Source organism: Pseudomonas sp. 50_B (assembly GCF_017491625.1).
GTDB classification, from domain to species: Bacteria; Pseudomonadota; Gammaproteobacteria; order Pseudomonadales; family Pseudomonadaceae; genus Aquipseudomonas; species Aquipseudomonas danubii.
Window position 1 is genome coordinate 1 of sequence record NZ_JAFGYX010000028.1, and the last position, 57,246, is coordinate 57,246.

The window sequence follows — 57,246 nt, forward strand, 5'->3', positions numbered from 1 at the left end:
CGCTGGTGGCCGCGCCACCGCTGAGGTTGAGAGTGATCGGGTTGGTGCTGCTGTTGGCCGCCACCGTGGCGCTGACGGCGCCGGCCACCGGCGCCTGGACGCCGATGGTGATCGAGTAGGCCTGGGAACCGGTGGCGCTGTTGGCGTCGGTGGCGGTGATGGTCAGGCTGAGGCTGCCGCTGGCCATTGGTGTGCCGCTGATGGCGCCGGTTGCAGTGTTCAGGATCAGGCCGGCCGGCAGGCTGCCGGCGGTGATGGCGTAGGTGTAGGGCGCGGTGCCGCCGGTGGCAGTAACGGTCTGGTTGTAAGCCGTGCCGACGCTGCCGTTGCTCAGGGAGCCGGGGCTGAGGGTGATGCTCGGCGCGCTGACGGTGATGGTCACGGTGGCCGGGCTGGAAGTGCCGCTGGCGTTGGTGGCGGTGTAGGTAAAACTGTCGGAACCGGAGAAACCGGCAGTCGGGGTATAGGTGATGCTGGTGCCGCTGGCGGTGGCGGTGCCATGGCTGGCAGCACTGGCCACGGCGACGCTGGTGGCAGCGCCGCCGGTGATATTCAACGTGATCGGGTTGGCGCTGCTGTTGGCCGCCACCGTGGCGCTGACGGCGCCGGCCACCGGCGCCAGGCCGTTGATCACCAGGCTATAGGCGCGGGAACCGGTGGCGCTGTTGGCGTCAGTGGCGGTGACAGTCAGGTTGCTGGTGCCACTGCTGCTCGGCGTGCCGCTGATCACGCCTGTGCTGGTGTTCAGGCTCAGGCCGGCCGGCAAGCTGCCGGCGCTGATCGCGTAGGTGTACGGCGCGGTGCCGCCGGTGGCGCTCAGGGTCTGGCTGTAGGCTGCGCCCTGAGTGCCGTCGGGCAGTGTCGTCGGCGTTATCGCCAGGGTCGGCGCGGTGACGGTGATGGTCACGGTGGCCGGGCTGGAAGTGCCGCTGGCGTTGGTGGCGGTGTAGGTAAAACTGTCGGAACCGGAGAAACCGGCGGTCGGGGTGTAGGTGATGCTGGTGCCACTGGCGGTGGCGGTGCCGTGGCTGGCGGCAGTGTCCACGGCCACGCTGCTGGCGGCGCCGCCGCTCAGGCTCAGGGTGATTGGGTTGGCGCTGCTGTTGGCGGCCACCGTGGCGCTGACCGGGCCGACGGTGGGGGGCGGCACGTTGTAGGTATAGCCGTTGGTCAGAGTCGCGGTGCCCCCTGGGGTGGTGACTACCACGTTAACCACACCCGCGGCGTGGGCCGGGGTGGTGGCGGTGATGGTGGTGGCATTGTTGACGATGTAACCGGTGGCGGCTGTCCCGCCAAAGCTCACCGCCGTGGCACCGGTTAGGTTGGTACCGGTGAGGGTGACGGAGGTGGCGCCTGCGGTGCTGCCGGTGTTCGGGTTGACGGCGGTCAGGGTCGGGGTCGCGGAGCTGGTGACCACCAGGGTATAGGTGGCGACGCCGCCCTGATTCAGGCCGTCATTGAGGGTGATGCTGAATGTGTAGGTGCCGGCGGTGGTGGGAGTGCCGTGCAGTAGGGTGTTCGAGCTGCCCGGTGACGGATCGAGGATCAGGCCCGGCGGCAGGCAGGGCGTCACGCCGTCGTAGTCCGGGTCATTGGCGTCGCACTCCACCCATTGGTCCAGTGGTTGTGCGCCGCCGACGGAATTGATGACGATGCTCATGGGCTGGCCCACTGCCACGCTGGGCAAGGTACTGCCCGTAGCCGGGTTGGTGATCACGGGAGCGGCGGCCATTGCCTGGCTGCTCACGGTCAACATGACCAGGAGCAGGAACAGCGAAATCAGCGGGCGTGTCAGCCAGATACCTAGCGTGGTCAGTGGTGTTCTCATGAGGGCTTCCTGCCTTGCGACCGGTTTGAGGGTCGTGTCCAGCGTAAGTGTTGATAAAGGTCCAGCGGTTACAGCACGGCTACAGCCGGCCCCTTGGGGGGCAGGTATTACTTGATGCTCAGGGACTGTCGATCTCTTCCCGGGCGGCCATCCGCGCGGGACGCTGCATTTGGGTGTACAGGCCACTGTCGGCACCGGCCCGGAAGCCCAGCCGCTCATACAGCCGGCGGGCACGGCTGCCCTGTTCGACGCTCAGGCTGCAGGTCTGACGCTGGGCGTCGGCCTTGGCCAGTACCGTGCGCAGCAAGTCGGTGCCGATGCCCCGGCCATGCCAGTCCGGTAGCAGGGCAATATCGACAATGCGCACATCGTCGGCCGCGTACTGCACGCACAGGCGCCCGATCGGGCTGCCGGCCTGCTCGACGATCAGAAAGTCCGCAGCGGGAAAGTGCTTTTCATAGTGCTGGCGTTGCAGCTCGGCCTGGGAGTGCAGGAAAGCCCGGCGCTGGGCGTCGTTCCAGCCAGGCACTGCACTGACTTCGGCCCAGCGGCGTGAGGCGTACAGCGCCTGGAGAAATCCCAGGTCGTGGCTGTTCTGCTTGCGCAGTACAGCCACGTTGCCTGCCGGCAACTGGAGAGCGGTGATGTGAGTCATGAGCTTCTGATCGGGTACTCGCCTTCCAGGCAGATGCAGTAGGACAGCGTCTGGAAGGGTTGCATGGTGTTGCGCAAGGCCGTCGACGTTGTGCCACTACCGGCGTTGCCCACCGTGATGGCCGCCAGTGTCTGGCTTGTCGCCGTCGGTGCGGTGTTGTTGTACAGGCGGACGTTGCGGGGTTGTGCCAGGTAGGCGGTGTTGTTGGGAGTATCCAGAGCGGCCGCCGATTCGCTGCCGTCCTTGGCCAACACCTGATGGGTATGCGGGGCGAAGTTGCTGGCCACCATGGTTATCCGGTCGGCTCCCAGGGCCGTGCCAACTGGCCTGTCGGTCAGCCCGGGGCCGGGCCCGGCCCCCATGGCCACGCGCCCGTTGAGATTGGGCAGCTTGAAGTTCTGTCCGGGGGTGCCGCCATACAGGTTGCCAATCACCGAATAGAGGGCCGGATTCTGCTGGACGGTGATGAGCGAGCCATCGCAGTACGCCCAGTTTTGCGGGACGAAGTTGTAGGGGAACAGTCTGATTTCACCGGTAAAAGCGTCCATGATCGGTCATTCCAGATTGAGTGAGGGGTTCACTGCTGTCGGGTCGGATAGAGGCCGACCAGGCAAATGATGTAGTTGATCGCCAACGAACCCATCAGGTTGCTGTGGGGGGTCGCGGCGCCAGCGCTCGGGGTCAGTGCCGAGTCGAGAAACTGCGGGTTCATCGGGACGGCGGTGGATGTTCCGGTTCCTGCGCTGTACAGCCCGGTGATGATCCCCGCGCCCGGGAATTTGCCAAAGGTCATGCTATTGGGCGTTGCGGCTGGGGATGGGACTGCCGAGGTGGCATCTTGGGCGCTCACCATAAAGCCATGGGTGTGGGGGGCAGTGTTTTCCGGCCTCATGGTCACGGTTTCCACGCCAAACTTCTGCGTTAGCGTCCTTGGGGTCAGTCCGGTGCCGGTGCCTTGGCCCACGGGGAGCCGGCCACGGTAGTCCGGGAGACCGAAGTTGGTGATGCCGTTGCCGCCGTACAGGGTGCCCAGTAACGAGTAGAGGACCTGGAAGTTGCTGATGGGCAGCAGCGATCCGTCACAGAACGCCCAATTCTCTGGCGCATAGTTGCCGGCGAACATGCGGATTTCTCCGACGAAAGCTTCAGACATGTCAGTTTCCTTGCTTGAGGGTCTGTAGACAGCCGTTACTGGCGAGGTGGGTAGATGCCCGTCGTAGCAATGCAGAAATAGCCCACGATGGAGGGCTGCACATTCGGCATGGGCATGCCTGGCGTTGGGGTGACGGTCGCGCTGTTGAGGGCGATCAGAGTGCCGGTTGCCGAGGTATAGGTCGGTTTTGCCGGGACCCCCTTGGTGTTCGAGCTGACAGCGGGAATGTTGCCGCCCGGGTCATCGTTGCCCGGATCGTTGGAGACATGCGTGGCGTGGCTATGCTGGGCCACCGAGTTCTGCGGCATCGTCACGGTTTCGCTACCGCCTTTGGTGCCCAGCGCGTGCACATCCATGATCGGATCGACAGTGGAGGCTCTGTAGTTCTGCCCCAGAGCGACCCGGCCACGCAGATCCGGCAGGCCGAACGTCGTACTGCCGTCACCGCCATAGGTTTTGCCCAGCAGGGAAGCCAGCGCCACATTGGTGTTGATGGGTAGAACCTGGCCCTCGCAAGGGAGCCAACCCTCAGGTGCCCAGCCCCAAGGGAACAAGCGAATTTCTCCGATAAAAGGATCCACGTTCTTTTCTCCTTGAACAAGTTTTTGACGCCGGGAATCCGTCTCTTACTAATAGACTAGCAAGTGCGTAGGCGCACAATAAACAAAAGTGAATTTAGTGTGCAAATGTTATTTCAAGTTGTTTGGTGGTAATTAACGGAGGGCTCGTCTATTAGCAGGTAGTTGACGCTCCGGCTAAGAGATTTCAAGAAGGAAGTCTTTCACAGTGTTGCTGGTTGTCGCTCGGTTCAGGGCGTTATGTCCAGCGGGGGCGGGGTGAGGGCGGGATGTCCAGGCTGGTTGCAGGCTTTTGAGTTCGGCTTTTCGAAATCGTAAGTTCATTGTCAAGTAACTAAGCGTGCTAACGATCTACGCCGAAAGTATTGGTTGTCTAGTCTGGGGTTTGGCGGATTTACAGCATGCTTGAAGTGTAGCGGTAACAGGTCTTAGTTGCTGTTGTGGGGTGGTTATTCCCAAGTTGATAAGTAGGGTATTCTTTTGGCGGGGGGCGCAGTAGTAAAGTTTTTTGCTCTAAGACCCTGTTTTGTTTGAGGTTGTTGTTTTTTTTGACGCCAGCGGGACGCCGCTCCCCGGGGATGAGCGGCGCGCCGTTACCGGCTTACAGCCCGGCGCTTTCTGCCGCTACGCTCTTGGGCTTGCCGTAATGCCATTCATAGACCACGAACTTGAAGTCCTTGAGGTCGCCTTTCTCGTCGAAGCTCAAGTCCCCGGTGGGGGTCTTGAAGGTGCCTTTGTGGATCGCCTCGGCGACTTTCTCCGGGTCCTCGCTCTTGGCCGCGGCGATGCCCCCGGCAATCACTTCCACGGCCGAGTAGGACGGCAGCACGAACGGACCGCTGGGGTTTTCCTTCTTGGCTTCGAAGGCTTGCACCAGGGCCTTGTTGGCCGGGTCCTGGTCGAAGGACTTGGGCAGGGTCACCAGCATGCCTTCGGAGGCGTCCTTGGCGATCTGCGAGATCGAGTCGTTGCCTACGCCTTCAGGGCCCATGAAGCGCGCGGTCAGGCCCTTTTCCTTGGCCTGGCGCAGTAAAAGGCCCATTTCCGGGTGGTAGCCGCCGAAGTACACGAAATCGACATTGGCCTGCTTGAGCTTGGCCAGGATCGACGAGTAGTCGCGCTCGCCGACGTTGATGCCTTCGAACATCGCGACCTTGATACCTTCCTTGCCGAGGATGTCCTTGACCGAGCTGGCGATGCCTTCACCGTACTGCTGCTTGTCGTGCAGCACCGCCACATTGGTCGGTTTCAGCTGGGCGATGTAGCGTGCCGCCGCCGGGCCCTGGGCGTTGTCCAGGCCGATGGTGCGGAACACCATCTTGTAGCCCCGGGCCGTCAGCTCCGGGCTGGTGGCTGCAGGGGTGATCATCACGATGCCTTCATCTTCGTAGATGTCGGATGCCGGCTGAGTGGAGCTGGAGCACAGGTGCCCGACCACGAACTTGACGCCGTCATTCACCACTTTGTTGGCCACGGCCACCGCTTGCTTGGGGTCGCAGGCGTCGTCGTATTCCACGGCCACCAGTTGCTTGCCGTCGACGCCACCCTTGGCGTTGATCTGCTCGATGGCCATGCGCGCGCCGCTGAACTGCATGTCACCGTATTGCGCCACCGGGCCGGTCTTGGCCCCGGCGATGCCGATCCGGATGCTGTCGGCTGCCAGGGAATGGCAGGCGAGACCGGCAAGGATCATGGCGCTGAGCAGTTGGGTGGCTTTGTTATTGATACGACTCATGGGTTGTTCCACTCCTGTGGGTAACGATTCAAAGGGTGTTGCGGGTGTTGCTTGGATGCATGATGCGCCGCAGGCAGCGGCGCATCGGCAACTCGGGGTTGTAGACCGGGCAGCCCGGAACGGCGTTGACCCGGCTCAAGGAAGGGCCTTGCCGATCCTGGCCACGGCCTCGACGGCCGGTAGCGGCGCCGCGGATTCGACACAGGCATCCAGGGCCTGGGCGAGATCGGCCAGCAGGTCGGCGACGTCTTCCAGGCCCACCGACAGGCGCACCAGGCCTTCGGCGATGCCGTGTTCGGCCCGTTCTTCCGGGGTGTAGGTGGAATGGGTCATGCTCGCCGGGTGCTGGGCCAGGGACTCGGCGTCCCCCAGGCTCACTGCACGACTGAACAGTTGCAGGGCGTTCATGAAGCGGCTACCGGTGGCCAGGCCGCCCTTGAGTTCAAAGGCGAGCATGCCGCCGGGCAATTTCATCTGCTGTTGCGCCAGGCTGTATTGTGCGAAGGACGGCAGGCCGGGGTAGGCGACCCACTGCACCCGCGGATGCTCTTGCAGGTACTCGGCGATGATCTGGGCGTTGCTACAGTGGCGCTCCATGCGCAGGGCCAGGGTCTTGAGGCCGCGCATCAGGAGAAAGGCGTCCTGCGGCGAAAGCACGGCACCGGTGAGGTCCTTCAGGCCCTGCAGGCGAATGTGCTCCGCCAGGCTCTGGCGGGTGACCACGATACCGGCGGTGATGTCGCCGTGGCCGTTGAGGTATTTGGTCGCTGAATGCACCACCAGATCGGCCCCCAGCTCCAGTGGACGCTGCAGGTAAGGGGTGCAATAGGTGTTGTCCACGGCAAAGGTGATGCGCGGATGCTGGCGGGCGATTTCGGCCACGGCGGCAATGTCCACCAGTTGCATGTTGGGATTGGCCGGGGACTCGCAGTAGATCATGCGTGTGGCCGGGCTGATGGCGGCCCGCAGGTTGCCCAGATCGCTCATGTCCACATGGCGCACCTTGACCCCGAACTCGGCCAGGCCGTGGTGCAGGAGCGCGAAGGTGCAGCCATACAAGGTCCGGCAGACGATGATTTCGTCGGTGGGGCGCAGCAGGGTCCACAGGGTGGCGGCAATGGCGCCCATGCCGGAACCGAAGGCCACTGCAGCTTCGCCATTTTCCAGGGCTGCCATGCGCGCTTCCAGCAACGCCAGGGTCGGGTTGCCGATGCGGGTGTAGAAGTAGCCGGGTTGTTCGCCGGCAAAGCAGTCAGCGCCATATTCGGCGGTGGCGAAGGTAAAGGTGGAGGTCAGGTAGATCGGTGGAATCAGCGCGCCCTGATGCTCCTGAGGGTTATAGCCGTGGTGGATGGCTCGGGTGGAAAAACCAAGGTCACTGTTTTTATTGTTCATGGTGAACACTCTCGGATTTTCCCTAATGCTATGCTCAAATCCGGCGCAATAAATTCTAATCTAGCTCCAAAAAAAGCACTTGATTGGAATAAAACATCATAAAAACAAGATAAAGAGGCAAAACATGCCCCAGAGCCTGGATCGTACGGACAAAGCCCTGCTGATTGCCCTGCAAGACAATGCCCGGCTGACCAATGCCGAGCTGGCGGACAGCGTGGCCCTCACCACCTCGCCGTGCTGGCGCCGGGTCAAGTTGCTGGAAGAGAGCGGGGTGATCACCGGCTACCAGGCGATCCTCTCGCCCAAGGCGCTGGGCTACGGGGTCACTGCCTTTGTCAGCGTGATGATGGAGTCCCATTCCCGGGAGACGGCTCGGGCTTTCGAGCAGCGGCTGCTGGAAATCCCGGAAATCATCGCCTGCCACAACGTCTCCGGGCGCTATGACTTTCTTCTCGAGGTGCTGGCCAAGGACCTGGAGTCCTTCGGCGAATTTGCCCGAGAGGTGCTGCAGACCCTGCCGGCGGTAAAGGAAATCTACTCGAGCTTTTCCTTCAAGTCGGTGAAGCCGTTGCGGCAGATTCCGGTACAAGAGTAATGAGGGAGGTGCGGCCGTTTGGCGGCTATCGTGGTTCGGCACTATCGCCAAGAGGCCGCGGCAACGGCGTCTGTCTGCTTCGCCAGCAAGCCAGTGGCCTGCAACAGGCCCTCAGCGAAGGAGCACCGCGCAGCTCAAGACTTCAAACCGAGCCATGGGCTGCGAGGTTGCAATACTGCCCTTTGAAATACAGCAGTGGCTGCGCAGCCGCCGCTTGTTGCAGGTTCAACGCTTTCACTTCACCAATCACGATCAGGTGATCACCTGCGGCGTGTTCCGCGTGAATTTCACAATCCAGCCAATGCAGGCTGCCGGCAATGATCGGATTCCCCAGCGGCGATTCCTGCCATTGGACGCCATGCCACTTGTCCGTGCCTTTACGAGCGAACTGGTTGGAAATCCTGACCTGCTCACCGGACAGGATATTGACCGCGAATCGACCCGCCTGGCGAATCCTGGGATAGCTGGCCGAGCCGGACATGACGCTGAATGACACCAGTGGCGGGCTCATCGACACGCTATAAAACGACTGGCAGGTAAAGCCGATCGGCTCGCCAGCAATCTGCGAGGTAATCACCGTGATACCGGATGCGTAGTGCCCGAGCGCTTCGCGAAAGCTCAATGGCTCGATAGCCGTTCTGGGAAGTGACATGGAGGGTCCTAAATATCGGGTGCTGCTCGAAAGTGTCGAGGAGGGCCTGAAGCAGCCCGGTAACTTTTTAATCCACTGCTTCAATCCTCCCGCACAGCATTGCCGGCTTCAGCTCAGCACGGGTTCGAGAGTTCTCTTCGGATAATGTCTGCACCAGCGCTTAATGCCTTTAGCTTGCCTCTTGCCACTTCGCGAGCTAGTGGCGCCATGCCACAGTTGGTGCATGGATAGAGTTTGTCGGCCTCTACGAACTGCAGTGCCTTGCGTAGGGTATTGGCCACTTCCTCTGGTGTTTCAATGGTGTTGGATGCCACGTCAATGGCTCCGACCATCACTTTTTTGCCTCTGATGAGTTCAATGAGATCCATTGGGACATGAGAGTTGTGACATTCCAGCGAGACTATATCGATACTGGATTTTTGCAGCTTGGGGAAAGCCTCTTCATATTGTCGCCACTCTGATCCCAGAGTCTTTTTCCAATCGGTGTTGGCCTTGATGCCGTAGCCATAGCAAATATGGACCGCCGTTTCACACTTGAGGCCTTCAATGGCCCTTTCCAGAGTGGCCACTCCCCAATCATTCACCTCATCAAAGAAAACGTTAAAGGCGGGCTCATCAAACTGGATGATGTCCACACCGGCAGCCTCTAACTCTCGGGCTTCCTGATTGAGGATCTTGGCGAATTCCCAAGCCAGTTTTTCGCGACTTTTATAATGGCTGTCATAAAGCGTGTCGATCATGGTCATGGGGCCTGGCAGCGCCCATTTTATGGGTTGTTTGGTTTGCTGACGTAAAAACTTGGCATCTTCAACAAATACCGGTTTTTGCCGAGCGACAGCACCCACCACCGTTGGCACGCTCGCATCATAGCGATCACGAATTCTAACGGTTTCACGTTTCGCGAAATCGACGCCGCTGAGGTGTTCAATAAAGGTAGTGACAAAGTGTTGGCGTGTTTGTTCGCCATCACTGACGATATCAATACCGGCCTGTTGCTGTTCCTGCAGTGACAAACGTAAAGCATCGTGTTTGCCCTCGACCAATTCCTCGTCTTGCAACTTCCAGGGCGACCATAGTGTTTCAGGTTGTGCAAGCCAGGAGGGTTTAGGCAAGCTGCCGGCAGTTGAGGTGGGTAACAGTTTTTTCATCATCAATGGCCTTGTGATTTCAATGAGTCAAAGAGCGCAATGGGCGGACCACTGCTCAAGGATGGCCTGGTACGGCTTGATGAAGTTCACCTCAACAAACTGCCCCTGCTCAATAGCCAGGCGGCTACGTTCCTCTCGGTCATAAACAATACGAGTCAGTGAGTAATCCTGGTGCTTCAGACTGGGTTGATAGGATTTTCCTGCTGCAGAATTGGCATTGTAGATTTCAGGGCGGTAAATCTTCTGGAAGGTGTCCATCGTGCTGATGGTGCTGATCAACTCAAGATTGGTGTAGTCACTGAGCAAGTCACCGACGAAGTAGAAAGCCAAAGGCGCAACGCTGTTTGCAGGCATGAAGTAGCGAACCTTCAATCCCATCTTCTTGAAGTACTCATCGGTTAGAGAGTATTCATCCTGCTGGTATTCAAAGCCCAAGACAGGGTGCTGGTTCTCAGTTCGATGATAGGTTCGGCTGCTGGAAACACTCAGGCAAATAACCGGTGGTTTGTTAAAGTTTTCCTTGTAGGCGCTTGAGTGGATGAAGTGCTTGAACAGCTTCCCATGCAGCTCTCCAAAGTTGTCGGGAGTGCTGAATTCTGGCTGGTCCTTGTTGTGGTTCAATAACAGAACGCTAAAGTCATAATCTCGTACGTAAGAGGAGAAGTTGTTTCCGACAATGCCTTCCAGGCGTTCAGTGGTCTTTCGGTCGAAAATGTTCGTTTTCAGTATTTCAATCAAAGGGATGGCGTTGCCACTGTTTGCAGTATCAATGCCCATTTCAACGGAAACGATTTCAAGTTCGACAGCGTAACGATCGCCTTTGGGGTTGTCCCAGTGCGCCAAGGCATTGAAGCGGTTGTCAATCATTTTCAACGTATTGCGCAAGTTGTCTTGGCGGCTTTTGCCACGGGCCAAGTTGGCGAAGTTGGTAGTGATACGTGTATTTTCGGAGGGGTGATAGTTTTCGTCGAAGCAAATGCTTTTGATGGTGAATGTAAGCTCTTTGTTCATGGCGTCCTGGTTTCCGAGATGGAACCTGAATTTATTTATCGGTTCTCTGTACTTTCCAATGTTATTGCTAGGTTCTTTTGCTTAGTGGTGTTTCTAAGCTATCGATCATTGAGCTGTATTTTATGCCGGGCTATTAATTGAGAGGAAATGAATTGATTTCACTGAGTCTTTAGTCACATTCATGATGTGCTGTTCATTCAGTTGTACAAGTCTATTGCCCGCAGGATTCATTGATAGGCGAAACAAACAACTGAAAGTGTGCGAGCTGGCGAGTGTGTGGAGAAGCGCCATGCGCTTCCCGTTCATGTACCCGGCGCGTTCGCGTTTGCAGAACGGCGCCATCCCTGGCAAGCCAGCTGCTACCGGTGATCAGCCCGTCCCCAAAGCATTTTTCTGCACACCGATGATTGACGTGGCAACAGCGGCTCCCTATTCTTTGTCGACCAACAAAGAATAGGGAGCAATGCGATGAAAACCCTCAAGGGCCCCAGCCTGCACCTGGCACAGTTCAGTGCCGATACCGCCCCCTTCAACAGCCTGTCGGGCATTGCCCAGTGGGCTGCTGATCTGGGTTTCAAGGCACTGCAGATTCCTGCCTGGGATGCGCGTCTGTTCGACGTCGCCACCGCGGCGGACAGCCAGGATTACTGCGATGACCTCAAGGGTCAGTTGGCACAAAAGGGTCTGGTGATCAGTGAGCTGACCAGTCATATCTTCGGCCAGCTGGTGGCAGTGCATCCGGCCTACGACGCAATGTGCGACAACTTCGCGCCCCAGGCGCTGCGGGGCAATCCCCAAGCCAGAACGGCCTGGGCCATAGAGCAGATGAAGCTGGCGGCCAAGGCCTCGCGCCGCCTGGGGCTCGGTGACATGGGCACCTTTTCCGGGTCCCTGGCCTGGCCCTATCTGTTTCCCTTTCCGCAACGTCCAGAAGGTTTGATCGAGGCCGCTTTCGAGGAACTGGCTCGACGCTGGCGGCCGATCCTCGATCTGTGCGACGAGCAGGGGGTCAACCTGTGCTACGAGATCCACCCCAGCGAGGACCTGCACGATGGCACCAGCTTCGAACGCTTCTATGAATTGGTCGACCGTCACCCGCGCTGCAACATCCTCTTCGACCCCAGCCACTTCGTGCTGCAGCAGTTGGACTACCTGAGTTACCTGGACATCTACCACGAGCGCATCCGCATGTTTCACGTCAAGGATGCCGAGTTCAATCCCAGCGGCCGCCAGGGCATCTACGGCGGCTACAGCTCCTGGGTCGAGCGGGCCGGGCGCTTCCGTTCCCTGGGCGACGGCCAGGTCGACTTCAAGGGGATCTTTGCCAAGCTGGCGCAATACGACTACCCGGGCTGGGCGACCCTGGAGTGGGAGTGCTGCCTCAAGGATCAGGAGGACGGCGCCCGGGAAGGTGTCGAATTCATCAACCGCCACATGATCCAGGTCACCGAGCGGATCTTCGACGACTTCGCCGGGGCCGGGATCGACCGCCAACAGATCAACCGCATGCTCGGCATTGCCTGAACCCTTCATCAAGAGAATCCCCATGACTGCATTCACCGACAACACCCAGGCCGAGACTGGCGGCCTGACCCATCGCTATGTGCGCATCGACGGCCAGCGCATCCACTGTGTCAGCGCCGGCACGGGCCGCCCGGTGCTGCTGATTCCCGGCTGGCCGCAGACCTGGTACGCCTGGCGCGAAGTGATCCAGGCCCTGGCCGCCCGAGGCTTCCAGGCCATTGCCGTGGACCCGCCGGGCAGCGGCCAGTCCGACCGCCCGGAGCAGGGCTACGACACCGGCCATGTGGCCGGGGTGCTGCACCAGGTGATGGGGCAGTTGGGCTTCGAGCGCTACAGCGTGGTCGGCCACGATGTCGGCATGTGGATCGCCTACGCCCTGGCCAGCGATCATCCGCAGGCGGTGGAGCGCCTGGCGCTGACCGAAGCGGTGATCCCGGGGCTGGCGGCGGCGCCGCCGATCTTCGTCGCGCCAGAGCAGAACATCTTTCTCTGGCACTTCATGTTCAACCAGCTGCGGGACTTGCCGGAAGCCTTGATCGCCGGACGCGAGCGGGCCTACCTGAATTACATATTCGATCACTGGTCCCATCGCCGCGAGGCGGTGGCCGCCGAGGTCTATATCGAGGCGTACGCCGCGCCGGGCGGCCTGCGTGCGGGTTTTGCCTACTACCGGGCGATTCCCGAGACCGTGCGGCAGAATCAGTTGCGCGCGCAGCGACCGCTGGCAATGCCGGTGCTGGCCATTGGCGCCGAGCACGCCACCAACGATGCACCCTTGCTGACCCTGCAGGGTCACGCCACGGATCTGCGCGGCGCCATCGTGCCTGACTGCGGGCACTTCATCATGGAAGAGGCGCCGGAGGAGTTCCTCGCTCACCTGCTGCCCTTTCTTCAGGAGGGCGCCGACTGAACAAAGGGCAGGCGGTCCCGGGCCATGGAAAATGGCCGGGGCCGGTGCAAATCTAATATCATTTCGTCGCGGCGCCTTGCGCCAACCCACTGACCGGCCCCTGCCGGTCAGTTTCCTTGTCCTGACGAGATACCCGACCCCCATGGCTGGAAGACCCCGCGAATTCGATCGCAACCAGGCGTTGCGCCAAGCGCTTGAGCTGTTCTGGGCCCGTGGATTTGAAACCACTTCCATGGCCGATCTGGTGGCGGCCCTGGGGATCGCCTCGGCGCGGATCTACGCCGCCTTCGGTTCCAAGGAGGCGCTGTTTCGCGAGGCCATCGAACTCTATGAAAGCCACGAGGGCGGTTTTGCCGACCAGGCCCTGGGCGAAGCCAGCGCCTATGTCGCCATCGAGCGCATGCTCAAAGAGGCGGTGGCGCTCTACACCCGGGCCGGTCATCCCCAGGGCTGCATGGTGGTGTCCTCGGCGGTGAACTGCTCCAGTGACAACGACGGCGTGCGTGAGTGGCTGGCCGAGCATCGCCGGGCCCGTACCGCCAGCATCATCCAGCGCCTGGAAGCGGCGGTGCAGTCCGGCGAACTGCCGGCACACACCGATGCAACTTCCCTGGGGGATTATTACTCTACGGTGCTGCACGGGCTGTCGGTACAGGCCCGGGACGGGGTCACCCAGGCGCGCCTGCTCAAAGGGGTGACGCTGGCCATGACGGTCTTCGAGGCGGCGCAGGGCAACTGACCAGGCGCCTGCCAGCCTGTGTCGCGCAAAAAAACAGGCAGCGACACCGTGCGCCAGCTGCGCAAGCGGGCAGCCCCCGGTCATGGTTCCTGGCCCGGGTTGTGCATTTTTATCGGGTCCTGGACCTGTTCGATCATCGATAGAGTATTACGACCCGCCCATGAGCAACTCCGCGGCTACACCTCAAGGTAACTGGCAGCCGGTCATCGCGTTGGCGCTGGCGGCCTTTGTCTTCAACACGACGGAATTCGTGCCGGTGGGGCTGCTCAGCGCCATCGGCGCCAGCTTCGACCTGCCTACCGCGCGGGTCGGGCTGATGCTGACCATCTACGCCTGGATCGTGTCCCTGACCTCGCTGCCGGTGATGCTGCTGACCCGTAACGTCGAGCGGCGCCGGTTGCTCACGGTGCTGTTCGGGCTGTTCATCGTCAGCCATGTGCTGTCCAGCCTGGCCAACAGCTTCGGCCTGTTGATGCTCAGCCGCATCGGCGTGGCCCTGGCCCATGCCCTGTTCTGGTCCATCACCGCGTCACTGGCGGTGCGCCTGGCGCCGCCGGGCAAGCAAGTGCAGGCCCTGGGCCTGCTGGCCACCGGCACTTCCCTGGCCATGGTCCTGGGCATTCCTCTGGGGCGTCTGCTGGGCGAAGCCCTGGGCTGGCGTACCACCTTCGGCGTGATCGCGGCGATGGCCGGCTTGCTGGTGCTGTGGTTGATCCGTACCTTGCCGCTGCTGCCCAGCCAGAACTCCGGCTCCCTGCGCAGCCTGCCGCTGCTGTTCAAACGCCCGGCGCTGGTGGCGATCTATGGGCTGACGGCCCTGGTGGTCACCGCGCAATTCACCGCCTACAGCTACATCGAGCCGTTCATCAAGGTAGCGGCGGGCCTGGGGGGCGATGTGGTGACCCTGATCCTGCTGGTGTTTGGCGGTGCCGGGATCATCGGCTCGCTGCTGTTCAGCTGGCTGCACCGCCACAGCCCCCAGGGCTTCCTGCTGACGGCGGTGACCCTGCTGGCGCTGTGCCTGAGCCTGCTGTTGCCCCTCAACGGCCATGTCTGGTCCCTGGTGGCGCTGAGCGTGGTCTGGGGCATGGCGATCATGGGCTTCGGCCTGGCCCTGCAATCCAAGGTGCTGGTGCTGGCGTCGGACGCCACCGACGTGGCGATGGCGATGTTCTCCGGGATCTACAACATCGGCATCGGCGGTGGTGCGTTGCTGGGCAGCTGGGTCGGCGGACAGTTGGGTTTTGCCTATGTCGGGCTGGCGGGCGGCGCCCTGGCGGGCCTGGCCTTACTGCTGTACAGCCTGGCCCTGCGGCGCATGGCCCGCAGCAACGTGTAGCCGCTGCCGCAGGCTGCGAACGGCTCCGCAGGAGACGCGGCGGCCTTGCAGGCGCCGGAAGTTCGGCGGTCGATCGCCAAGCAAGGTCCTGCGGACCTTCGCGCAGCCTCGCCAGAGGCTCGACAGCGGCTACAGTGGGGCGATGTCGAGCATGCGCGCCGTCCGCCCGCCAAGGTCAGCGGCGTCGGGCTTCGGGCCAGCAGGCCACCAGCACCAGCAGCAGCGCCGCCAGCAGGTAGGGCAGGCGCGGCTCCACCGCGTAGATCAGGGTGCCCGCCAAGGGCCCGACCACCACCCCCAGGCCCTGGGCCGCGCCGACGGAGCCGGCAGTGGCGCCTTGCTCGGCAGCGTCCACTGCGTTGCTGGCCAGGGCGGCAAAGGAGGGGAAGATCCAGCCCATACCGGCCGCCGAGACAAAGAACCCCAGCCACAGCACCCAGGCGTGAGCGGCGAGGATGCTCGCGGCAAAGCCCATTGCGGCCACCAGGGCGCCGACGCGGATCATCCGCAGTGGCGGCCACTCCAGCTTGCGCACCAGCAGTTGCGAGGCAATCAACGCCAGCCCCACCAGGGTCAGGGCGACACCGGCGGTCTGCGCCGCCTCCGCCGGACCCATGCCCAGGCGGTCGAGGGCGAAGAAGCCGACGGTGATCTGCGCCATGGCCACGCACAGCATCGAGACGAACGCCACCAGCAGCGGCCGGCGCAGGCGCGGGTCGCTCAGGCGCACCGACTTGGGCGGTTGCTTGAGGTGCAACTCCTGGCGCGGCAGCCGCGCCTTGAGCAAGGCGAAGCCCAGCAGCGGCAGCAGCGCCAGCACATAGAACGGCAGGCTCAGGCTGTAGCGGGCCAGCAGCGCGGCAATCGCCGGGCCCAGAACCAGGCCGCAGGCGTTGGCCGCCCCCAGCGAGGCCATGGCCCGAGCCCGGTGCTCGGGCTCGATGTTGTCGGCGATCAGCGCGTAGCCGCCCACCGGAATCGCCGCGTAGAACACCCCGATCAGGCCGCGTCCCAGCAGCAGCCCGGCAAAGGCCAGGATGGCCGAGGGCAAGGCGTGCAGCGCCAGGTCGATGAATAGGCTCAGGGCGAGAAAGGCCAGGGTGAAGCCGCCGGTGCCCAGCAGCAGGATCTGCCGTCGGCCCAGGCGGTCACTGGCCCGGCCCCAGGGCCGGGCCAGGAGCATCCAGATCACCCCGGAAACGGTCACCGCCATGCCCGCCTGCCAGGTGGCCAGGCCGAGAATCCGCGCAATGGGACCGATCAGCGAGACAAAGGCCATCATCGCCATGGTGCAAGCCAGGTTGGCCAGCAGCAGTGGACGCAGGTTGAAGGCCGGGGCGGCCTGGGGCGTTTCCAGGGTGTCGAAGGGCAGCTGTTGCATGTCGCTCATGATTTATCCCAGGGCTGAGTGAGAGGGCAGGCGGCCGTCGACCATCACCAGCGGTCGACCGCGCACCTGCTCCAGGCGGCCGTCGACGCCATAGACGTCGCGCAGCAGCTGTTGGTTGATCACCTCCAGGGCCGGTCCGGCGGCGGCCAGACGGCCGTTGTGCAGGACCACCACCTGCTGGCTGAAACCCAGGGCCAGGTTGATGTCGTGGACCACCACCAGGGTGATCAACTGGCGTTCGCGGGTGGCCCGGGTAATGGCCTCCACCACCTGGCACTGGTGGTACAGGTCCAGGGCGCTGGTGGGTTCGTCCAGCAGCAGTACCCGAGGCTGGCGCACCAGGGCCTGGGCCAGCCCCACCAACTGGCGCTGGCCGCCGGAGAGGGCATCGATGGGACGGTCGGCCAGGGCGGTGAGGTCCAGGTCCCGCAACACCTGTTCGACCCCGTGTAGCACCGCGGCGCTGGGCCGCCCGGGGGCGAAGCCGGCACCGCGATGCCCGGCCATGGCGGCACTGAGCACCGCTTCGAAGGCGCACAGGCGGGTGCGTTCCGGCAGGCTCTGGGGCAGGTAGACGATGTGCTGCGCGCGCTCGACCTGGGGCAGGCGGTTGAGGTCGACGCCGTCGAGCAGCACCTGCCCGGTGGTTTTCTGCAACCCGGCGATGCCCCGCAGCAGGGTCGATTTGCCCGCCGCGTTGGGGCCGATCAGCGCGGTCAGGCTGCCGGGGGCCAGGGGCGGCAGGCTCACGTCGCGCAGTACCTGTTGACTGCCGTAATGCATGTTCAGGCCGGCTGTGCACAGCCCGGGCGTGGAGGGGGCGTTAAGGCTCACAGGACACCTCGACGGTTGCGCATGACGATGGCCATGAAAAACGGAATGCCCACCAGGGCGGTGACGATGCCCACCGGCACCAGCACCCCGGGAATCAGGGCCTTGCTGGCGATGGAGGCCATGGACAGGATCAGCCCGCCGCTGAGCACGCTGGCCGGCAGGAACAGCCGATGGTCTTCGCCCACCAGCAGGCGGGCGATGTGCGGGGCGATCAGGCCGATAAAGCCGATGGTGCCGACAAAGGACACCGCCAGGGCCGACAGCAGGCTGATGCGCAGCAACGCCAGCAGGCGCAGGCGGCCGACATCGATGCCGAAGCTGCGGGCCCGTTCCTCGCCCAGGGTCAGGGCGGTCAGGGCCCAGCTTTGGCGCAGGGAAAACGGCAGGCACAGGGCCAGGGCCAGGGCCAGCAGGGCGAGCTTTTCCCAGGAGGCCCGGGCCAGGCTGCCCAGGGTCCAGAACACCAGTTGCTGCAGGCTGTCCTGGGTGGCGACGAATTGCAGCAGGGCCACCAGGGCGTTGAAGGCGAACACCAGGGCGATGCCGAACAGCACCAGGCTTTCCACGCCGAAGCCACGCCAGCGCGCCAGCAGGTAGAGCAAGGCCACCGAGGCCAGGGCAAACAGGAAGGCGTTGGCCGAGATCAGGTACTGCGCCGGCACCCCGGGAAGGCCCAGGCCCAGGACAATCGCCAGGGCCGCGCCAAAGGCCGCGGCGGCGGACACGCCGAGGGTGAAGGGGCTGGCCAGCGGGTTGTCGAGCACGGTCTGCATCTCCGCTCCGGCCAGGGCCAGGGCCGCGCCCACCAGCACCGCCATCAGCGCGTAGGGCAGGCGCACGTTCCACACGATCACCGCCTCGACCCGGGGCATCGAGCCCGGGTCCCAGAGCACCTGCAGCAGGCGCGAAAGGCTCATGCCCGAAGGCCCGGTGGTGATGTCCAGGGCCAGGGACAGCAGCAAGGCCAGAGCCAGCCCGGACAACAGCAGCACCCGGCGGCCATGGCGCTTGCGGTAATGCCCGCTGGCGATGCTGTCCTGCACCTCGGTGGCGGCCCGGGTCATGGTTTCAGGCTCGTGGCGAACACGCCGCTGGCGGGAATCGGCATGAAGCGCTGGTACAGCTCGCGGCGGGTCTGGTCCGGGTCCAGGTCCTTGAACAGCTCCGGGTGCAGCCACTTGGCCAGGGCCTGGACCGCGATCAGGTGCTCCGGCGAGTCGTAGAAAATGTGCCACAGGCCATGCACATTGCCCTCGCGCACTGCTCGCAGCTCGTTCAGCGGTGGGCGCTGGGCGGCCTGGCGCAGGCTGTCCCGGGCCTGTTGCAGGGTGGCGGAATAACCCAGGGTCACGCCGCCCTGGCCGGCAGCGAAGACCCCGGTGGCGACGTACACATCCGGATCGCTGGAAAGGATGTACTCCACGTTGAGCACGCCAATGGGCCCGGGAATGCGCCCGTCGGCGATGTTGCGCCCGCCGGCCAGCTTGATCATTTCGCCGAAGTTGCCGGTGCCCGGGGAGCCGCAGCAATCCTGCAAGCCGGCGAGCATGTCGATGAAGATCTTCGGCTGCTGGACCTTGCCGGCCTTGGCCAGGGTGTCGCTGACCCGGGCCAGGGACTGCTGGTAGAAGGCGATGAACGCCTCGGCCTGCTGTTCACGGCCCAGGGCCTGCCCCAGCAGGCGCATGCTGGGCACGGTGTTGCTCAGGGGATGGTCGCTGAAGTCGACGAAGATCACCGCCACTCCAGCCGCTTCCAGCTGCTTCACCGCTTCGCTGTCGGGGCTGGGGCCGTGGCCGCCGCTCAGGGCCATGATCGCCAGGTCCGGGTGCACCGCCAGGGCCTTTTCGACGCTGAAGGTTTCGGCGGACGTGCCGCCTACCAGCGGCACCTTGTCCGCCTCGGGGAAAGCCTTGTGGTAGGCCTCGTAGCCCTGCACGTCGAGGCCGCGAAAGTCCCCTTGCCAACCAGCGAGACGGGCGAAGGGATTCTGGCCTTCGAGCAGCGACAGGGAATAGATCATCCGGCCTTCCCCCAGGAGGATGTGTTCGACCTTGTCCGGCACCTGGACCTGGCGTCCGGCCAGATCGGTGAGGGTCGCGGCGCTGGCCGTGGCGGCCCACAGCAGGCCCAGGGGCAGCAGGCCGAGCAAGAGCCCGCGCTGGGCGCGGCGCAAGAAATCACGGTGTGTCATGTAAGGTTTCCTTGAACGATTGAACGGCCCGGCGGGCGACGCGCTTGCGCCACCACAACAGCAGGCCGGTGATGTACAGCAGGGGTAATGAAAGGCCGCAGACAAACCCCAGCCAGGCGCCGGGAGCCCCCAGCAGCAGATGGCCGTGGGCGGCGGAAAACAGCGGCTTGACCGCCATCGGCGTGGCTGTGAGCCAGCCAAACAGCTCCGGGCGCGCCAGCCAGGCGCCGCTGCCGGCAATCAGCAGCAGCGGCAGGCACAGCCACGCGGCGGCCAGGTTGTGCCATTCGCGCAGGCGCCGGGGGCCCTGGCTACCGGGGCGTAGGCTGGCGGCTTTCCACCAGCTGCGGCGGCCCGGCCACCACAGGTACAGGCCGCTGCCCAGCGAGCCCAGCAGCACCAGGCCGCACAGCAGCACCAGGGTCGAGCCCAAGGCCCGCGGCAACAGCAGGCTGCGGTGCAGCGCCACCAGCTTGGCCAGCCACAGGTCCTCGAAGACGAAGAAGCCCCGGGGCGCGCCGTTGTAGGGATCGATCATGGCGATGCCGGTGCCGGGACGCTCCTTGAGGGCGCCGAAGACGATCACGTTGTCCGATTCGAGAAAGCCCTGGCGCGGAGGGGCTGCGCCGAAGACCTTGTGCAACTGCGGGTAGGCGTCGGAGGCGGCCCTGATCCAGGCGTCCTGTTCCAGCCGCGTGCCGTGCTCGCCGGGGGCCAGTTGCAGCATCGCTGCACCGACCTCCCAGCGCAGGATCGGGCCCTTGAGCTCCAGCAAGGCGCCGCTCAGGCCCAACAACGCCAGGAGCAGCCCCAGGCTCAGGGCCAGCCAGCGATGCAGCCGCAGCCAGAGTTCACGCATGGGCAGCATCGGCGGCTTACCAGCGGTAGCGCAGGCTGGCGATGACGCTGCGGTCATAACCGGCGCTGCAATTGGTCAGCGAGCAGCCTTCGTAGTAGCGCTTGTCGGTGAGGTTGGTGGCGTTCACCGCCAGGCGCAGGCCCTTGGCCGCCGGGATCAGCTTGTCGAAGTCGTAGTGCACCGCCGCGTCCAGCAGGGTGTAGGAGGGCACGCTGACGGTGTTGGCGGCATCGGCTTCGGTAGACCCGATGTAGCGCACGCCGGCGCCAAAGCCGAGGCCACCGAGCGGGCCTTCGGGCAGGGTGTAGTCGGCCCACAGCGAGGCCATCTTTTCCGGGGTGTCGGTGGGGCGCTGGCCTTTCTCCAGCGGGTTGTTGCTCTTGCTCACCTCGGCGTCGTTGTAGGTCAGCGCCGCCAGCAGGTCCAGGCCCCGGGCTAGGCTGGCCTTGCCTTCAAGCTCGATGCCGCGCACGTTCACCTCGCCGGTCTGCAGGGTGTTCAGGCGTTGGGCCGGGTCGGCGGTCTTGACGTTTTCCTGGGTCAGGTCAAACAGCGACAGGGTGATGTAGCTGTCGATCCCCGGTGGCTGGTACTTGACCCCCACTTCCGATTGCTTGGCGCTGGTGGGCTTGTACGGCGTGCCGTAGAAGTTGGTGCCCAGTACCGGGTCGAAGGACGTGGAGTAGCTGATGTAGGGCGCCAGGCCGTTGTCCGCCAGGTACACCAGGCCGGTGCGGTAGGTGAACTTCTCGTCGTTCTGCTTGCTGCCGCTGTCGTTCATGCGGTTATCGGTACGGGCGCTGGAGCGGTCCTGGCGGCCACCGACGCTGAGCACCCAATGCTCGTCGAAGGTGAACTGCTGCTGGGCGTAGACCCCGACCTGATCGGCGCGCTGCACGGTGTTGGTGAACGGCGTGTTGGGGTTGAACACGCCGCCATGCACCGGGTTGTAGATGTCGATGGACGAGGCAGCGCCGCCGCGCAGGTAGTAGTCCTCGCGGGTGCGCCGGTAGTCGACCCCCAAAAGCGACACCATCTGCGTATTGCCCAGGTTCCAGCGGGCCTGGACGTTGTTGTCCAGGGAGTAGGTGTCGCCGACGATGCGGAAGCGATAGGCGGCGCGGTTCAAGGTGCGCAGGTCCGGGGCCAGGGACATGCCGCTGGCGGTGTTGGTCAGCAGGTTGACGTGGCCGTAGCGGGCGCTGGAGTTGAGGCTCCAGACATCGTTCAGGCGCTGCTCCAGCAGGTAGCCCAGGGAGTACTGGGTGCGGTCGTTGTCCAGCCCCGGTTCATCGAGGAAGACGTTGTGCTTGAGCTTGCCATTGGGGTTGCCGAGCAGGGTGCCTTGGGCCGGCAGGGACACCCTGGGTGCGCCGAACGCATCCTGGGTGTAGTCGGCCAGCAGGGTCAGGCGGGTGTCGTCGTTGGGCTTCCAGGTGAAGGAGGGCGCGAAGTACTGCTTGTCGTCCTTGATGTGCTCGAACTGGGTGCCGCTGTCGCGTTCCAGCCCCACCAGGCGATAGAGGAACTGCCCCTCATCGTCCAGCGGGCCGCTGAAGTCGAACTGGCCCTGGGCCCGGTCGAAGCTGCCGCCCTGGATCTGCACTTCATGGAAGGGCTGCTCCAGTGGGCGCTTGCTGATCTGGTTGACCACGCCTCCGGGCGAGTTCTGGCCGAACAGCACCGAGGCCGGGCCCTTGAGCACATCGATGCGTTCCAGGCCATAGGCTTCGACCTTGGGCCAGGCCTGGGCGGTGTTGCCCTTGAGGCCATCGCGCAGCATGCCGGTGGTGACGTCGAAACCACGGATCGAGATCGTGTCGAAACGCTGGCTGGCGGCGGTGGTGTTGGCCTGGACCCCGGCGGTGTAGCGCAATGCCTCGTTCACCGACTGCACCTGCTGGGCGTCCATCTGATCGCGGGTGACCACGGAAATCGCCTGGGGAATTTCACTCAGCGAGGCGTCGGTCTTGGTGCCGCTGAGGCTGCGCTTGGCCACGTAGCCGCTTTGCTGGCCGGTCGGCGAGTCGATCTGGGTAGCGCTGATCACGCTGGTGTCCAGGGTCAGGGTGTGGTCCTTGTCGGCCTCGCCATCGGCGGCCAGGGCGGCGCCGGCCTGGGTCAGCGACAGGCCCAGGGCCAGGCCATGGATCAGGCACGCCAGCGGGCTGCGGCGCAGCGCCGGACGCAGGACCGGACAATCGGCCGGCCAACCTTGGGTGTTTTGGTGCGCAACGCGGCTACCCATGCTTCACTCCGTGATGGGGATTAAATGAGAATGCAAACGTATCTCATTTGTGCGCCTGGGTTGCCGGCTAAAACTTTGGCTTGAGCGACCATTTCTTTCGTTTGCGGCACCGCGCGGGCAGGGCGCCCGGGGCAACAGGCGCGCGGTTCGACAGCGCCGGGCTGCGGCGTTGTTCAAGGTTCCAGGCATGCAAGACCAGGGCGATTCAGCGCAGGGACTTGGGCGACACCCCGAAGCGCTTGCGAAAGGCGGTGGAGAAATGCGCCGGGCTGTAGCCGACCCGATAGGCCGCGCTGGAGACATTGGTCTCGCCGCTGGCCAGCAAGCGGTAAGCCTCGCCCAGGCGCTGCTCCTGCAGGTAGGCATAGACGCTGGTGCCGAACACCTGGCGAAAGCCGGCGGTGAGCTTGCGCGGATTGAGGCCCACCTGACGCGACAGCTCCGACAACGACGGCGAGTCCTGCAATGAGTTGAGCAGCAGGTCCCGGGCGGCGTGGATACGTTCGATGTCCGCCGCGCTGCCGGGGCTGTCCTGCAGCGGCCGCGACTCGGCATGGGCAAGGATGCCCTCGACCCCCAGGGCGGTGAGCTCCAGGGCCTTGCCTCCCAGGTAGAAGGAGCGGGTCGGGCCTTGCAGCGGGCAGGTGAAGATTTGCTGGGCCAGGGCCAGCAGTGGCTTGCTGGCCGGCTGGCAGAACAGCATCGGCCCGCCGCCCCGCGGGTCCAGCAGGCGCTCGGGTTCCAGGCCGGCATTGCGGATCGACGGGAAGTCCAGCTGCACCGTGGTGTAGCGCACCGGTACGCCACGGGCGAACAGGTGGTCGCCGCAGTGCTCGCCCTGGTTGGCCACGGCGCACAGGGTCGGGCCGCGAATTTCCACTTCCGGTTGGCCCTCGACCCGGCAATTGAGCTGGCCGCTGAGCACCAGGATGATTTTCAAACCTTGCCAGAGCGGCTCTTGCATCCACATCTGGCTGTCCATCAGCACAGTCCCGGTGGACAAGGTGATTTCCGGCACCACCGCCGCCGTGCCGGCGTGCTGCGGATTGGGAAACTGCAGGGTGAAATCCCTTTGGACAGGCTGCGGCGCAGCGTGGGGGCTGAGCATGGCGAACTCCCTGTGAACCCGAAAAAGAGGCCATAAGCTATCAGGAAAATCCGCCCCTGTAATTAAGAATGATTATCCTTTAGCTTTCTCGCCCCGTCCTGTCAGGGCCTGCCGGGGCCGCGCCGCGCAATCAAAAGAAAAAGCCGCGCAAACGAATGTCCTGCCGATTGCCGGGCCTTGGAAATTGCTGGTTAATAATCACTCTCATTTGCAAGCACGGCAGCCCTTCATGGACGACACCCCACGCAACAGCACCGCAGGAGCGCCTGTGGACCTTCATTTCCTTTAGCGCCGACGACGTTTTCCCGTTCATTCCAAGGACCTGGCACCTCAGGTCCAGGGCCGCTTTTTGCGTCAAAAAACTCAGGAGACAGCATGTCCACTTTCGATGATCTGCAGGATTGCCCCTCTTGGCCCGAGGCCTTTGCCCAGCGCTATCGCCAGGCCGGTTACTGGCGCGATGAAACCTTTGGCGACCTGCTGCGGGTGGCGGCCCAGGCTTTTGCCGAGCGCGAGGCGCTGACCGATGGCGAACAGCGCCTGAGCTATCGGCAGTTGGACCTGCGGGTCGATCAACTGACCGCCGGCCTGTACCGCCTGGGCTTGCGCGCCGGGGACAATGTGGTCCTGCAATTGCCCAATCGCAGCGTTTTCGTCGAAACCTGCTTTGCCCTGTATCGCCTCGGCGTGCGGCCGATCTTCGCTTTGCCGGCGCACCGGCATCTGGAGATCGGTCGTTTCTGCGAATTCGCCCAGGCCCGGGCCTACCTGTGCACCGACTGTGACGCCGGCTTCGATTACCGGGCCATGGCCCGGGATCTCAAGGCCGGTAATCCGCACCTGGAGTGGGTGATAGTGGCCGGCGAGGCCGAGGAATTCACCGCCCTTGATGGCCTGTATGACCCGGCCCCGTCGCCGGCTTTCCCGGCGCCGAGTGCCGATGCCGTGGCCTGCTTCCAGTTGTCCGGCGGCTCCACCGGGATTCCCAAGCTGATTCCGCGGCGGCACAACGAATACCTCTACAACCTGCGGGCCAGCGTCGAGCGCTGCGGTTTGTCCAGTGCCAGCGTGTACCTGGCGGTGCTGCCCATGGCCCACAACTTTCCCATGTGCTGCCCGGGGTTCATGGGCACCTTGTCGGTCGGCGGGCGCGTGGTGCTCGGCCACTCGCCAAGCCCGGAGGTCTGTTTCGAACTGATCGAGCGCGAAGCCGTCACCCATACCGCCCTGGTACCGCCCCTGGCCCTGGTCTGGATGGAAGCGGCCCAGGCTCGCGGACGGGGGCTTTCCTCGTTGCAGCTGCTGCAGGTGGGCGGGGCCAAGCTCAGTTTCGAGGCCGCGCGGCGTATCGAACCGGTGCTCGGTTGCCGCCTGCAGCAAGTGTTCGGTATGGCCGAAGGTCTGATCTGCTACACCGACCCGCAAGACCCGCCCCAGCGGGTGCTGCACACCCAGGGCCGGCCCCTGTCGCCGGCGGACGAAATCCGCGTGGTGGACGAGCAGGACCAACCCGTCCCGGTGGGCCAGGTGGGCCAGTTGCTGACCCGTGGCCCCTACACCATCCGCGGCTATTACCGCTATCCCGAGCACAACGCCCAGGCCTTCACCGCCGACGGCTTCTATCGCACCGGTGACCGGGTGCAGCTCACCGCCGACGGCTACCTGATGGTGGAAGGGCGGGACAAGGACCTGATTAACCGCGGCGGCGAAAAGATCGCTGCCGAAGAAGTGGAGAACCTGCTGCTGAGCCATCCGGCGGTGGCCGACATCGCCCTGGTGGCGATGCCCGATGCCTTCCTCGGCGAGCGCACCTGCGCCTTCGTTATTGCCCGTGGCCAGGCGCCCCGGGCTGTGGAACTGCTGCGCCATCTGCGGGCCCAGGGCCTGGCGGCGTTCAAGCTGCCGGATCGCTTCGAGTTCATCCCGGCCTTTCCCCAGACCGGGGTCGGCAAGGTCAGCCGCAAACACCTGCGTGAGGCCATTCAGGCCTTGTACTTCGGTGCTGAGGCCCAAGGCCGGGTGGGAACTGATGCCCGTGGCTGAACAACCAGGATTGACTGACCTGTTGCAACCGGTGCGCGGACGTCTGCTGGCGGCGATGCTGTTGCAGGTGCTGGCGGCGCTGGTGGGCCTGCTGCCGCTGATGGCCGTGGCCGAACTGGCGCCGCTGCTGCTGGCGGGCGAGCTGGATATGGACCGCGCGGGCTTCTGGCTGCTGGCCGGGGGCGGGGCCTTGCTCCTGCGTCTGCTGGGGCTGGCGGCGGGGTTGCAGATCACCCATCTGGCCGACAGTGACCTGCAGCGCCATCTGCGCCAGCGCATCGCTGCCCATCTGGCGCGGGTGCCCCTGGCCTGGTTGGGTGGCCAGCGGCAAACCGCCGAGCGGGTGTTGCTGGAGGATGTCGGCGCCCTGCATCAATTGGTGGCGCACCTGCCCAACAATCTGGTGGCGGCCCTGGTGGTGCCCTTGGCCAGCCTGATCTACCTGCTGACGGTGAGCCTGCCCATGACCCTGGTGGTGCTGGCGCCGCCGCTGGTTGCGCTGTGGCGCCTGCGGGTGATGCGTACCCCGGCGTACCACGCCGAGCGCCAGCGCCTGGGCGCGGCCATGGGCACGCTGTCGACGGCGACCCTGAACTTTGTGCAGAGCATTGCCATGGTCAAATCCTTTGGCCGGGTGGAGCGGGTGCAGGACGACTTCTTCAAGGCCGTAGAGGATTTCGGCCGTTTCTTCTCCCAGTGGGTCGAGCGCTGGGCCGGCCTGGGGGCCAGTGTCGAAGTGTTGCTTTCGCCTCTGCTGGTGTTGGCCCTGGTGCTGGTGGCCGGGGTGGCGCTGATTGCCGGCGGCTGGCTGCAGCCGGCGCAGTTGCTGGCGTTTGCCTTGCTGGGCCCGGCCCTGGCGGCGCCGGTGGCGGCCCTGGGCCATGGCGCCGATTCCCTGGTCCAGGGCCGGGCGGCGGCGCAGCGCATCAGCGCGGTGCTGAGCACGCCGGTGCTGGCGCAGCCGGCGTTCTCCCGAGAGCCCGAAGGTGCCCTGGTGACCTTCGATTCCGTGGACTTCAGCTACCCCGACGGCACTCAGGTGCTGCGGGGCATCGATCTGTGCCTGCAGCCCGGCACCCTGACCGCCCTGGTGGGGGATTCCGGGGCCGGCAAATCCACCCTGGCCACCTTGCTCGCGCGCTTTGCCGATGTCAGCGCCGGGGCGATCCGCATCGGCGGTGTCGACCTGCGGGACATGGACAGCGCGACCCTGTATCGCCAGGTGGCCTTTGTCTTTCAAGAGGTGCGTCTACTGCGCACCAGCGTCCTCGACAACCTGCGCCTGGGGCGCCCCGACGCCGGCCTCGCAGAGGTCGAAGAGGCGGCTCGGGCCGCGCAGATCCACGAGCGCATCTGCGCCTTGCCCGAGGGATATCACACCCTGCTGGGGACCGGCGTGCAGTTGTCCGGCGGCGAGGTCCAGCGCCTGGGCATTGCCCGGGCCATGCTCAGCCAGGCACCGATCCTGGTGCTCGACGAGGCCACCGCGGCCAGCGATCCGCAATCCGAAGCGGCGATCCAGCAGGCGCTGTCGCGGTTGGCAGCGGGGCGCACGGTGCTGGTGATCGCCCATCGCTTGAGCAGCATCCAGGACGCCGACCAGATCGCCGTGCTCCAGGGCGGGCAATTGCGCGAGTGCGGTCGGCACCAGGTCTTGCTGGATCAGCAGGGGGTGTATGCCGGACTCTGGGCGGCGGAGCAGTTTGGCGCGGCCCCGTTGACGAGGGCCCTGTCATGATCGCTGCCCTGTTACGCAGCTTGCAGCCCAAGAAAGCCGGCCTGCTGCGCCGGGCGCTGCTGGCCATGGCGGCCAGTGCCTTGGCCCAGGGCCTGGCGCTGGCCTTGCTGCCCATGGCGTTTGCCGGTGTCTTCGACGCCGCGTCGGGCAAGGCGCCCTGGCTCTGGGCCGGGGCTTTTACCGGGTTCGCCGGGCTGTGCCTGGGGTTGCGCCGCCATGCCCAGCTGGCCGGCTACAGGGCCGGGGCGGCGGCCGCGCAGTCGCTGAACCTGCGCATCGGCCAGCAGTTGGCGCGCCTGCCCCTGGAGTGGTTCGTCGAGCGGCGTGGCGCCGAGCTCAACCGCCTGGTGACCCACACCGTGGCGCAGATCATGAGTGCCCCGGCGCACCTGCTGCAGCCCATGGCCAACGCCTTGCTCACGCCCCTGGCGTTGCTGCTGGCGCTGTTTTTCTATGACCGCTCCATGGCCCTGGCCGCCTTGGCCAGTGTGCCCCTGCTGCTGTTGTTCTATCACTGGGGCGTGCGTTGGGGCGGGCAGGCCGAGCGCCTCAGCGAAGCGGCGGCCGGCGAAGCGGCGGCGCGGGTCCTGGAGTTCCTGCGGCAGCAGCCGCTGCTGCGCTCCAGCGGGCGCAACGGTGAAGGTTTCAGCCTGCTGGGCGAGGCTTTGCAGCAACAGCGTCAGGCCCAGCGCCAGGCCCACTGGCGCACCTTTCCGGCAGCCCTGGGGTTGGTGGTGGTGCTCCAGGCCGGCTACACCGCCGTGTTGCTGTGCGGGCTCTACGCGGTCCTCGGTGGCAGTCTCGGGGCCGTGCAATACCTGGCCCTGGCGGTGCTCGCCACTTGCCTGGTGGAGCCCATGGGCGCCCTGGTCAACCTGGGCACCACGTTGCGCCAGACCCGCCACGGCGTGGACAGCCTGTGCCAGTTGCTGAACCTGCCGCCCCTGCCGGAGCCGAGCGAGCCCCAGACGCCGCAGGGGCAACGGGTCGAGGTGCGGGAACTGGGGCTGGTGCGCCAGGGCCGAGCGCTGCTGCAGGACATCAGCTTCGAGCTGGAACCGGGCTCCCTGAACCTGCTGGTGGGGGCCTCGGGCTCCGGCAAGTCGAGCCTGTTGCGCTTGCTGGCGCGCTTTTGCGATGTCAGCAACGGCGCCATCCTGCTGGGGGGCGTGGACCTGCGCCAGCTCTCGGCCCGGCAGCGCGACCAGGACATTGCCCTGATGTTCCAGGACTGTCCGCCGCTGGCCGCCAGCCTGCTGGACAACCTGCGCCTGGGCCGCCCCGAGGCCAGTGAGGCGCAACTGATGGCCGCCGCCCACGCCACCGGCCTCGACCGCCTGGCTCAGCGTCTGCCCCAGGGCTGGCAGACCCGGGTGGGCGAGGGCGGTGTCAGCCTCTCCGGCGGCGAACGCCAGTGCCTGGCCCTGGCCCGGGTCATGCTCAAGGACGCCACGCTGATCCTGCTGGATGAACCCACCGCCGCCCTGGACGCCATCAGTGAGGCGCGGGTCAACCGCAGCCTGCTGCAACTGGCGCGCAAGCACACGGTGCTGCTGGTGACCCACAAGCCGACCCTGGCCCCGCATGCCGCGCAGATCCTCCTGCTGGACCAGGGCCGCCTGGCCCAGCGCGGCACCCATGCCCAACTGATGGCGGCTACCGGCCGTTATCGCGAACTGTTCCACGAGCGCGAGGCGATCAATCGCTGGCGCTTGCGACCTACCCCTTCCGTACCCCATAGGACCGTCCACCATGACTGATAACCCAGCACTGGCACGCGCTCATCCAGCGCACGCCGGCCTGAGTCATTCACCCCAAGGCCTCTGCGCGGGCATTGCCCGACTGCTCGACTACGCGCCCGAGGAGCTTGAGGCGGATGTTTCGCTGATCGAGCAGGGTCTCGATTCGGTGAGCATCATGCGCCTGCCGGCGTTGCTGGCCGCCGAGGGCGTGAGCCTGAGTTTTGCCGAGCTTATCCAGCAGCCGACCCTGGACGGCTGGTGGGCGCTGATCGAGGCCCGCCGGGGCCTTGCGGCGCCGTGCTTGCAGGCGCTAGCCGACGCCGGCGACAACGCTGATTTTCCTCTGACCCCGCTGCAACAGGCCTACTGGTTCGGTCGCGATCCGGGCATGCCCCTGGGGGGCGTGGGTTGCCACCTGTATCAGGAACTGGATGGCCAGGACCTGGAACCCCAGCGCCTGGAGCAGGCCGTGCGCCGCCTGTGCCAGCGTCATCCGATGCTGCGGGCCTGCTTTGTCAACGATACCTGCCAGCGCATCCTGCCCCAGAGCCCCTGGCCCGGTCTGACCGTCCACGACCTGCGCCAGGCCTCCAGCGTGGGTGTGGCCCAGACCCTGGAGCAGATTCGTCAGCGCCTGGCGCACCGCTGCCTGGAGGTCAGTCGCGGGGAGGTCTTCGATGTGCAACTGAGTCTGCTGCCCGAAGGCCGTAGCCGTCTGCACCTGAACATCGACCTGCTGGTGGCGGATGTCCTGAGCATTGGCATCCTGCTGCGGGATCTGGCCCTGATCCATGCCGGTCTCGAACAGCAATTGCCGGTGCTGGAGTGGGACTTTGCCCACTACCTGAAAGCCGAGCAGGCGGCCCGCGCGCCGCAACTGGCGGCGGCCCGGGACTACTGGCTGCCGCGCCTGGAGGCGTTGCCCGACGGCCCGCAATTGCCCCTGGCCCGGGAGCCGCAGCAACTGGGTACGCCACGCTTCCAGCGTCTGGACATGCGCCTGGATACAGCCCAGTTGCAGGCCCTGGAGCACAAGGGTCGGCAGCACGGCCTGACCCTGGCCAGCGTGCTGGCCTGTGCCTATGCCCAGGTGCTGGGGCGCTGGAGCGCCAGTCAGCATTTCCTGCTCAACGTGCCGCTGTTCAACCGCCAGGAACTGCACCCTTGCGTGCCCCACTTGCTGGCGGACTTCTCCAATCTGGTGCTGCTGGAAGTGGATCAGCGCCAGCCCCTGGATTTCTGCCAGCAGGCCCTGGCGCTGCAGGCTCAGTTGCACCGGGATATCGCCCATAGCGCCTGGCCCGGGGTCGAGGTGCTGCGCGAGCGTGCGCGCCTGCGTCAGGGCGGTGGTCAGGGGGCGCCGGTGGTGTTTGCCTGCAACCTGGGCCCGGCCTTTGTCGATGACACCTGCCGCCAGCAACTGGGCGAGCCCGGCTGGGCGCTGTCGCAGACGCCCCAGGTGTGGCTGGATCACCAGAGCTACCCGATGGCCGACGGCCTGCTGCTGAACTGGGACGCGGTGCAGGGGCTGTTCCCCGAGGGCCTGCTGGAGCAGATGTTCGAAGCCTATCGCACTCTGCTGCTGTGGCTTTGCGAGCATGACTGGCAACAGGTGGCGCCGTTGCCCCTGCCGGCCGACCAGCAGCGGGTGCGCAGCGCGGTCAACGACTGCCGGCACGCAACCCCGGCCCGGCTGTTGCACCAGGGCTTCTTCCAACAGGCCCAGGCCCATCCCGAGCGGCTGGCGCTGATCTGCGACCAGGGCCAGCTGAGTTATGCCGAGCTGGCCCGGCAAGCCCTGCAACTGGCGGGCGCCCTGGTGGAGTGGGGCGTGCAACCCGGCGAGGCGGTGGCGATCACCCTGCCCAAGGGCCGCGAACAAGTGATCGCGGTGCTGGGGATTCTCGCCGCTGGTGCGGTCTACGTGCCGGTGGGCATCGAGCAGCCGCCGGCCCGGCGCGACATGATCTATCAGCGTGCCGGGGTGCGTGTGGTACTCACCGACACGGCTCACCGCGACAGCGGTATCTGGCTCGCCGCACTGCGGGTGGTGACCCTGGCCCAGGCACGCCCGGCAGCCGCCCTGGCGCAGCCTTTGCCGCTTGCGGCCGATGCCCTGGCGTATGTGATCTTCACCTCCGGCACCACCGGTGAACCCAAGGGGGTGGAGTTGTCGCACCAGGCGGCGATGAACACCATCGAGGCGCTCAACCGGCGTTATCGGGTCAGCGCCGAGGATCGGATGCTGGGCGTCTCGGCCCTGGATTTCGACTTGTCGGTGTACGACCTGTTCGGCCTCCTGAGTGTCGGTGGCGCCCTGGTGCTGCCGGCCGACGCCTTGCGCAAGGAGCCCCAGGAATGGCTGCGCCTGATCCGCGAACAGCAGGTCACCCTGTGGAACTCGGTGCCGGCGCTGCTGGACATGCTGACCTTGCAGGTACGGGACGCTGGCGGTCTGGCGGCGTTGCGCCTGGCCATGGTTTCCGGGGACTGGGTCGGCCTCGACCTGCCACGCCGTTTGCGAGAGGCGGCGGGGCGTGAACTGCAGTTCGTGGCCCTGGGCGGCGCCACCGAGGCGGCGATCTGGTCGAACTGCCAGGACGTGGACGTGGTGCCCGGGCACTGGCGTTCGATCCCTTATGGCCGGCCCCTGGACAACCAGTGCTTCCGGGTGGTGGACAGCCAGGGCCGGGATTGCCCCGACTGGGTGCCGGGCGAGCTGTGGATCGGCGGCGCCGGGGTTGCCGCGGGCTATCGCGGCTTGCCCAGCCTGAGTGCCCAGCGCTTTGTCGAGCATGACGGCGGGCGCTGGTACCGCACCGGCGACCAGGGTCGCTACTGGGCCGACGGCACCCTGGAGTTCCTCGGACGCCTGGACCATCAGGTCAAGGTCCGCGGCTTTCGCATCGAACTGGCGGAAATCGACCTGGCCCTGGAACGCCACCCGGCCATCAGTCGCGCCCTGAGCCTGGTGCTGCCCGGCAGCGAGCCGCAGCTGGCGGTGGTGCTGGTGGCCCATGAGCCGCTGCCCTCGACCCAGGCCCTGCGGCAGTGGCTGGGCCAATGGCTGCCCGAACACATGCTCCCGGACAGCTGGCTGACCCTGGCCGAGCTGCCGCTGAGCAGTAACGGCAAGGTCGATCGCGCGGCCTTGCTGTGGTTGCTGCAGGAGCAGCGGCGTGGCATCGCGCCGCACAGCGCCGAGCCTCCTCAAGGGGAGTGGGAAGAGGCCGTGGCCGCCCTTTGGCAAGAGTTGCTGGAGGTGCCACAGGTGGGCCGGCACCAGGGCTTCTTCGCCCTGGGTGGCAACAGCCTGCTGGCCGCCCGCTTGATCGAACGCATCGCTCGGCAGTTCCAGGTGGAACTGTCGCTCAAGGACTTTTTCAACGCGGCCACCGTGGCCCTGCAGGGGCAGTTGCTCGCCTCGCGCCGGGAACAGCGGCCCGTCACTCAGAACGCAATGGTGGAGGGCGTGTTATGACGCTGCAGCAACTGCAACAGGATCTGCAACAACTGGGCGTGGAGCTCTGGGAAGAACAGGGCCGCCTGCGTTATCGGGCCCCGGCCGGGGTCATGGACGACGCGCGCCTGCAGCAACTTCGGCAACACAAGGACGCGTTGCTGCAACAGCTGCAGGCGGCGCAGATGCCGACCCTGGAGGCCGACCTGCCGGCCCGGGAAGAACCCTTCCCGCTGACCGATGTGCAGGCGGCCTATCTGCTGGGCCGCACCACAGCCTTCAGCTTTGGCGGCGTGGCCTGCCACGGTTATCTGGAGTTCGCCCAGCAGGACCTCGACCCGCTGCGCCTGGAACAGGCCTGGAACCAGCTGATCGCCCGTCACGAGATGCTCCGCGCCGTGGTGCTGGAGGAGGGCTACCAGCGCATCCTGCCCCAGGTGCCCCATTACGCCATTGCGCACCACGACCTGAGCCAGGACGACGGCAGTGCCTTGCAGGCCCTGCGCGAGCGCATGGAACTGCGCCGCGCCACGCCTCAGCAATGGCCCTTGATCGAATTGTGCGTGAGCCAGGGCCGCGACACCTCGCGCCTGCACCTGTCGGTGGACCTGCTGGTGTGCGACTACCAGAGCGTGCGCATGCTGCTGGCCGAGTTGCAGCAGCTGTACCGCGGCGAGGCCCTGCCGGCACCGGCGCAGATCAGCTTCCGCGACTACGTACTGGGCGAGCGGCGCCTGCGCGAGCAACCGCGCTACCAGCGCGACCGTGACTACTGGTGGGCGCGGGTCGACAGTCTGCCGGGGGCACCGGAGCTGCCGCTGCTGGGGGCACCCACCGGGCCACGCTTCCAGCGCCGGGCCATGAGCCTGGAAGCGCGGGACTGCAACGCCCTGCGCCTGAATGCGGCCGCCGCCGGGGTCGGCGTGTCGGCGGCGATCCTCTCGGCCTACGCCGAAACCCTTGGGCGCTGGAGTCGGCGCGGACACTTCTGCCTGAGCCTGACCCTGCTCAATCGCCTGTCCCTGCACCCTCAGGTCGACCGCTTGGTGGGGGATTTCAGCTCGGTGGAACTGCTGGAAGTGCAGACCCTGCAAGGGGGCAGTTTCGGTCAGCGCAGCCAGCAGTTGCAGGAACGGCTGTGGCAGGACATGGACCATCGCCTGTGCTCGGGCATCGAAGTGCTGCGCGAGCTGGCGCGGCGCAAGGGCCAGGATGCGGCGCTGATGCCGTACGCCTTCACCAGCACCCTGGGTGCCGGCGGCGAAAGCGGCGGCGGGGCCTTCATGCCGGGAGCCGAGCTGGTGTTCGGCATCAGTCAGACGCCCCAGGTGCTGATCGATTGCCAGGTCAGCGAACGGGACAACGGCCTGGCGATCAACTGGGACATTCGCGAAGGGGTGTTCAGCGAGGCGCTGCTCGACGACTTGTTCGATACCTTCGAACGGCTGCTCAAGCGCCTGGCCCGGGAACCCTCGGCCTGGACCCTGGACGATTGCCTGGAATTGCCGGCGGCCCAGCGCCTGCAACGCGAGTTGGTGAACCAGACAGCGGCGCCGTTGCCCACTGGCGGGCTGCATGAGCCGTTCTGGCGTCAGGCAGCTGCTGCGCCGCAGCGTGTGGCCCTGATCCAGGGCGCCGGGCAACTGAGCTACGGCGAACTGGCCGGACGCGCCGAGGCCGTGGCCGAGGCCCTGCTGAACGCCGGCTGCCAGCCGGGAGAGCGGGTCGCGGTGTGCATGGACAAGGGCCTGGAGCAGGTGATTGCGGTGCTGGGCATTCTGCGGGCCGGGGCGGCCTACCTGCCCCTGGACACCAACCAGCCCGAGGCCCGGCGCCAGTTGATTCTGGATAACGCCGAGGTCGGCCGGGTGCTCAGTCAGTCCTGGTTGAGCGATGAGTTGTGCTGGCCGGCACGGGTGACCCAGGTGATCCAGGTCGATCAGAGCCCGCTGGCGGCGCAAGCTCCGTTGCCGGTGCTGGACATCGATCCGCAGCAGTTGGCCTACGTGATCTACACCTCCGGCTCCACCGGGGTGCCCAAGGGCGTGATGATCAGCCATCAGGCGGCGCTCAATACCATCGTCGACATCAACCAGCGCTTTGCCATCGGCGCCGAGGATCGGGTCCTGGCCCTGGCCAGCCTGGGCTTCGACCTGTCGGTGTATGACCTCTTCGGCCTGCTGGCCGTGGGCGGCGCCCTGGTGCTGCCCGACCCGCAACGCCGCGCCGATCCTTCGCACTGGGCGGCGTGCGCCCGGGAGCACGGGGTAACCCTGTGGAACTCGGTGCCGGCGCAATTGCAGATGCTTACCCACTACCTGCAGGCAGTGCCGTCGATGGCGCCCGGAGCCTTGCGCCTGGCGCTGCTGTCGGGGGACTGGATTCCCCTGAACCTGCCGGCGGAGGCTGCCCAGCTGTTGCCGCAGTTGCGGCTGATCAGCCTCGGTGGGGCCACGGAAGCGGCCATCTGGTCGATCTACTACCCAATCACCCAGGTCGATCCGCAGTGGCGCAGCATTCCTTACGGCGCGCCCCTGGCCAACCAGCGCTTCATGGTCCTCGACGAGCAGGGCCGCGACCGTCCTCAAGGGGTGGCCGGTGAGCTGTACATCGCCGGTAGCGGCCTGGCCCTGGGTTACCTGGGGGACGCCGAGAAAACCGCCGAGCGTTTCGTCGATCACCCCCGCAGCGGCGAGCGCCTGTACCGCACCGGCGACCTGGGCCGCTACCTGGAAGATGGCCTGATCGAGTTCCTTGGTCGCGAGGATTTCCAGGTCAAGGTGCGCGGTCATCGTATCGAGCTGGCGGAAGTGGAAAGTGCACTGCTCAGCCATCCTCATGTGGAGTCCGCGGTGGTGGTGGCCGCTGGCGAAGGGGCTTTCGAACGGCGACTGCAGGCCTGCCTGCGGGCCAGTCTGCGGGACATGCCGCTGGCCTGGCCGGAGCAGTTGGAGGCGCGTACCCAGGCCGCGGCCCAGGCCGTGCGCGGTGATCTGAGCGATGCCCTGGTCAGCGAGATGTCGGCCTGTGTCGAGCGCGCCGCGCTGCTGTCCATGGGCCTGGCCCTGCAGCGTCCCGGGCTGTTCCAGCAGGCGGGGCAGCGTCACTCCCTGGAAGAGGTATGGGCCTTGAGCGAGGTCGCGCCGCGCAACCAGCGCTTGATCCGGCGCTGGTTGCAGGCCCTGGCCCAAGAAGGGCTGGTGCAGCATGACCGGCAGTCCGGTGGTTACTCGGACCTGCGGGTGCAGCGCGAGGAATACCTTCGGCTGTGGCAGCGCATCGACGCCTTGGAGCCTCGCGTAGGCTGGGGCGCCGAGGTCCTGCGTTATTTGCGCGAGAGCCAGGAGCAACTGCCGGCGCTGATGAGCGATCAGTTGGACCCGCTGCACCTGCTGTTCCCCGAGGGCCGTACCGATACCGCCGAGGGCGCCTACCGCAAGAACCTGATCAGCCAGTACCTGAACCAGGCGGTGTGCGCCGCGGTGCAGGAGATCATCCGCCAGCGTCCTGCCGGCCAGCGCCTGCGCCTGCTGGAGATCGGCGCCGGGGTCGGCGGCACCAGCGCCGATTTGATCCCGGCCCTGGACGGCCTGCCGGTGGACTACCAGTTCACCGACCTGTCGCAGTTCTTCCTCAACGAGGCCCGGGAACATTTCGCCGCCTATCCCTGGGTCAGCTACGGGCTGTTCGACCTCAACCAGGACCACTGGGCCCAGGGCGTGGCCGCCAACTCCCAGGACGTGATTCTCTGCGCCAACGTGCTGCACAACTCGCGGCATGCCAGCCGGGTGCTGGCGCGGCTGCGGGAGATGCTGGCCCCGGGCGGCTGGCTGATCTTCATCGAGGCCACCCGCGACACTTACCAGATCATGGCCTCCATGGAATTCAAGGAAGGCCTGACCGCTTTCGAAGATTTCCGTGCGGAACTGGACACCACCTTCATCCGGCGCGAGCAGTGGCAGCAGTTGCTGCTGGAGGCCGGGGGCGAAACCCCGCTGTGCCTGCCCAAGGCCGATGACGCCATGTCGCAGATCGGACAGCACCTGTTCATCACCCGCTTCAAGAGCGAGCGCCAGACCCTGGAGCCCGAGCCACTGCGTGCCCATCTGGCCCAGCGTCTGCCGGACTACATGATCCCGGCGGACTGGCAGATCCTCGATGAGATGCCGCTGACCGCCAACGGCAAGGTCGACCGCCAGGCCCTGGCCCGGATCGGTGTGGCCGGGCCCGAGCAACAGATCAACAGCGGCGCGGCGCCGGTGGACGATCTGGAACGCAGCATCGCCGAGGTCTGGCAGGCCCTGTTGCGGGTGCCGGCGGTGGGCCGCGAGCAGGGCTTCTTCGAGCTGGGCGGCGACTCGTTGCTGGTGGCGCAAGTGGTGGGTCGCCTGCGCGAAGCCTTGCCCCAGGCCCGGCAGTTGCCCTGGAGCGACTTGCTGCGGCAGTTGATCAACCAGCCCACCGTGGCGGCCCTGGCCGACTACCTGCGCGGGCAGGGTGGGCAAGGCGATTCACCGCTGGTGCGCATCAGCGACAAGGTGCAGGGCCCGACGCGGATCTTCGTCCACGACGGCAGCGGCACCCTGGCGCCGTATCGCGCGCTGTTCGCTGCCCTGGGGGAAGACGCGCCCCTGGAAGGGCTGGTGCTCAACGACGTGCCGGGGTATCTGGCGCTGGAGCCGGCCACGGCGATTCGCCGGTTGGCCGAGCGCTATGCCGACACCCTGCAGGCCGAAGGCCGGCGCCAGGTGAGCATCGTCGGCTACTGCCTGGGCGGGTTGCTGGCCACCGAACTGGCGGCGTGCCTGGCGGCGCGTTCCATCGAGGTGCTGCAGCTGAGCGTGATCAGCAGCTACCGGGTGCCGTTCATGATCGAGGACGACCTCTTGGCCGAGTACGTGTTCGCCCGGGTGATGCAGGCCGATCCGCTGGTGCTGGGGTATCCCGAGGACGAGCAGGCCATGGAGCGCAGCATCGCCCGGGTCCTGGCCCAGACCCCAGGACGGGTGCCCCAGGGTTCGCTGTTGGCCTTGAGCGACGATGGCCAATGCACCTCGGCCCTGGCCTGTCTGCGGCGCCTGGCAGAGAAGACCCCCGAGCAGCGCCTGCAGGCGATTGCCGAAGCCATGCGTCACGCCGGTTCGCAGTTGAGTGACCTGGACTGGCTGCGCGAGCAATTGCAGGTGTTGCGTCACAGTCTGGCGGCGGTGGCCCTGCATGAGGCCACGCCGTATCAGGGCGACTTGCTGTTCATCCGCCAGAGCGGCGAGGTCCAGGTGCTGCCGGGCATGCACCGCGACATGAGCGCTTACTGGCAGGCCCTGTGCCTGGGCGAACTGCGGGTGGTGGATGTGCCTGGGGATCACTTCAGTTGCATGCAGCAGCCCCAGGTGCAAGCCGTGGCCCGGGCCTTCGACGCCGCCGAGGTGGCGGCATGAGTGGGGCGCTCATTGGTCTGGTCGGCGCGTATGGCAGCGTCGGCCGTCAGGTGGCGCAACTGCTGGCACCCAGGCTTGCCTTGCGCCTGGGCGGACGCGACCGGCAGCAGGCCGAGCAGTTGAACCAGCAGTTGGGGGCGTGCGCCGACGTGCGCGCCCTGGACCTGTGGGATGAGCAAAGCCTGGCCAGCTTTTGCGCCGGCTGCACCCTGGTGATCAATTGCGCCGGGCCCAGCTACCGGATTCTCGACCGGGTGGCCCGGGCCGCGCTGGCGACGGGCGCCGATTACCTGGATGTGGGCGGTGACGACCCGGTGCACGAGCGTCTGGTCGGTCAAGTGCCCGCAGGGCGCCGGGTGCTGTTGTCGGCGGGCATGCTGCCGGGGCTTTCGGGGGTGTTCCCGCGGTTGCTGGCGCAGTCTTTCCAGCGAGTCGATGAGATGCGCTGCTATGCCGGCGGCCTGGGACGGCTGTCCGCCACGGCCGCCGAAGACTTCCTGCTGAGCCTGGGCAATGGCTTCGGCCAGGCCCAGTGCGGCTGGCGCGAGGGGCGGGTGGTGCGCAGCACGGGCAGTGCCCGGCAGCCTCTGCAACGGGACTGGCTGCCGGTGGCTGGGGTACAGGCCTATCCCTACCTGAGCACCGAGCAGCAGCGCTTGTTCAGTGACCTGCAAGTGCCTCACGGCCAGGGCTTCAACCTGTTCGAGGGCGGGCAACTGGCGGCGACTTTGCAGCGTATCCAGGGCTCGGCGCCAGAGGCGCGCAACACGCCGCAGAACATCGCCGCGCTGGTCCAGGCCAGCGCCCTGGATGTGGCCGGACGGCGGCCGTACCAACTGCTGGCGGTGGAGCTCGACGGCCTGCGTGATGGCCGCCCGCAGCAGGCCAGTGCCTGGTTACGGGCCGGCGACGGTTCGCGGTTGACCGGCAGCGTCGCGGCGTTCTGCGCGCTGCATTGGCAGCTATTGCCCCAAGGCCTGCATTACGCGGCCCAGGTGCTGGATGCCCAAGCCTGCCTGGAGCAGGTCTGTCAGTGGTTGCCGGACACCCGGGTCAGCCTGGGCCTGAGCGCCGGTACGCCACTGGCCGAGCTAGAGGAGGGTGTGCTGTGAGAAAGGCTCCCAGTGCCTGGCTGCGCCGTTACCCGCAGCCGCAACCGCCGCGCTGCCGGCTGGTGTGCCTGCCCCATGCTGGGGGCAGCGCGAGTTTTTTCAATGACTGGCGGGCGTTGTTGCCCGCCGATATCGAGTTGATCAGCGTGCAGTACCCGGGGCGTGAAGAGCGCCTCAACGAGACCTGGCCCGGCAGCCTGGAGTGGATGGCGGGCACTATCACTCGGGCCCTGTCGGACCTGGTGGACCGGCCGCTGGTGCTGTTCGGCCACAGCATGGGCGCGGCCCTGGCCTATGAAGTGGCGGGGCGCATGCAGCAGCAAGGCTCGGCCCCTCAGCGCCTGATTGTGTCAGCACACCCGGCGCCCCATCGCCAGCGCCACAGCGAGCTGCACCTGGGGTCGGACGAGGCGTTGCTGGCGGATGTACGGCGCCTGTCCGATGGCGCGCCGTCCCTGTTGGACGACCCGACGCTGCGCGACCTGTACCTGCCGGCACTGCGTAACGACTATCGGCTGATCGAGTCCTATCGCGGCGACATCGGCCGCGCCCTGGACCTGCCCCTGAGCGTGTGCCTGGGGGGCCAGGACCCTGAAGTCGATGCGGACGAAGCCTATGCCTGGGCCGAGGTCAGCGCCCAGGTCACCGACTTCCAGAGTTTCCCCGGTGCTCACTTCTATCTGCGCGAGCAGCAGGCCGAAGTGCTGCGGCACCTGACCCGGCTGCTGGCCGGCCACGGCGAGCAGCCGTGGCACTGCTGGCCCTCGACCCCGTGAATTTTCCCTTGGTAGTCATCAACATGAAAACCCCCGAGCAATGCAGCGCCCTGGAAGACATCCGCTGGGCGATCGACACCCTGGACCAGCAGATCATCCAGGCCCTCGGCCAACGCCTGGCCTACGTCAAGGCGGCCGCACAATTCAAGCCGACCCAGGACAGCATCGCCGCGCCGGAGCGGGTCGCGGCGATGCTCCCGCAGCGTCAGCAATGGGCCGAGCAGGCGGGCCTGGACCCGATGTTCGTGGTGCCGCTGTTTGCCCAGATCATCCACTGGAACATCGCCCAGCAAGTGCGCCACTGGCGCGTTCAGCGCGGGCTTGAGCAAGGAGTCGGCAATGAATGAGTCGTGCCTGTCCGGACTGACCCAGGCCCTGCGTGAAGGCGAGGCCCAGGCTCGGCGCAAGAGTCGCGCGGTACTGGTGGTGTTCAGCCTGGCCGCCGAGCGCCTGGAGCCACTGCGGCTGTTTGCCGCCAACCGCCAGGTGTTCGGCCAGAGCCTGTTCTGGTCCAGCGAGCAGGGTGCTCTGGCCCTGGCCGGGTTCGGCTGCACCGAGGAAATCAGCCCGCCGGCCGCCGAGCGCTTTGCCGCCAGTACCCAGGCCTGGCGCCAGCTGCTGGAGCAGGCTCATCAGGTCGGCCCGCGCAAGGCTTATCTGTGTGGCGGCTTCGCCTTCGATCCCCAGGCGCCGCGCAGTACTCAGTGGCAGTCGTTCGCCGCCACCTCCCTGGTGCTGCCACGGATTCTGTTGTTGCGCGAAGGCGAACAGCAGCACTGGCTGTTCAGCCTGTGGATCGAGCCGGGCGCCGATGTGGCCCATTGCGCTGCCGGCCTTGCGGCGGAATGGAACCTGCTGCAGGTCCGCTATGCCCATGCACCGTCACTGCAGGTGCCGGTGGGCACCCGGCAGGACGACGACGCCCCGGGCGCCGAGCAGTGGCAGGCCACCGTCGCCGGCGCCATCGGCCGGATCAACGCCGGTGAACTGAGCAAAGTGGTGCTGGCCCGGGAAGTCTGCCTGCGGGCCCCGCGCAGCATTCCCTGCGGCCCCTTGCTGGAGAACCTCAGGGCGGCCTATCCCCAGGCCTTCCTGTTTGCCTTCAGCCGCGGCGACAGTTGCTTCCTCGGCGCCACGCCCGAACGTCTGGTGCGCGTGGCCCGGGGCACCTTGAACACCGTGGCCCTGGCCGGCACCTGCGCCCGCGGTCAGCACGAGCAACAGGACGCCGAATTGGGCCAGGGCCTGATGGACAGCGCCAAGGATCGCCACGAGCACGCCCTGGTGGTGCAGACCCTGCGCGAAGCGCTGCAGCCCTATTGCGCCATGCTGGAGATTCCTGCGCAGCCGCAACTGCACCGCCTGGCCCACGTCCAGCACCTGCTGACCCCGGTGCTGGGGCGGCTGCGGCCCCAGGTGGACCTGCTGCAACTGGTCGACGCCCTGCACCCGACCCCGGCGGTGGGCGGCCTGCCCCGGGCCAAGGCCCTGGGGTATATCCGCGCGCATGAGCAACTGGACCGTGGCTGGTACGCCGCCCCGGTGGGCTGGCTCAACGCCGAGGGCGATGGCGAGTTTGCCGTGGCCCTGCGCTCGGCCTTGATTCGCGGCAACCAGGCGCACCTGTTTGCCGGTTGCGGGATTGTCGGTGAGTCGGACCCCGCGAGTGAGTACCAGGAAACCTGCCTGAAGTTGCGCACCATTGGCGACGCGTTGTGTCCGCCAGCGGCCTTGCCGAGCGTGGCCGTGAGCGGCGGGCAGAGCGCCTTGTAGCCGCTGCCGAAGGCTGCGAACGAGCCGCAGGTGTGCAGCGATCCTGAGGGCGTCGAGGCCCCTTCGGTGCCTTGCGCAGCCTGCGGCAGCGGCTACACAGAGGGTTTCCTGTAGCCGCTGCTGAGCCCGCGAAGCTGCGCAAAGGCCCGCAGGGCCTTGCCTGGCGACCCCAGCCAAGCCCCGGCCTCGCGTCCTAGCCAGCAGCTTCAGCCAGTGGGCGCGGCGCTGGCCGTCGGGCCGGCGACGCTGGACGCCGGCCTGGCCCGCAGCAGGGCATTGATCGCCTGGCCGTAGTCCTTGCCCGCCAGGCGCATGCTGTTGTTGTGGGTGCCGCCGGGCACCAGCAGCAGCTTTTTCGGTTGCAGCGCAACCTTGAACAGTTCCTTGCTCAAGCGTGGTGGTACGTAGTCGTCTTTCAGGCCGTGCACCACCAGCAGTGGCATGCCGATGTCGCGGATCTTGTCGACGGAGTCGAACTTCTGCGACAGCACCCAGCGCACCGGCAGCGAGGTCTTGGTCACCGCGGCGGCGGCATCGGCCAGGTTGGTGAAGGTGGACTCGACGATCAGCCCGCGGGCGGCAATCGGGGTTTTCTCGGCGGCGGCCGTGCGCCCCAGTTCGGCGGCCAGGTCGATGGCCACCGCGCCGCCCAGGGAGTGGCCGTAGATCAGGCGCTTGCGGGCGTCGGGCTGCAGCAGCTTGAGCCGCTCCCAGGCGATGCGCGCGTCTTCATACACGCTGCTTTCCGAGGGCAGGTCGCCGTGGCTCTGGCCGAAGCCGCGGTAGTCGATGGCCAGCACCGAGTAGCCCAGGGCGTGCAGTTGCTCGATGCGAAACAGCTGGCCGGTGAGGTTCCAGCGCACCCCGTGCAGGTAGAGGATCGCCGGGGCGTCGGCGCGCGTGGCCGGCCACCACCAGGCGTGGAGGTTCTGCCCGGCCTTGAAGCTTTTCGGCTTGAGTTCCAGCTCCTGCACCGTGCTCGGCAGGCCGCGATACCAGCCGGCGGTGCCCGGCTCGATGCGAAACACCAACTTGCGCTCCTGGTGTTCGAGCACCGCGCAGCTCACCGGCAGGCCGACGATCAGGGTGGCCAGGCACAGCAGGGAAAGCCAGCGACGGCGCAGGCGCTGGGACAGGGTTGGGGACATGGAAGGCTTCACCACGGAACGATCAGCCAGGAGTTTTAACAGAAGTGTGCGGATGGCTGTAGTGATTTTGCTGCCGTGGTCGCCGCATCGGGCTACCCGATACCAGGTGATTGTCAGCGGCCCGACCCTGCCCGATTGGGCAGGGTGCACTGATTGGGGGACTAGGTCTTAGAAGTCCCAGCGAGTGGTCACCATCACATTGCGTGGGTCACCGTAGTAGGCCGAGTCATAGAAACCGATGTTGGTGTAGTACGACTTGTCGAACAGGTTGTTGACGTTCAGGGTCGCCGAAAGGTTGTCGGTGACTTGGTAGCGCGCCATCAGATCCACTAGCCAGAACGGGTCCTGGGAGAACTTTTCGTAACGGTCCTTGCCACGGTTGTACAGCGTTTGCCAGCCCTCACCCTGCCAGCGGGCGCCACCGCCCAGGGTCAGTTTGTCGAGGCTGCCGCCGAGCTTGTAGCTGCTATAGAAACTGAGCTGATCTTGCGGTTCCCAGGTGGCCACCTTCACCCCGTCGGCATCACGGCTGACCTTGTGGGTATAGCCGGCCTGCAATTGCCAGCCAGGACGCAGCTCACCGGAGATCTCCGCTTCGTAGCCCTTGGTCTTGGTCTTGGTGGCGATATAGGAGAAGTCGACCCCAGGATTGGAGTTGTAGATGGTGTCGGCGATTGGACGGTTTTCCTCGTGTACCTCGAAGTAGGCGAGGCTGGAGTTCAGGCGACCGTCGAAGAACTCGCCCTTGAGCCCGACCTCGTAGTTTTTCCCTTCGTTGGGTTCGAGCATCTTGCGCGTGCGGTCACGGTACTGGGTTTGCGGTTGGAAAATCTCGGTGTAGCTGGCGTAGGCGGAGACATTGTCGTGGAGGTCGTAGACCAGGCCGGCATAGGGCACTACCTTGCCGCTCTCCTTGGTGTCGCTGGTACCGGTGACCTGGAAATTGGCGACGCGGGTGCCGAGCAGCAGCGACAGGTCGTCCGTCAGGCTGAAGCGGCCGGTGAGGTAGGTGCCGGTCTGGCGCGTGGTTTCATCGTTGATCTTGGTCGGCTGGTTCCACAGGGGCTCGATGGCTTCGCCGTGCCAGTTGTAGAAGTCATAGGCGTTGTCGAAATAGGTGGCGTCGGAATAGTCCTTGCCCTTCCATTCCGAGATCGACAGGGACTGGCCCACTACCAGCTGGTGTTCTCGACCGAAGAGTTCGAAAGGTCCGGATGCATAGACGTCGAGGCTGTCACTGGTGGTTTCGCCAGTGTATTTGCGAGCGTAGATCGAACTGGTGGTAGCGGTGTCCTGGGAGACGTAGCCCAGGGGCGCGTCATAGCCGTTGATCTGGTGGTTGTACTGGGCCTTGGCGACCCAGCCATTGTCGAAGTTGTGCTCCAGGGTGGCGAACACGGTACGGGTGTATTGTTCCCAACTGCTCCACTTCGGACCATTGTTGAACGAGCGAGGCAGGTTCAGATAATTGCCGTCCGGGTCATAGACGGTACGTGTGCCGGTCCAGCTCGAGCCCTTCGGGTCGCTGTCCTGATAGTCGGCACCCAGGGTCAGCAGGGTGTCCGGTGACAGGTCGAATTCAAGGATGCCGTAGTAGACATTGGTCTTGCGCTGGTAGTGATCAAGAAACGATTTCTTGTCTTGGTAGGCGGCCACCGCCCGGCCGCGGACGTTGCCGGAGTCGGTCAGCGGCCCGCTGACATCAATCTGGGTGCGATAGTTGTCCCAGGAGCCGGCGCCGAGCTCGATGCTGCTCTTGAACTCGGACGTGGGCTTCTTGCGGATCAGGTTGATGGTGCCGCCAGGACCGCCGGCGCCGGTCAGCAGGCCGGTCGCGCCCTTGAGCACTTCGACGCGGTCGTACAGCGCCATGTCGGTCATGGTCTGGCCGGCCGAGTACTGGGCGTCACGCAGGGTCGGGATGCCGTCGTACTGGAAATTGACGATGGAGAAACCGCGGGAATAGTAGTTGGTGCGTTCGCTGTCGTAGGTGGATACGGTGATACCCGGCGTGTGGCGCATCACGTCGTCTATTGCCGTGAGGCCAAAGTCATCCATCACCTGGCGGGTCACCACCGAGATCGACTGCGGGGTTTGCCGCGGGGTCAGCACCAGCCGGGTGGCGGTGGCGATGGTGCCTGGGGTATAGGAACCGGTGCCTTCGGTAACGCTGCCCAACTGGTTGGCGCTGACCGTGGTCGCCCCCAGCTCGACCCGTTCACCGCCGCTGGCCTGGACCACCCGATAGCCCGCGCCCTCGGCCACGGCTTGCAGGCCCAGGGGTTTGAGCAGGCGCTGCAGGCCTTCGTCCACGCTGAAGCGGCCATTGAGGCCGGTGCTGCGCTTGCCGGCGCTGAGGCTGGCATCGATGGCGATCATGCTTGCCGATTGCTGGCCGAAGGCGCCCAGCACCTGGTCCAGGTTGCCCGGGGCGATGGCGTAGTCGCGCTGCTGGCGGTCGGTCACGGCGGCGCCGGCTTCGGCGGCCATCAGCGGCAGGCTGGTGCTGGCGATGGACAGGCCGATGAACACCGGGCGCAAGGCCGCGGCAAGGGGCGTAAGGCGAATGTGCATAAGGGAAATCCGTGGGTTGAGAAGGGTTGGCGCTGAGCTGTTTTCCAGCTTCTTCCCTGGTCTTGATGCACGAGATTGAAAAAACTGCCGCCGCTTCGGAAAAAAAACCGAAAAAATCAGCTGGCCTCCACGGTGGCCCAGTAACCCATCACCCGCCGGATGCGAATCGGCAGGGTCTTGGCCAACAGGTCGAGGCTGGCGTCCGGCTGGTCCAGGGAGAACGAGCCGGAGACGCGCAACCCGGCGACCTCGGCGGCGCAGCGCAAGAGGCCCGGGCGATAGCGGTCGAGCTCGGCGATCACCTCGCCCAGGGGCTGGCGCTCGGCGATCAGCAGGCCCTGGGTCCAGGCACTGGCGGTGGCGGGCACTGTGGTCAGGGCGCCGATCCGCTGCTGGTTGATTTCCACTTGCTGGCCCGCGCCCAGGCTCAGCGCGGGGTGCTGGGCGTTACTGAGCGAGCCGCTGCCGGCGAGCACCTGTGCCCGGGTGCCGTGGCTGCCCGGCCAGCCGACGCTGAGGATCAGTTGCGACTGGGGCGCCAGCAGTATCCACGCATCGGCGGTGACGATCCGCAGCGGCGCGGCGTTGCCCAGGGTCAACAGCAGGCGGCCAGTGTTGAGCCGCAGTTGCAGGCCCAGGGGGCTGTGCTGCTGATCGAGGCTGGTGCGGGTGTCCAGTTGCAGGCTGGCGCCCGTGGCCAGTTGCAGTTGGCGGCGCTCGCCGGTGCTGGTGTGGTAGTCGCTGAACAGCTGCGGCAACAGCAGCCGTTCACGCACGCTCCAGCTGCTGGCGGCCACCACGCCGAGGCCGACGATGCCCTTGAGCAGGGTGCGCCGCCCGGGGTGGCTGCGGGCCTGCAGCAGCTGCCGGGCACGGGGCGCGGGCAGGCTGCGGGTGCTGTCACGCAGGTCCTGGCCGATGCCGACCAGGCGTTGCCAGGCCAGTTCGTGTTGCCGCTCGGCCCGGCGCCAGGCCAGGCAGGCGGCCTGCTGCTCGGGGTTGCTGATGCCCGATTGCAGCAACACCAGCCACTCCAGGGCCTGGTCCAGGACCTGCTGTTCCAAGGCGCCCTGATCGTCCACCGGCTGGAAGGCGTTCATCCCGGGTACACCGCCGCATAGCAATGGCGGTAGGCCTTGAGCATGGCTTTCTGCACCACGTTGACCGAGAGCTGCAGGCGCTCGGCAATCTGCGGGTAGGTCAGGCCTTCGAGCTGGGACAGCAAGAACACTTCGCGCACCCGGGCGCCCAGGCCATCCAGTACCTGGCCCACGGCGTCCAGGGCTTCGAGCACCAGCAGGCGGGTTTCCGGCGAAGGCTGGTGCTGTGGCTCCAGCTGCGCCAGGGATTCCAGGTAGGCGCGCTCCAGGGCCTGACGGCGGAAATACTGGCCGCACAGGCGGCTGGCCACGGTATTGAGGTAGGCCCGGGGTTCACGCAACAGGGGCAGTTGCTCGCTGCGCAGAATGCGCAGGAAGGTGTCCTGCGCCAGGTCCAGGGCCTGGTCCTGGTTGCCGAGCTTGCGCCGCAGCAACTGCACCACCCAGTTGTGATGCTGGACGTAGAGCTCGCCCACGGCGTGCTGTAGCGAAGAATTGGGCACCATCGATAGAGGTTCCGGGACCGAGGCGGGCGAAAAGGGTGTTTATGGTAATGCTTCTCATTAGTGCTTGCTCGAGTTTTTATCGCTGCCGACCAGGGCCCGAGCACATCGGGCTTGTCGGCTATATAGTTGTAAGCTACAACTAAAAAGTCCACGAACGAGGTCACGCTTATGTCGAGCCCATCCGCAGGTTTCATCCCTCAATTGCGCCAGGCTTCCCGGCAGATGGTTCGCGAGCTGGGCTTCATGCACAGCACCCTGGCCGCCACCGACTACCCGCCCTCGGCGGTGCACGCGCTGCTGGAAATCGGCCAGGGCAATGCCTTGACCGCCAGTGACCTAGTGACGCTGCTGGGCCTGGAGAAATCCAGCGTCAGCCGGCTGGTGCGCAAGCTGGTGGAGGCGGGCGAGATCGGCGAACAGGCCGATGCGCAGGATGCCCGCTCGAAGCGGCTGCACCTCACCGCCCAGGGACGCCAGACCCTGGCCGGCATCGACCGTTTTGCCCAGGCCCAGGTGGCCGCGGCCCTGGCGCACCTGAGCGCGGACCAGCAGCTTTGCGCCTCGACAGGCATCGCCGACTACGCCCGGGCATTGCGTGCGGTGCGCCTGGGCGAGGCGCCCGAGCCGCCCGAGTGCTGGTCCATCGCCGCTGGCTACCGGCCGGGGGTGATTGGCCGCATTGCCGAAATGCATGCCTGCTACTACGCCGCCCGGGCCGGTTTCGGTCAGCCCTTCGAAAGCCTGGTGGCGGCGGACATGGCCGAGCTGATGGGGCGTTTGCACAACCCGCGCAACCAGGTCTGGGTGGCGCTGCGGGGCGAGCGGATCGTCGGGTCCATCGCCATTGATGGGGAAGGCGAGGGCGGCGAGGCGATCCTGCGTTGCTTCATCCTCGACGATGCTGCCCGCGGTCGAGGGCTGGGCCGGCGACTGCTGGGCGAGGCCCTGGCGTTCTGCGACCAGTGGGGCTTTGCCGCCACCCGCTTGTGGACCTTCAAGGGCCTGGACGCGGCGCGCACGCTGTATGAGCAACACGGCTTCGTATTGGCGCAGGAGCAGGTGGGCGACCAGTGGGGCGCAACGATGACCGAGCAGTGTTTTGTGCGAGCCAGGGTGGGGGAGCGTTGAAACCCGCTGAGCGTTGTCGCCGCTGCTGAGCCCGCGAAGCTGCGCAAAGGCCCGCAGGGCCTTGCTTGGCAGTCCCGAGCCGAGCCCCTAGCGGCACTGAAAACCTGCGTCTCCTGCGGAGCCGTTCGCAGCCTGCGGCAGCGGCTACAGATCGCCGGTATTGGTGGTAGGGTTAGCCCCCTGGACAATTATCGATCTGTGGAGACCCATTCCATGCAAGCCATCAAGCTCAGCCTGCCGGCATCCCTGGACAACCTGAAAACCGTGGAGCTGGCCGATCCCGGGCAACCCGGCGCCGGGCAGATCCGCGTGCGCCTGCATGCCTGTTCCCTGAATTTCCACGATTACGCCGTGGTCACCGGCGCGCTGCCGACTGCCGATGGGCGGATTCCCATGGCCGACGGTGCCGGGGTGGTGGAAGCGGTGGGCGAGGGCGTCAGCGAGTTCAAGGTCGGCGATGCGGTGGTGTCCTGCTTCTTCCCCCATTGGCACGATGGCGGCCCGGCGATTGCCGATTTCAGCACCACCCCGGGCGATGGCGTCGACGGTTACGCCCGTGAAGTGGTGATCCAGCCCAGCCACTGGTTCACCCACGCGCCCCAAGGCTACAGCCACGCCGAAGCCGCGACCCTGACCACCGCCGGCCTGACCGCCTGGCGCGCGCTGGTGGTGGATGGCGCGCTCAAGGCCGGGGACACCGTGCTGGTGCTGGGCACCGGCGGGGTGTCGATCTTCGCCTTGCAACTGGCCAAGGCCATGGGCGCCACGGTGATTGCCACCTCGTCCTCGGACGCCAAGCTGGCCAAGGTCCGCGAACTGGGGGCCGACCACACCATCAACTACCGCACCCAGCCTGAGTGGGGCAACGAAGTGCTCAGGCTCACCGGCGGGCGCGGCGTCGATCACGTGGTGGAAGTCGGCGGCCCGGGCACCTTGCCGCAGTCGATCACGGCCTGCCGCATCGGCGGGCATATCGCCCTGATCGGCGTGCTCACCGGCTGGGCCGGCCCGGTGCCGACGGCGGCACTGATGGCCAAGCAACAACGCCTGCAGGGCCTGATCGTCGGCAGCCGCCAGCAGCAGATCGAGATGGTCCGTGGCCTGGAAGCCACCGGCATCAAGCCGGTGATCGACAGCACCTTCCCCCTGGCAGAGATCGCCAAGGCCTTCGCCCATGAAGCCTCGGGCGCGCACCTGGGGAAAATCTGCCTGACGTTCTGAGGCGTTGATCGCGGCAACGCCCGGGTGGCTCCGGGGGTTGCCGCAGCCCCGATGGCGCTTGTTACCAGGCGCAACCTGTACGCCCCACTTTGACTCACTGCCTGCGCGTTTTCGTAGCAGCCTGGCCTTGGCCGCGCTCCTGGCACCTTCCTGCTCATCGAGCACTGGTTCGGCAAATCAATGACTTGAGTCCGCTTGCGCCAAGCTGGCACGCATTCTGCTTTTTTGTATCTATGGATAATTGGATACAAAAATACAAAAGGTGCCTCTATGCAATTCGCTCCCGCCTACGTTGACCGCCAGCCGCTGACCGCCGAGGAGGAGGCCTACAACTTTCTCCTGGAGGCGATCTGCGGCGGCCGCTACCGCAAGGGCGACCGGCTGATCGCCGAGGACATCGCCAGCGAGATCGGCATGAGCCGCATGCCGGTGCGCGAAGCCTTTCGCCGCCTCGATGCCCAGGGCCTGGTGACCCTGCGGCCCAATCGCGGGGCGGTGGTCAGCGGCCTGGACATCGAAGAGCTGCACGAAGTGTTCGAGATGCGCAGCGCCCTCGAAGGCCTGGCGGTGCGGGTGGCGGTGGGGCGTATCGGCGAGCGCCAGCTGGCGGCCCTGGAACGGCTGCTGGACGAGATGGACGACTACCGCGACGAGAGCGCCGAGTGGGTCAGCCGCCATCGGGCCTTCCATGAATACCTGTGCAGCCTCAGCGGCCGGCCCCGGCTGATGAAGCAGATCTCGGCCCTCTATTCGCTGGTGGAGGCGCCCATGCGCCTGTGGCTGCAACACGGCGAAAAACCCCTCAGCGCCCGCCAGGAGCACGCGGTGATCCTCGATGCGATTCGCGCCGGCGATGCCGAGCGTGCCGAAGCGGTGGTGCGCGAGCACATCGAGGGCACGGTGCCGGCGCTGATCCAGTTTCTGCAAACGGAACAATAGAAGCGGGCCCGAGCCCGCCCCTTGTGTTGACTTTGAATCCTGCCCCCGTTGTTCAACGAAGTGGAGTGTCTGGTCATGCATAAACGCCGCGCCTTGCTGGTGGCCGTATCCCTGGGACTCTGTGCACAGTGGGCCGCCGCCGCGCCCCAGGTGCCGGAGCGCCTGCAACAGGTCGACAAGCTCACCTATTGCTCGGGGATGGATTCACCGCCCCTGGTGTCTTTCGACCAAGCCCAGAAGCCCCGCGGGCTGAGCGTCGACCTGGGCCTGGAAATCGCTCGCCGCCTGGGCAACAAGGAGGTGCAATGGCGAGTGATTCCGTTCTCCGGGTTGCTCCCGGCGCTGCTGGCCCGGCAGTGCGACATGATCGTCGACCAACTGTTCGACAAGCCCGAACGGCGCGAAGTGATCGACATCGTCAACTACATGTATTCCAGCCAGTCGGTGGTGGTGCCCAAGGGCAACCCCAAGGCGATCAAGAGCCTGGATGATTTGTCCGGGCGCAAGGTTGCGGTGCTCAACGGCTCGACCATCAAGACCCTGCTGGACGCCCACAACGCCAGCCTCGCCCAGGCTGGCAAGGCACCGATGACACTGGTGGTCTACAACAGCGACACCGATGCCTTCCAGGCCTTGCGTATCCGTCAGGTGGACGCCTACGGCACCACCGTGGAAACCGCCGGCTACTACGCCGCCATGGCCCCGGACCTGTTTCAGGAAGGGGTGCCGGCCTTCAGCCGGATCCTCACCGGCCTGGGCATCCGCAAGGACGATGCGCAGTTGAGCGCTGCGGTGCAGCAGATCATCAACGACATGCGCAGCGACGGCAGCTATGCCCGGTTGCTGAGCCAGTGGCAGGTCAGCAGCGACACCCTGAACTGAGGCAGCGCCGCGATGAATTTCAATTGGGATGTGTTCTGGCAGTACCTGCTGCAACCCAGCGGGGTGTACCTCACCGGGCTCTGGCTGACGTGCGTGATCAGTGTCCTGGGCATGGCGCTGGGCTGTGTCCTGGGGCTGGCGGCGGCGCTGCTGCGCCTGTCGCGCAACCCCTTGCTGTACCTGCCGGTACGTTTTTACGTGTGGCTGATGCGCGGCACGCCGTTGCTGGTGCAGATCGTCTTTCTCTACACCGCCCTGGCGGCTGGCGGGATCTTTCGCTTCGAGGACCTGCAACTGTTCGGCCTGGTGGTGCCGGGCAACATCCAGGCGGCGATCATCGCCCTGGGCCTCAACGAAGGCGCCTACATGGCGGAGATCATCCGCGCCGGGATCGGCGCCGTGGACAAGGGCCAGTACGAGGCCGGGCGCTGCCTGGGCATGACCTTCGCCAAGCTGATGCGGCGCATCGTCCTGCCCCAGGCGTTCCGGGTGATCGTTCCGCCCCTGGGCAACGAGTTCAACGTGATGCTCAAGAACACCACCCTGGTCAGCGTGATCGGCGTGCAGGAGCTGCTGCTGAGCACGCAGATGGTCACTTCGGCGACCTTCCGGGTGTTCGAGCTGTACCTGGTGGTGGCCCTCTACTTCCTGCTGCTGACCACCCTGTGGGGCTTCTTCCAGCGCTGGCTGGAAAAGCGTTTCGGCCAGAGTGACCGACCCGCGCCGCCGGCCGCCGGCCACCGGATGTTCGGGCGCCACACCTTCAAATTGCTGCGGGGACGTTGAACATGGCACACCAGAGTGAAGACCTGATCATCGAGGCCCGGGACCTGCACAAGTCGTTCGGCGCCCTGCAGATCCTCAAGGGCATTTCCCTGTCGGTACGCCGCGGTGAAGTGGTGGTGCTGATCGGCGCCTCGGGCTCGGGCAAGACCACCTTCATCCGCTGCATCAATCTGCTGGAGCAGATCCAGTCCGGGCTGATCCGGGTCAACGGCCGGGCCATGGGCTATCGCGAGCGCGCCGACGGCAGCCTGGTGCGCGATAGCGAGCGCAACATCGCCCGCCAGCGCCGGGACATCGGCATGGTGTTCCAGCGCTTCAACCTGTTTCCCCACATGACGGCCCTGGAAAACATCATCGAGGCGCCGATCCAGGTCCTCGGCGTGCCCCGGGCCGAAGCGGTGGAGCAGGCCCAGGCCTTGCTCGCCCGGGTCGGCCTGGCGGACAAGGCCGGGCACTACCCGTCGATGCTGTCCGGCGGCCAGCAGCAACGGGTGGCCATCGCCCGGGCCCTGGCGATGAAACCCCAGGCCATGCTCTTCGACGAGCCCACCAGCGCCCTGGACCCGGAAACCGTGGGCGAGGTGCTGCAGGTGATGAAGCAGCTGGCACAAGAGGGCATGACCATGGTGGTGGTCACCCACGAGATGGGCTTTGCCCGGGAGGTGGCCGACCGGGTGGTGGTGCTCGACCAGGGCGAACTGATCGAGCAGGGGCCGCCGGAACAGATCTTCAGCCGCCCCAGCCACCCGCGGACCCAAGCCTTTCTCAGCCGTGTGCTGTGATTTTTTGCGGCCTCAACCCTTGCACGAGCCTTTGCCATGCTGAATTTTTCTGCCCATGAGTACCCCTACGCCTCACAACGCCAGAGCGTGTATGCCCGTCGCGGCATGGTCGCCGCGTCCCAGCCCCTGGCCGCCGAGGCCGGGATCGAGATCATGCGTGGCGGTGGCAATGCCATCGACGCCGCGATTGCCAGCGCCGCAGTGCTGACGGTGGTCGAACCCACGGGCTGCGGCCTGGGGGGCGACGCCTTTGCCCTGGTCTGGACCCAGGGCCAGTTGCATGGCCTGAGTGCCAACGGCCAGGCCCCGGCCGCCCTGAGCATCGAGGCAGTGCGGGCCGCCGGGCACGCGCAGATGCCGCTGTATGGCTGGACCCCGGTCACCGTGCCGGGTTGCCCCTCGGCCTGGGCCGAGCTGTCCCGGCGCTTCGGCAAGCTGCCCTTTGCCCAGTTGCTGCAACCGGCCATCGAACTGGCCCGGGACGGTTTCCCCCTGTCGCCGGTGGTCGCCCGGCAATGGCAGATCGCCCTGGAGGAGTTCGCTCCCCACCGCGACCGGCTGCTGCAACCCTGGTTCGACACCTTCCTGATCGACGGCCGCGCCCCCCGGGCCGGGGAGGTGTTTCGCAACCCGGCCCAGGCGCGGACCCTGCAGGAACTGGCGGCCAGCCTGTGCGAGAGCTTCTATCGCGGCGAACTGGCCCAGCGCCTGGATGCCCATTCCCGGGCCACCGGCGGCTACCTGCGGGCCAGTGACCTTGAGGGCTACAGGGCGCAGTGGGTGCAACCGATCAAGGTCGATTACCGCGGCTATCAAGTCTGGGAAATCCCTCCCAGCGGCCAGGGGCTGGTGGCGCTGATGGCGCTGAAGATCCTCGAAGGCTTCGACTTCGACCAGCGTGACAGCCAGCAGACCTGGCACCGCCAGCTGGAGGCGATGAAGCTGGCCTACAGCGACGGCCTGCACCACATCACCGACCCGGCGCACATGCGCGTGGCGGTGGCCGATCTGCTCAGCGACGCCTACAGCGCCCGGCGGCGGGGGCAGATCGCGGAACAGGCGCAACCGCCCAAACCCGGCGACCCCCATGCCAGCGGTACGGTGTACCTGGCCACGGCGGATGCCGAGGGCAACATGGTGTCGTTCATCCAGAGCAACTATCACGGCTTCGGCTCCGGGGTGGTGCTGCCGGACAGCGGCATCGCCCTGCAGAACCGCGGCCAGGAATTCAGCCTCGACCCGGCGCACGCCAACGCCCTGGCGCCGGGCAAGAAGACCTTCCACACCATCATCCCGGGCTTTCTCAGCCAGGCCGGTGTGCCCCTCGGGCCGTTCGGCGTGATGGGTGGCTACATGCAGCCCCAGGGCCATGTGCAGATGGTCATGAACCTGGTGGATTTCGGCCTCAACCCGCAGGCCGCACTGGATGCGCCGCGCTGGCAATGGCTGGGGGACATGCGCGTGGGCATCGAGCAGGGCGCCTCGGGCGATCTGGCCAACGCCCTGGCCCGGCGCGGCCATCAGGTGCAGATCGCCCACGACTCGCTCAACTACGGACGCGGCCAGATCATCCTGCGCGACCCGGTCAGCGGCGTGTTCTGTGGCGGCACCGAGCCCCGGGCGGACTCCCATATTGCGCTGTGGTAGCCGGCTGTGGCGTGGGGACGCCAGGCGGCTGCGCGGCGCCGGTCTGAACCTGGCCAGTGCGCCGATGGGGCATGAGCGGGGCAGGGCACGCCAGGACCAGGGCAACGAAAGAAGGTGTGCCGGCGAGCGATATTAAATAGAATGAGTCTCATTTGATTTAACGTGCCACGCCGGGTGCCCTTGCCATGAATGACGCCGTACTGCCAACGGAGCACACCTTCGACAACCTGTACCGTGAGCACCGCAGTTGGCTTGAAAGCTGGCTGCGGCGACGCCTGGGCAACGCCTGGGATGCCGCCGACCTGAGCCAGGACACCTTCCTGCGGGTGCTCGGCAGCGCCCAACCCCTGGCCCAGTTGCAGGAGCCGCGGGCCTACCTGCTGACCGTGGGCAAGCGCTTGCTGATCAACTTCCATCAGCGGCGCAGCCTCGAACAGGCCTACCTCAACGCCCTGGCGACCCTGCCCGAGGCCTGCGTACCTTCGCCCGAACAGCGCTGGATTGTCCTGCAAGCGCTGCAGGCGCTGGACGAGCTGCTCGATGGCCTGCCCCATCCGGTGCGCCGGGCGTTTCTCTGGAGCCAGCTGGAAGGCCTGGGTTACCGCGAGATTGCCGAGCGCCTGCGGGTGAGCGAGCGCACGGTCAAGCGCTACATGGCCCAAGCCTACGAACACTGCCTGCTGGTGGAGCTGTGACCTCGTCCACCGGCAGCGATCCGCGTCAGGTCGCCCGCGCCGCGGCGCGCTGGCTGGCCTTGCTGGAGTCCGGCAGCGCCAGCGAGAGCGACCAGCAGGGCCTGCAACAATGGCGCGAGCGCTGCGCCAGCCACGAACAGGCCTGGCAGAAAGCCCAACTGTTGCGCCAACGTTTCGCCGAGCTGCCCCCGGCCCTGGCCCTGGCCAGCCTCGACCGCCCACAAGTGGGACGTCGGGCCCTGCTCAAGCGTGGCCTGGGGGTGGCGCTGCTGGTGCCGAGCGCCTGGTGGCTGAGCCGGCAATTGCCCCTGGAGGCATGGCGCGCCGACCTGCACACCGCCACCGGCGAGCGCAGGCAGCTGTCCCTGGCCGACGGCAGTTTCCTGCAGCTCAATACCGCCACGGCGCTGGACCTGGACCTGGCGGCGCGCCGCCTGACCCTGGTGCAGGGCGAGATCGCGCTCAGGGTGCCGGGCCATTCGGCCCTGACCCTGTACACCGACTTCGGCCGGGTGCGGGTCAGCCAGAGCGAAGTCTGCGTGCGCCAGGAGCGCCTCGGCTGTCGGGTCTCGGTGGTCAGCGGCGTGGTCCAGGTGCAGCCTTTGCAGGGGCCGGCCCTGACCCTGCACGGCGGGCAGCAGGTCAGTCTGCAGGCTTCCGGCGCCGGGTTGCCGCAGGTCTTCGACAGCGCGATACCCGGTTGGCGCGAAGGGGTGTTGCTGGCCCAGGACCAGCCGCTGGGGGATTTTTTGCGCGAGTTGAGTCGTTACCGCCGCGGCGTGTTGCGCTGGGACCCGGAGTTGGAGGCGCTGCGGGTCACCGGCAGTTTCCGTGTCGAGGACACCGACCGGGTGCTGGCCTTGCTGGCCGCCAGCCTGCCGCTGGAGGTGCAGGCGCGGACGCGTTTCTGGGTCACGCTGCGTTCGCGTAAAAAACTCGCTTGAGGGCTGTCCCCTTTTTTCCAGGTGCCTGTCATTGCAGGTAAGTGAACGAAAAAGAGAGCCTCTTCAAATGCCCTGCGTCATGCCTGCTGCTGTGCGTCCCTTGTTGCGTCTGAGTCTGCTGCTGAGCCTGAGCGCCAGCCCGTTGCTGGTTCCCTTGAGCTGGGCCGAGGAGGGTGGCCGCCGCAGCTACCAGGTGCCGGCCGGCAGCCTGGGCGCTGTCCTGACCCGCTTTGCCGGGCTGTCCGGAGTCGATCTGGCGGTGGACCCGCGGCTGGTCGAAGGGCGCAGCAGCCCCGGGCTTTCCGGTGAGTTCGCGGTGCAGGAGGGCTTTGCCCGGCTGCTGCAGGGTTCGGGCCTGCAGTTGCACGCGGTGGGTGAACAGGCCTACACCCTAGCGCCGGTCCCCGAGGCCGGCGGCCTGGCGCTGCCCGCCACCTCGATTCTCGGCAGCGATCTCCCTGTCAGCGGCGAGCCCTATGCCGGGGGCCAGGTGGATCGCAAGGGCGGCCAGGGCCTGCTCGGCGACCGCGATTTCATGGACACCCCGTTCAACCTCACGTCCTACACCGCCGAGGCGCTGAAGAACCAGCAGGCGCGAACCCTGGGCGACGCCGTGGCCAGCGACCCTTCGGTTCGCACCACCAACCCGGCCAGCGGGCGTTTCGAGCAGTTCTCGGTGCGCGGCTTCAGCCTGTTCAACAGTGACGTGTCCTACGGCGGCCTGTACGGGATCCTGCCGACCTACGCCATCGACATGGAAATGGTCGGGCGCCTGGATGTGCTCAAGGGGCCGGGCATGCTGCTGGGCGGGATTGCGCCCCGGGGCAGCGTCGGCGGCGGCATCAACATCGAGCCCAAGCGTGCCGCGGACAGCCCCCTGACCGAGTTCACCGCGCTCTATGCGTCCGCCGGGCAGA

At 66.0% G+C, this 57,246-nt stretch carries 46 protein-coding genes (1 of these 46 only partly in view); 25 read left to right on the forward strand and 21 right to left on the reverse strand.

Going from position 1 to position 57,246, the window contains the following annotated elements; genetic code table 11:
- The 7 genes from J5M73_RS27410 to J5M73_RS27440 all read right to left on the reverse strand — a co-directional run.
- Window positions 1–1,828: putative Ig domain-containing protein (locus tag J5M73_RS27410; protein WP_207816557.1), on the reverse strand; the 1,828-nt coding region annotated here is incomplete at its 3' end.
- 118 nt (window positions 1,829–1,946) lie between these two features.
- Window positions 1,947–2,483 carry a GNAT family N-acetyltransferase gene (locus tag J5M73_RS27415; protein WP_102863082.1) on the reverse strand — a complete coding sequence of 179 codons (537 nt, stop codon included), beginning with the start codon at window positions 2,481–2,483 and terminating at the stop codon, window positions 1,947–1,949.
- Entirely contained in the window at window positions 2,480–3,031 is a 552-nt protein-coding gene (locus tag J5M73_RS27420; RefSeq protein WP_102863083.1) for a tail fiber protein, read from the reverse strand. Before J5M73_RS27420 ends, J5M73_RS27415 begins: the two co-directional genes overlap by 4 nt.
- Before the next feature lie 29 nt (window positions 3,032–3,060).
- Window positions 3,061–3,636: a tail fiber protein gene (locus J5M73_RS27425; RefSeq protein WP_102863084.1), complete on the reverse strand. Its 576-nt coding sequence runs from the start codon at window positions 3,634–3,636 to the stop codon at window positions 3,061–3,063.
- Window positions 3,637–3,671: 35 nt separating this feature from the next.
- Window positions 3,672–4,217 (reverse strand): tail fiber protein, encoded by a 546-nt coding sequence (locus J5M73_RS27430; RefSeq protein WP_102863085.1) that lies wholly within the window; start codon window positions 4,215–4,217, stop codon window positions 3,672–3,674.
- A 598-nt stretch (window positions 4,218–4,815) separates the two neighbouring features.
- Entirely contained in the window at window positions 4,816–5,949 is a 1,134-nt protein-coding gene (locus tag J5M73_RS27435) for a branched-chain amino acid ABC transporter substrate-binding protein (RefSeq protein WP_207816558.1), read from the reverse strand.
- A gap of 135 nt (window positions 5,950–6,084) precedes the next feature.
- A complete protein-coding gene (locus J5M73_RS27440) occupies window positions 6,085–7,344 on the reverse strand; it encodes a methionine gamma-lyase (RefSeq protein ID WP_207816560.1) in 1,260 nt (419 codons plus the stop codon).
- Window positions 7,345–7,468: 124 nt separating this feature from the next.
- Between J5M73_RS27440 and J5M73_RS27445 the strand changes: the two genes are divergently transcribed.
- Complete coding sequence (locus J5M73_RS27445) at window positions 7,469–7,939, forward strand: Lrp/AsnC family transcriptional regulator (RefSeq protein ID WP_102863087.1); 471 nt, start codon at window positions 7,469–7,471, stop codon at window positions 7,937–7,939.
- 142 nt (window positions 7,940–8,081) lie between these two features.
- Here the strand turns inward: J5M73_RS27445 and J5M73_RS27450 are convergent, their stop codons facing one another.
- The 3 genes from J5M73_RS27450 to J5M73_RS27460 all read right to left on the reverse strand — a co-directional run bounded on the left by J5M73_RS27450 (window position 8,082) and on the right by J5M73_RS27460 (window position 10,750).
- Window positions 8,082–8,591, reverse strand: coding sequence for a flavin reductase family protein (locus J5M73_RS27450; protein ID WP_102863088.1), 510 nt, complete (start codon window positions 8,589–8,591; stop codon window positions 8,082–8,084).
- A 113-nt stretch (window positions 8,592–8,704) separates the two neighbouring features.
- Window positions 8,705–9,739 carry a methionine synthase gene (locus J5M73_RS27455; protein ID WP_180988562.1) on the reverse strand — a complete coding sequence of 345 codons (1,035 nt, stop codon included), beginning with the start codon at window positions 9,737–9,739 and terminating at the stop codon, window positions 8,705–8,707.
- A 27-nt stretch (window positions 9,740–9,766) separates the two neighbouring features.
- Complete coding sequence (locus J5M73_RS27460; RefSeq protein ID WP_207816562.1) at window positions 9,767–10,750, reverse strand: DUF1852 domain-containing protein; 984 nt, start codon at window positions 10,748–10,750, stop codon at window positions 9,767–9,769.
- 289 nt (window positions 10,751–11,039) lie between these two features.
- Here J5M73_RS27460 and J5M73_RS27465 point away from each other — a divergent pair, with 289 nt between their 5' ends.
- From J5M73_RS27465 to J5M73_RS27485, 5 genes are all read left to right on the forward strand, one after another.
- Complete coding sequence (locus tag J5M73_RS27465) at window positions 11,040–11,207, forward strand: hypothetical protein (RefSeq protein ID WP_207816564.1); 168 nt, start codon at window positions 11,040–11,042, stop codon at window positions 11,205–11,207.
- 11 nt (window positions 11,208–11,218) lie between these two features.
- Window positions 11,219–12,274 carry a sugar phosphate isomerase/epimerase family protein gene (locus J5M73_RS27470; protein ID WP_115580321.1) on the forward strand — a complete coding sequence of 352 codons (1,056 nt, stop codon included), beginning with the start codon at window positions 11,219–11,221 and terminating at the stop codon, window positions 12,272–12,274.
- Window positions 12,275–12,296: 22 nt separating this feature from the next.
- Window positions 12,297–13,184 carry an alpha/beta hydrolase gene (locus tag J5M73_RS27475; protein ID WP_207816566.1) on the forward strand — a complete coding sequence of 296 codons (888 nt, stop codon included), beginning with the start codon at window positions 12,297–12,299 and terminating at the stop codon, window positions 13,182–13,184.
- 142 nt (window positions 13,185–13,326) lie between these two features.
- Window positions 13,327–13,923, forward strand: a complete 597-nt coding sequence (locus J5M73_RS27480; RefSeq protein WP_207816567.1) for a TetR/AcrR family transcriptional regulator — start codon at window positions 13,327–13,329, stop codon at window positions 13,921–13,923.
- Between the two features lie 160 nt (window positions 13,924–14,083).
- Window positions 14,084–15,262 (forward strand): sugar transporter, encoded by a 1,179-nt coding sequence (locus J5M73_RS27485; protein WP_102863094.1) that lies wholly within the window; start codon window positions 14,084–14,086, stop codon window positions 15,260–15,262.
- A 175-nt stretch (window positions 15,263–15,437) separates the two neighbouring features.
- Here the strand turns inward: J5M73_RS27485 and J5M73_RS27490 are convergent, their stop codons facing one another.
- The 7 genes from J5M73_RS27490 to J5M73_RS27520 form a co-directional block, all read right to left on the reverse strand.
- Window positions 15,438–16,652 carry an MFS transporter gene (locus tag J5M73_RS27490; RefSeq protein WP_207816568.1) on the reverse strand — a complete coding sequence of 405 codons (1,215 nt, stop codon included), beginning with the start codon at window positions 16,650–16,652 and terminating at the stop codon, window positions 15,438–15,440.
- A 3-nt stretch (window positions 16,653–16,655) separates the two neighbouring features.
- Window positions 16,656–17,486, reverse strand: coding sequence for an ABC transporter ATP-binding protein (locus J5M73_RS27495; protein WP_347709995.1), 831 nt, complete (start codon window positions 17,484–17,486; stop codon window positions 16,656–16,658).
- Entirely contained in the window at window positions 17,483–18,550 is a 1,068-nt protein-coding gene (locus J5M73_RS27500) for an iron ABC transporter permease (RefSeq protein ID WP_207816569.1), read from the reverse strand. The genes J5M73_RS27495 and J5M73_RS27500 overlap by 4 nt, the downstream gene beginning before the upstream one ends.
- Complete coding sequence (locus J5M73_RS27505) at window positions 18,547–19,680, reverse strand: ABC transporter substrate-binding protein (protein ID WP_207816570.1); 1,134 nt, start codon at window positions 19,678–19,680, stop codon at window positions 18,547–18,549. The genes J5M73_RS27500 and J5M73_RS27505 overlap by 4 nt, the downstream gene beginning before the upstream one ends.
- On the reverse strand, window positions 19,667–20,548 hold the full coding sequence (locus tag J5M73_RS27510; protein ID WP_207816571.1) for a PepSY-associated TM helix domain-containing protein: 882 nt from the start codon (window positions 20,546–20,548) through the stop codon (window positions 19,667–19,669). Before J5M73_RS27510 ends, J5M73_RS27505 begins: the two co-directional genes overlap by 14 nt.
- A gap of 7 nt (window positions 20,549–20,555) precedes the next feature.
- Window positions 20,556–22,787 (reverse strand): TonB-dependent siderophore receptor, encoded by a 2,232-nt coding sequence (locus tag J5M73_RS27515; RefSeq protein ID WP_115580317.1) that lies wholly within the window; start codon window positions 22,785–22,787, stop codon window positions 20,556–20,558.
- A gap of 205 nt (window positions 22,788–22,992) precedes the next feature.
- Window positions 22,993–23,895: an AraC family transcriptional regulator gene (locus tag J5M73_RS27520; protein WP_102863102.1), complete on the reverse strand. Its 903-nt coding sequence runs from the start codon at window positions 23,893–23,895 to the stop codon at window positions 22,993–22,995.
- Window positions 23,896–24,270: 375 nt separating this feature from the next.
- Here J5M73_RS27520 and J5M73_RS27525 point away from each other — a divergent pair, with 375 nt between their 5' ends.
- The 9 genes from J5M73_RS27525 to J5M73_RS27565 are packed head-to-tail and all read left to right on the forward strand — an operon-like array spanning window position 24,271 to window position 41,977.
- Entirely contained in the window at window positions 24,271–25,938 is a 1,668-nt protein-coding gene (locus tag J5M73_RS27525) for an AMP-binding protein (protein WP_102863103.1), read from the forward strand.
- Window positions 25,925–27,676, forward strand: a complete 1,752-nt coding sequence (locus tag J5M73_RS27530) for an ABC transporter ATP-binding protein (protein ID WP_243433956.1) — start codon at window positions 25,925–25,927, stop codon at window positions 27,674–27,676. The genes J5M73_RS27525 and J5M73_RS27530 overlap by 14 nt, the downstream gene beginning before the upstream one ends.
- Window positions 27,673–29,436, forward strand: coding sequence for an ABC transporter ATP-binding protein (locus tag J5M73_RS27535; RefSeq protein ID WP_207816573.1), 1,764 nt, complete (start codon window positions 27,673–27,675; stop codon window positions 29,434–29,436). The genes J5M73_RS27530 and J5M73_RS27535 overlap by 4 nt, the downstream gene beginning before the upstream one ends.
- The gene (locus J5M73_RS27540; protein WP_207816575.1) at window positions 29,429–32,899 is read left to right on the forward strand and encodes a non-ribosomal peptide synthetase; all 3,471 of its coding nucleotides are present in this window, start codon (window positions 29,429–29,431) and stop codon (window positions 32,897–32,899) included. The genes J5M73_RS27535 and J5M73_RS27540 overlap by 8 nt, the downstream gene beginning before the upstream one ends.
- On the forward strand, window positions 32,896–38,316 hold the full coding sequence (locus tag J5M73_RS27545) for a non-ribosomal peptide synthetase (protein WP_207816584.1): 5,421 nt from the start codon (window positions 32,896–32,898) through the stop codon (window positions 38,314–38,316). The genes J5M73_RS27540 and J5M73_RS27545 overlap by 4 nt, the downstream gene beginning before the upstream one ends.
- Window positions 38,313–39,428, forward strand: coding sequence for a saccharopine dehydrogenase NADP-binding domain-containing protein (locus J5M73_RS27550; RefSeq protein ID WP_243433957.1), 1,116 nt, complete (start codon window positions 38,313–38,315; stop codon window positions 39,426–39,428). Before J5M73_RS27545 ends, J5M73_RS27550 begins: the two co-directional genes overlap by 4 nt.
- Window positions 39,425–40,204, forward strand: a complete 780-nt coding sequence (locus J5M73_RS27555; protein ID WP_102863107.1) for an alpha/beta fold hydrolase — start codon at window positions 39,425–39,427, stop codon at window positions 40,202–40,204. Before J5M73_RS27550 ends, J5M73_RS27555 begins: the two co-directional genes overlap by 4 nt.
- A 23-nt stretch (window positions 40,205–40,227) precedes the next feature.
- Window positions 40,228–40,551, forward strand: coding sequence for an isochorismate lyase (locus J5M73_RS27560; RefSeq protein ID WP_102863566.1), 324 nt, complete (start codon window positions 40,228–40,230; stop codon window positions 40,549–40,551).
- Window positions 40,544–41,977, forward strand: coding sequence for an isochorismate synthase (locus J5M73_RS27565; protein ID WP_102863108.1), 1,434 nt, complete (start codon window positions 40,544–40,546; stop codon window positions 41,975–41,977). Before J5M73_RS27560 ends, J5M73_RS27565 begins: the two co-directional genes overlap by 8 nt.
- A 206-nt stretch (window positions 41,978–42,183) precedes the next feature.
- Here J5M73_RS27565 and J5M73_RS27570 read toward each other — a convergent pair whose 3' ends face one another.
- The 4 genes from J5M73_RS27570 to J5M73_RS27585 form a co-directional block, all read right to left on the reverse strand.
- Window positions 42,184–43,125, reverse strand: a complete 942-nt coding sequence (locus J5M73_RS27570) for an alpha/beta hydrolase (protein WP_207816587.1) — start codon at window positions 43,123–43,125, stop codon at window positions 42,184–42,186.
- Between the two features lie 168 nt (window positions 43,126–43,293).
- Window positions 43,294–45,699: a TonB-dependent siderophore receptor gene (locus tag J5M73_RS27575; protein WP_207816589.1), complete on the reverse strand. Its 2,406-nt coding sequence runs from the start codon at window positions 45,697–45,699 to the stop codon at window positions 43,294–43,296.
- A 116-nt stretch (window positions 45,700–45,815) separates the two neighbouring features.
- Entirely contained in the window at window positions 45,816–46,799 is a 984-nt protein-coding gene (locus tag J5M73_RS27580) for a DUF4880 domain-containing protein (protein WP_207816590.1), read from the reverse strand.
- Window positions 46,796–47,305 (reverse strand): sigma-70 family RNA polymerase sigma factor, encoded by a 510-nt coding sequence (locus J5M73_RS27585; protein ID WP_102863112.1) that lies wholly within the window; start codon window positions 47,303–47,305, stop codon window positions 46,796–46,798. The genes J5M73_RS27580 and J5M73_RS27585 overlap by 4 nt, the downstream gene beginning before the upstream one ends.
- 168 nt (window positions 47,306–47,473) lie before the next feature.
- Between J5M73_RS27585 and J5M73_RS27590 the strand changes: the two genes are divergently transcribed.
- The 10 genes from J5M73_RS27590 to J5M73_RS27635 form a co-directional block, all read left to right on the forward strand.
- Window positions 47,474–48,433 carry a GNAT family N-acetyltransferase gene (locus J5M73_RS27590; RefSeq protein WP_207816591.1) on the forward strand — a complete coding sequence of 320 codons (960 nt, stop codon included), beginning with the start codon at window positions 47,474–47,476 and terminating at the stop codon, window positions 48,431–48,433.
- A gap of 213 nt (window positions 48,434–48,646) precedes the next feature.
- Entirely contained in the window at window positions 48,647–49,654 is a 1,008-nt protein-coding gene (locus J5M73_RS27595; RefSeq protein WP_207816592.1) for an NAD(P)-dependent alcohol dehydrogenase, read from the forward strand.
- Window positions 49,655–49,924: 270 nt separating this feature from the next.
- Window positions 49,925–50,593 (forward strand): GntR family transcriptional regulator, encoded by a 669-nt coding sequence (locus J5M73_RS27600; RefSeq protein ID WP_060839795.1) that lies wholly within the window; start codon window positions 49,925–49,927, stop codon window positions 50,591–50,593.
- Window positions 50,594–50,668: 75 nt separating this feature from the next.
- Window positions 50,669–51,475 (forward strand): ABC transporter substrate-binding protein, encoded by an 807-nt coding sequence (locus J5M73_RS27605; protein ID WP_060841967.1) that lies wholly within the window; start codon window positions 50,669–50,671, stop codon window positions 51,473–51,475.
- Window positions 51,476–51,487: 12 nt separating this feature from the next.
- Complete coding sequence (locus tag J5M73_RS27610) at window positions 51,488–52,261, forward strand: amino acid ABC transporter permease (RefSeq protein ID WP_102863115.1); 774 nt, start codon at window positions 51,488–51,490, stop codon at window positions 52,259–52,261.
- 2 nt (window positions 52,262–52,263) lie between these two features.
- Window positions 52,264–53,043 carry an amino acid ABC transporter ATP-binding protein gene (locus J5M73_RS27615; protein WP_207166065.1) on the forward strand — a complete coding sequence of 260 codons (780 nt, stop codon included), beginning with the start codon at window positions 52,264–52,266 and terminating at the stop codon, window positions 53,041–53,043.
- Between the two features lie 36 nt (window positions 53,044–53,079).
- Window positions 53,080–54,690, forward strand: coding sequence for a gamma-glutamyltransferase family protein (locus tag J5M73_RS27620; protein ID WP_207816593.1), 1,611 nt, complete (start codon window positions 53,080–53,082; stop codon window positions 54,688–54,690).
- A gap of 185 nt (window positions 54,691–54,875) precedes the next feature.
- Window positions 54,876–55,385, forward strand: coding sequence for a sigma-70 family RNA polymerase sigma factor (locus J5M73_RS27625; protein WP_060843894.1), 510 nt, complete (start codon window positions 54,876–54,878; stop codon window positions 55,383–55,385).
- Complete coding sequence (locus J5M73_RS27630; protein WP_060839790.1) at window positions 55,382–56,329, forward strand: FecR domain-containing protein; 948 nt, start codon at window positions 55,382–55,384, stop codon at window positions 56,327–56,329. The genes J5M73_RS27625 and J5M73_RS27630 overlap by 4 nt, the downstream gene beginning before the upstream one ends.
- A gap of 67 nt (window positions 56,330–56,396) precedes the next feature.
- Window positions 56,397–57,246: the beginning of a TonB-dependent receptor gene (locus J5M73_RS27635; protein ID WP_102863119.1), read on the forward strand. Its footprint extends 1,550 nt past the window's final position; only the first 850 of its 2,400 coding nucleotides appear in the window; it begins with the start codon at window positions 56,397–56,399; its stop codon lies off the right edge, out of view.

What these genes read in the sequence shown, in the direction of transcription:
- J5M73_RS27420 (WP_102863083.1), bottom strand. Translation starts at nt 3,031, where the DNA reads ATGGACGCTTTTACCGGTGAAATCAGACTGTTCCCCTACAACTTCGTC.
- J5M73_RS27560 (WP_102863566.1), top strand. Translation starts at nt 40,228, where the DNA reads ATGAAAACCCCCGAGCAATGCAGCGCCCTGGAAGACATCCGCTGGGCG.
- J5M73_RS27415 (WP_102863082.1), bottom strand. Translation starts at nt 2,483, where the DNA reads ATGACTCACATCACCGCTCTCCAGTTGCCGGCAGGCAACGTGGCTGTA.
- J5M73_RS27470 (WP_115580321.1), top strand. Translation starts at nt 11,219, where the DNA reads ATGAAAACCCTCAAGGGCCCCAGCCTGCACCTGGCACAGTTCAGTGCC.
- J5M73_RS27550 (WP_243433957.1), top strand. Translation starts at nt 38,313, where the DNA reads ATGAGTGGGGCGCTCATTGGTCTGGTCGGCGCGTATGGCAGCGTCGGC.
- J5M73_RS27490 (WP_207816568.1), bottom strand. Translation starts at nt 16,652, where the DNA reads ATGAGCGACATGCAACAGCTGCCCTTCGACACCCTGGAAACGCCCCAG.
- J5M73_RS27480 (WP_207816567.1), top strand. Translation starts at nt 13,327, where the DNA reads ATGGCTGGAAGACCCCGCGAATTCGATCGCAACCAGGCGTTGCGCCAA.
- J5M73_RS27620 (WP_207816593.1), top strand. Translation starts at nt 53,080, where the DNA reads ATGCTGAATTTTTCTGCCCATGAGTACCCCTACGCCTCACAACGCCAG.
- J5M73_RS27505 (WP_207816570.1), bottom strand. Translation starts at nt 19,680, where the DNA reads ATGACACACCGTGATTTCTTGCGCCGCGCCCAGCGCGGGCTCTTGCTC.
- J5M73_RS27545 (WP_207816584.1), top strand. Translation starts at nt 32,896, where the DNA reads ATGACGCTGCAGCAACTGCAACAGGATCTGCAACAACTGGGCGTGGAG.
- J5M73_RS27510 (WP_207816571.1), bottom strand. Translation starts at nt 20,548, where the DNA reads ATGCTGCCCATGCGTGAACTCTGGCTGCGGCTGCATCGCTGGCTGGCC.
- J5M73_RS27585 (WP_102863112.1), bottom strand. Translation starts at nt 47,305, where the DNA reads ATGGTGCCCAATTCTTCGCTACAGCACGCCGTGGGCGAGCTCTACGTC.
- J5M73_RS27525 (WP_102863103.1), top strand. Translation starts at nt 24,271, where the DNA reads ATGTCCACTTTCGATGATCTGCAGGATTGCCCCTCTTGGCCCGAGGCC.
- J5M73_RS27610 (WP_102863115.1), top strand. Translation starts at nt 51,488, where the DNA reads ATGAATTTCAATTGGGATGTGTTCTGGCAGTACCTGCTGCAACCCAGC.
- J5M73_RS27570 (WP_207816587.1), bottom strand. Translation starts at nt 43,125, where the DNA reads ATGTCCCCAACCCTGTCCCAGCGCCTGCGCCGTCGCTGGCTTTCCCTG.
- J5M73_RS27460 (WP_207816562.1), bottom strand. Translation starts at nt 10,750, where the DNA reads ATGAACAAAGAGCTTACATTCACCATCAAAAGCATTTGCTTCGACGAA.
- J5M73_RS27440 (WP_207816560.1), bottom strand. Translation starts at nt 7,344, where the DNA reads ATGAACAATAAAAACAGTGACCTTGGTTTTTCCACCCGAGCCATCCAC.
- J5M73_RS27515 (WP_115580317.1), bottom strand. Translation starts at nt 22,787, where the DNA reads ATGGGTAGCCGCGTTGCGCACCAAAACACCCAAGGTTGGCCGGCCGAT.
- J5M73_RS27605 (WP_060841967.1), top strand. Translation starts at nt 50,669, where the DNA reads ATGCATAAACGCCGCGCCTTGCTGGTGGCCGTATCCCTGGGACTCTGT.
- J5M73_RS27500 (WP_207816569.1), bottom strand. Translation starts at nt 18,550, where the DNA reads ATGACCCGGGCCGCCACCGAGGTGCAGGACAGCATCGCCAGCGGGCAT.
- J5M73_RS27530 (WP_243433956.1), top strand. Translation starts at nt 25,925, where the DNA reads ATGCCCGTGGCTGAACAACCAGGATTGACTGACCTGTTGCAACCGGTG.
- J5M73_RS27595 (WP_207816592.1), top strand. Translation starts at nt 48,647, where the DNA reads ATGCAAGCCATCAAGCTCAGCCTGCCGGCATCCCTGGACAACCTGAAA.
- J5M73_RS27485 (WP_102863094.1), top strand. Translation starts at nt 14,084, where the DNA reads ATGAGCAACTCCGCGGCTACACCTCAAGGTAACTGGCAGCCGGTCATC.
- J5M73_RS27575 (WP_207816589.1), bottom strand. Translation starts at nt 45,699, where the DNA reads ATGCACATTCGCCTTACGCCCCTTGCCGCGGCCTTGCGCCCGGTGTTC.
- J5M73_RS27540 (WP_207816575.1), top strand. Translation starts at nt 29,429, where the DNA reads ATGACTGATAACCCAGCACTGGCACGCGCTCATCCAGCGCACGCCGGC.
- J5M73_RS27565 (WP_102863108.1), top strand. Translation starts at nt 40,544, where the DNA reads ATGAATGAGTCGTGCCTGTCCGGACTGACCCAGGCCCTGCGTGAAGGC.
- J5M73_RS27425 (WP_102863084.1), bottom strand. Translation starts at nt 3,636, where the DNA reads ATGTCTGAAGCTTTCGTCGGAGAAATCCGCATGTTCGCCGGCAACTAT.
- J5M73_RS27445 (WP_102863087.1), top strand. Translation starts at nt 7,469, where the DNA reads ATGCCCCAGAGCCTGGATCGTACGGACAAAGCCCTGCTGATTGCCCTG.
- J5M73_RS27520 (WP_102863102.1), bottom strand. Translation starts at nt 23,895, where the DNA reads ATGCTCAGCCCCCACGCTGCGCCGCAGCCTGTCCAAAGGGATTTCACC.
- J5M73_RS27600 (WP_060839795.1), top strand. Translation starts at nt 49,925, where the DNA reads ATGCAATTCGCTCCCGCCTACGTTGACCGCCAGCCGCTGACCGCCGAG.
- J5M73_RS27615 (WP_207166065.1), top strand. Translation starts at nt 52,264, where the DNA reads ATGGCACACCAGAGTGAAGACCTGATCATCGAGGCCCGGGACCTGCAC.
- J5M73_RS27455 (WP_180988562.1), bottom strand. Translation starts at nt 9,739, where the DNA reads ATGAAAAAACTGTTACCCACCTCAACTGCCGGCAGCTTGCCTAAACCC.
- J5M73_RS27580 (WP_207816590.1), bottom strand. Translation starts at nt 46,799, where the DNA reads ATGAACGCCTTCCAGCCGGTGGACGATCAGGGCGCCTTGGAACAGCAG.
- J5M73_RS27435 (WP_207816558.1), bottom strand. Translation starts at nt 5,949, where the DNA reads ATGAGTCGTATCAATAACAAAGCCACCCAACTGCTCAGCGCCATGATC.
- J5M73_RS27590 (WP_207816591.1), top strand. Translation starts at nt 47,474, where the DNA reads ATGTCGAGCCCATCCGCAGGTTTCATCCCTCAATTGCGCCAGGCTTCC.
- J5M73_RS27535 (WP_207816573.1), top strand. Translation starts at nt 27,673, where the DNA reads ATGATCGCTGCCCTGTTACGCAGCTTGCAGCCCAAGAAAGCCGGCCTG.
- J5M73_RS27475 (WP_207816566.1), top strand. Translation starts at nt 12,297, where the DNA reads ATGACTGCATTCACCGACAACACCCAGGCCGAGACTGGCGGCCTGACC.
- J5M73_RS27465 (WP_207816564.1), top strand. Translation starts at nt 11,040, where the DNA reads ATGCGCTTCCCGTTCATGTACCCGGCGCGTTCGCGTTTGCAGAACGGC.
- J5M73_RS27625 (WP_060843894.1), top strand. Translation starts at nt 54,876, where the DNA reads ATGAATGACGCCGTACTGCCAACGGAGCACACCTTCGACAACCTGTAC.
- J5M73_RS27450 (WP_102863088.1), bottom strand. Translation starts at nt 8,591, where the DNA reads ATGTCACTTCCCAGAACGGCTATCGAGCCATTGAGCTTTCGCGAAGCG.